Origin of the sequence: Pseudomonas sp. F(2018) (genome assembly GCF_005508865.1) — a bacterium.
GTDB lineage: Bacteria > Pseudomonadota > Gammaproteobacteria > Pseudomonadales > Pseudomonadaceae > Aquipseudomonas.
On record NZ_SCOM01000002.1, the window covers coordinates 494568 to 549823 of the forward strand.

Here is a 55256-nt window from a genome sequence, read left to right on the forward strand (position 1 = left end):
CCTGCAGGCGGTCTTGCGCGCAGTCGACGCAGAAGGTGCATTCGAAGGAGCAGATGCGCGCGTCCAGCGACTCGGGTGGCAGGTCGCGGTCGCAGCATTCGCAGCCGGGGCGCAGTTGCAGCATGGTGGTTCTCCTTGGCGCGAGGGATGAATGATTCAGGCGAAGCGTTCGGCGTAGTCCTGAGGGCTCACCGACAGGTGTTTGTGGAAGGTGCGGCGCAGGTTTTCCGGATGGCGGAAGCCGGTCAGCCGCGCCACGGTACTGATCGAGGCGCCGGCGTCCTGTAGCAGCAGGCGCGCCGACTCCAGGCGCAGCTGTTCGACGTAGCGACCGGGGCCCATGCCAAGCTCCTGGACGAACAGCCGCGACAGGCTGCGCGCCGAGAGGTGGGCCTGCTGCGCCAAGGCCTCCAGCGACAGGTCGGCGGCCAGGTTCTGCGCCATCCACTCCAGCAGGCCGAGCAGGCGCGGCGTGCGGCTGGCGTCCGGGGCGAGCAGGGCGCTGAATTGCGCCTGGCCGCCGGGGCGACGCAGGAACATCACCAGGCGCCGGGCCACGGCCAGGGCCAGCGGACGGCCCAGGTCGGCCTCGACCAGCGCCAGGGCCAGGTCGATGCCGGCGGTGACGCCGGCCGAGGTGAAGACATGGGCATCGCCGTCGCGGCCGGTCGGGTCGTAGGTATGTAGGCGATCGCCGTCCACCTCGATGCGCTCGTGGCAGCGCAGGGCCGCCACATCGGCCCAGTGCGTCGTGGCACGGCGCCCGTCGAGCAGGCCGGCGGCGGCCAGGATCAGCGCGCCGGAGCACACCGAGCCGAGGCGGCGGATCTGCGGCTCGGCGTCGCGCAGCCAGGCCAGCAGCGCCTGGTTGGCGCATTGCGCGGTCTCACCCAGGCCGCCGGGGATCAGCAGGGTGTCCAGCCCGGCCGGGTCGCAGTCGCGCCAGGCCTGGTCGGCGACCAGGCGGAAGCCGGCGGAGGTGGCCAGCGCACCGGGTTCGTCGGCCAGCACCAGCAGCCGATACGCCTCGGCCAGGCCCTGACGGCGCAACTCGACGTTGGCCGAGGCGAATACCTGCAGCGGACCGGTGACGTCGAGGCTCATCACATCGGGGTAGATCAGGCTGGCGATGGTGCGCATGGGGGTTTCTCCAGAAGCTTGCGGCGAGTCTGCGCCCGCCCGGTTCTGGCAACAAGGACAATCACCCCACAGATATGGCCAGTCGCTCAGTCGGCCTGCGACAGGCGTTCGAGAAAGCGCAGCAGCAGGCTCTCTTCTTCGCGCAGGCCCTGGCGTGGCTTGGCGGCGCGCAGCTCGGCCAGGCTGCCGTCGAGGAAGGCGTCGAGCACCGCCGGATGGATGTAGCACTTGCGGCAGATGGCCGGGGTGTTGCCGAGCAGGCGTGAGACCTGGCGGGTGACCTCCACCACCTGGCTTCTGGCTTCGCTGTCGCTGCTCGGGCGCAGTTCGCGCAGGCGTTGCAGGGCTAGGGCGCTGCCGGCCCAGGTGCGGTAGTCCTTGGCGGTGAAATCGCTGCCGGCGTGGCTCTGCAGGTACTGGTTGACGTCCGCCGAGCTGACGCCGCGGCGCTCGCCGGCCTCGTCCAGGTACTGGAACAGCTGCTGGCCAGGCAGCTCCATGCAGCGCCGTACCGCCCGGGCCAGGCGCGGGTGGGTGAGGCTGACGCGGTGCTCGACACCGCTCTTGCCGCGGAAGTGGAAGCGGATGGCGGCGCCGGCCACCTCGACATGGCGATTGCGCAGGGTGGTGAGGCCGAAGGACTTGTTGTACCGCGCATACTGCGGGTTGCCGACGCGGATTAGGGTGGAGTCGAGCAGGGCGACCACCGTGGCCATCACCTTGTCGCGGCCCAGATCGCGCAGGGCCAGATGCTCCTCCACCTGGCGCCGTAGGCCGGGCAGGGCGCGGCCGAAGTCGAGCAGGCGCTCGTACTTGTTGCAGTCGCGCACCTCGCGCCAGCGCGGGTGGTAGCGGTACTGCTTGCGCCCGCGGGCGTCGCGGCCGACCGCCTGCAGATGGCCGCGCGGGTCGGGGCAGATCCATACCTCGGTGTAGGCCGGCGGAATCGCCAGGGCGTTGATGCGCTTGATCTCGTCGGCGTCGCGGATGCGCTCGCCGTCCACGTCGAAATAGGCGAAGTGGCCGCGCAGCTTGCGGCGGCTGATGCCGGCCTGGCGGTCATCGACATACACCAGGTCCGGCGGCAGCACGGGGCACAGCGCGGTGCCGGTGTCTTCCCGCTCGTCGGCCGGCTGTGGGCGGGTGCCACTGGCCAGCGGCGGTGCCTGTTCGCTCATCGCTCGCGCTTCCAGTCCAGGGCCTGGTTCCACAGCTCGCCGCCGCAGCGGGCGCAGGTGGCGTCATGTTTGGCCTGCAGCGGCTGCGGATTGCCACAGCGGTTGCAGGCGTACAGCCCGTCGGCAGGGATGTGCTGGTAGGTCGGATTGAGCTCTTCCGGCAGCACCGACAGGCCGCTGTGGGTCTCCTCGGCGGGGAAGCAGTACAGGCTGAGATCGCCATCGACCTCGAGGATGCCCAGGCGCACCTGGCCCAGGTGCTGTACGCCGGCGCGGCGCAGCTCCATGTGGAATTCGTCGCTGGAGATGTTCTGCGCCTCCAGGGCGCCGAGCTCGTACAGGCCGTCGCGAATGATCACCACCGGCTTGCCCTCGACCCAGTTGCCGAAGCGCGGGCTGCGCTTCATCAGGCGGGTGGTCAGGCTGTAGAGCACCAGCAGGGTGATGAACACCATGGCGACCGGCAGCAGCGGTACGTCGTGGTAGAACGACATGTCGCCGGCGGCCGAGCCGAGGGTGAGGATCACCACCAGCTCGAACAGCGACAGCTGACGCACGCCGCGCCGTCCGGAGACCTTAAGGAAGATGAACACGGCCGCGTAGGCCAGGCAGGCCCGCAGCGCCACCTCGCCAAGGAAGGCCACGGGAAAATCATCGAGCAGCATGCGCTGCCAGTCGAAAGCTTCCATGCGCACCTCCTCAACCGATCTGCGGATTGCTCCAGGGCATGGACCAGGGCGCCAGCTCGTAGCCATCCTTGCTCAGCTCCAGGCGTGCCAGTTCGACCAGGCCGGCCAGGCGCGCCGGGTCGCCATACTGGGAGCGCGCCACATGCGCCTGGGACAGCAGCTCGACGTCGCTGTCATCGAATACGCGGAAGGAGAAGCTGGCGTCTTCGCTGTCCGCCCGGGTTTCGCAGGCATGCGGCAGGAAGGCCTGTTCGACGATGTGCAGTGCCTCTTCGAGGCTCAGGGCGGTGCTCATGCGGCGCCTCCGTCTGTGGCTGTTAGTGAGTAGACGGGGCGGCAGGCGTTAGGTTCGTACAGAAAAGCGAAGCCCCCTGGGCCGCAGGGCGCAGGGGGCTTCTTTTGGCGGCAGGCCGGGGGAGCGGAGTGTTACTCGGGCATGCTCCAGGGATCGAGCGAATAGCCCTGACGGCTGATCTGCTCGCGGGACTGGGCCAGGGCGTCGGCCAGCTGCGCCGGGTCGGCGTAGGTGCGGCTGTCCAGCTGGGCCTGGCTCAGGCGGCGGTTGGTGCGGTCGATCACCGCCAGGGTGATCACGCCGGTACCGTCCTGCGGTTGCCAGGCGACGCACTGGAACGGCTGGAAGGCGCGGCCGGCGATCAGAAGAGCTTCGTTGACGCGGAGCGAGGTGTTCATGGGTCTGTTCTCCAAGGATGCCCAATGTGCGATCTGGCCAGCGAAAGCACGTATTGCCGCGGCCTGTGAACTGTTGATGGCGAAACCTGACCTTGGAGTCACATCCTGTCGTAAAAACATAGAAATATGTCGCATGTTGGCGTTTTTCGGGGCTTTGCGCCCTATAGAGCGCTTTGAGGAGGCGCCGCTGCGCTGGTTATCCTAGGTTGCAACGCGGCCCACCACACAAGGAGTGACACCATGCTCTACAGCCTTATCTCGCTGATCATCTTCGCCCTGGATATCTGGGCGATCATCAATGTGGTGAGGAGCCAGGCCGATACCCTGAAGAAGGTGCTCTGGGTGGCCCTGATCGCGCTGCTGCCGGTGCTCGGCCTGATCATCTGGGCCGTGGCCGGTCCGCGCGGCAACATGAAGTTCTAGTCACACATCCTGTTGCCTCGCCCGGCTGGAGCCGCCGGGCGTATCTCCTTACAATGCGCGCCTTCTTCATGGGCGGGCCTGGTCCGTCCGAATCCACCAGCGACGACGGGGGGCACCCATGAGCGATTACCAAGAAACTCTCTACGACGGCTATGGCCAGCGCTTTCGCATGGACAAGCTGCTGCATGAGGTGCGCACCGAGCACCAGCACCTGGTGATCTTCGAGAATGCCCGCATGGGCCGGGTGATGGCGCTGGACGGGGTGATCCAGACCACCGAGGCCGACGAGTTCATCTACCACGAGATGCTCACCCATGTGCCGATCCTGGCCCACGGCAACGCCAAGCGCGTGCTGATCATCGGCGGCGGCGACGGCGGCATGCTGCGCGAGGTGCGCAAGCACCGTGGCGTGGAGAGCATCACCATGGTCGAGATCGACGGCACCGTGGTCGACATGTGCAAGGAGTTCCTGCCCAACCACAGCTGCGGCGCGTACGACGACCCACGGCTGAACCTGGTGATCGACGACGGCATGAACTTCGTGGCGACCACCACCGAGAAGTTCGACGTGATCATCTCCGACTCCACCGACCCGATCGGTCCGGGCGAGGTGCTGTTCTCCGAGAACTTTTACCAGGCCTGCCGCCGCTGCCTGAACGACGGCGGCATCCTGGTCACCCAGAACGGCACGCCCTTCATGCAGCTCGATGGCGTGCAAAACACCGCCGCACGTATGGACGGCCTGTTCGCCGACTGGCACTTCTACATGGCCGCCGTGCCGACCTATATCGGCGGTAGCATGACCTTCGCCTGGGGGGCTACCTCCGCCGGCTACCGCAAGCTGTCGCTGGACACCCTGCGCCAGCGCTTCGCCGGCAGCGGCATCGTCACCCGCTACTACAACCCGGAGATCCATCTGGGCGCCTTCGCCCTGCCGCAGTACGTGCTGCAGGCGGTGAACAAACCGAGCAACGACTGAGGTGATGGGTGGATGAACAAGCCGGCGAATGCCGGCTTTTTCGTTTCTGTCGGGGCTGAGCGAAGGGGCTAACGGCTCAGATAGCGCTGGCGCAGCTCTGCTTCGCGTTGCTGGCGCTGCTCGCCGATGGCCTGCCAGAGCCGCTCGGCGCGCTCGGGGTGGGCGGCGTAGAACTGATGCGAGAGCGGCAGGTACCAGTGGGCCTGCACCAGGGGCGTCGGCAGTTGCACCAGTTGCCCCCGCAGGCCCTCGCGCTTGATCAGGGCCAGGCCCAGCTCGGTCTCCAGCACATAGCCGTCCAGGCGTCCCGCCACCACCAGCTTGAGCGCGGTGGCCGGCGTCAGCGATTCATTGGCCAGCACGCCCAGGCTCTGCAGATACTGGCTGACCGCGTAGCCCAGCGGTGCGCCGACGCCATGGGTGATGCCCTGAAAACGCTGGCCGTCCCACTGCAGCGCGCTGTCGGGCCGCACGATAATCCGGTAGTCGGCCGGCCACAGGCTGCGGCTGGGGTCGACGGGAGTCTGGCCATCGACGGAGCGCCCCGGAAAGCGTCCCCAGGCATCGCGATCGGCCCACCAGACGGCGACGAACACGCCATCGCTGGCTCCCTGGCGCACCTCGTGGACGCAACGCTTCCAGGGCTGGCGATGCAGCACCAGCTGCAGCTGCGCAGTGCGCGCCGCCTGTTCGATCAGCTCCACCACCAGGCCGGGATGCTCCGCCGCCAACCCGGGCGGGGCGCTGGTGTAGGGCGACAGGTCCTGACTCTCGTAACACAGCCTGAGCTGCGGCCAGTCCTCGGCGTGCGCCGCAGAAACCAGCAGGCCACTCAGCAATGGCAGAACCCACAGGCGCCGACCAGGCATGGTTCGACCCTCTTTCCCCGATGCGCTAAGCATGGTCGGCCGTACAGGCGCCGTCCAGAAGCGCAAAAGCCGGCAGATGCCGGCTTTCTTCACGCGGTCGTTGCCGCCCGATGGGCCGGCCGGCAGCGAGGTGGCGATAGCACCCTTTACATGGTGATCAGGCCTTTCAGCAGCGCCTGGTGGAAGCGCTCCGGCGCCTCGACCTGCGGCGAATGGCCGAGCTCGGGGAACTCCACCAGCGTGCCGTTCGGCAATGCGGCGGCGGCCTTGCGACCCAGCTGCGGGTAGTTGCCCAGGCGCTCGGCGACTACCTTGGGCGCGCGATTGGCGCCGGGCGCGGTGCGGTCCTTGCCACCGATCAGCAGCAGGGTCGGCGCCTGGATACGGCCGAACTCGTGGATCACCGGCTGGCTGAACAGCATCTCGGCGGTCTGCGCCTGGTTCCAGGCGACGATCTCGCGGCCCTTGCCCTGGTACAGGCCGACCTGCATGTCCACCCAGCGGTCGTATTCCGGCTGCCACTGGCCGTTGTAGTAGAAGCGCAGCTGGTAGTTCTTGATGCTCTCGAAGCTGGCCTTCAGCTCGCCCTGGTTGAGCTGGTCGATGCTGGCGTAGGGCACGCCCTCGGCCTGCCAGTCCTCCAGGCCGATAGGGTTGACCAGTACCAGCTGCTCCACCGTCTGCGGGTGATTGATGGTGAAGCGGGCGGCGAGCATGCCGCCCATGGAGTGGCCGATCACCGTGGCCTTGGCCACGCCGAGCTGGTCCAGCAGGGCCTGGGTATTCAGCGCCAGCTGGTTGAAGCTGAACTGATAGCCGCGCGGTTTGCTGGAGGCGCAGAAGCCCACCTGGTCCGGCGCGATCACCCGGTAGCCCCTATCGCTCAGGGTCTTGATCGTCTGCTCCCAGGTGGCGCCGCAGAAGTTCTTGCCGTGCAGCAGCACCGCGGTATGGCCGTTGGCCTGGCCCGTGGCGGCGACATCCATGTAGGCCATGGACAGGTTCTGGCCCTGGGACTGGAAGTTGAAGCGCTGCTGCGGATGGGGATAGTCGAAGCCTTCCAGCTGTTCGCCGTAGCTCGGCGTGGCGGCATGGAGGGCGGTGCTGCCGGCCAGCAGGGAGGCGCACAGCAGGGTGGAATTTATCCTGGGCATGGGAAGAGTCCTGGCGATGGAAAACGCGGCATTTTTAGGACAGTTCCCCGCCGTCGAGAAAGCCTCGCACTGTGCCCGGATGTTTCCGCCCAGTCCCGATCTAGACCACCGCAGGCGCCTATCTGGCGCAGCGCGGTGCGGCGGGCGTGAGCCGTATGGCCAGATGGCCGAGGTAGAAGAAGGTCTCGTAGGCCAGCGATTCGGCCTTGCTGTTCCAGCTGCGATAGCGGCTGGTGGGCGTCGGTGCGGCGTAGGCGGTGATGCCGATGTCGCGGGCCAGCGTCATCGCCCGCTTCATGTGCAGGGGATCGCTGACGATCAGCGCGTTGCCGAGCCCGTGCTGTTTCATCAGCGCGCAGGCCTGGGCCAGGTTCTCGGCGGTGACGGTGGAGACCGCCTCGGTCAGCATGCGCTGGGCCGGAACCCCGGCGGCGAGGGCGTACTGGTGGGCCACCGCGGATTCGGCATGCGCATCTGCCATGCCAATACCGCCGGTGAGGATCAGGTAGTCCGCCGCCTGAGTCCGGAGCAGATGGATGCCGTGCTTGATCCGCTCCTCGAACACCGGCGACGGCCGGTTCTGCCACACGGCGGCACCCAGCACGATCACCGCATCGACCCTGGCGGGCGCCGGCTCGCCAGCGTAGCGGGCGATCTGCAGCGCGGCTGCGGCGATTGCGCCGCTCAGCAGCGCCAGCAGGGTCAGGCTCAGCCGTCTGGAGATGTGCCGCAGGCTCAGCGCTGTTCCACCCGTTGATGCAGCTGCTGTGACAGCTGTTCCAGATGCTCGCCCAGGCTGACCAGCGACTCCTGGGCGCTGAGCAGCTCGGCGCTGGCGGCGCGCTGGCGCTGGCTGGCCTCGCGTTGCGCGGCGCTGTGGTCGCGTACCTGGATCAACTGATGATGGGCCTGATCCAGCGCCTGGCTATGTTCGAGGATGGCGCCGGAGAGGTTGGCAGTGAGGCTGGCGTTCTCGGCCAGGGCCTCGCCCACGTCGCTGACCTGCTCGGCGCCGGTGTTGACGATCTGCTCGGACTGGCCGAGCACGCTCTGCACCGTGTCGGCGGTCTGGTTGCTGCGCTGGGACAGCGAGCGCACCTCGTCGGCGACCACGGCGAAGCCGCGCCCGTGCTGGCCGGCGCGAGCCGCCTCGATGGCGGCGTTGAGCGCCAGCAGGTTGGTCTGCTGAGCGATGGCGCTGATCATCTGCATGGATTCGGCGATGCGCTGGTTGCTCGCCTGGATCGCCTGCATGCTGTCCTGGGCCTGCTGCATGCGGGTGGCGCAGGCGTTGACCTGGCCGCTGCTGTGCTGGGTGTCCTGGCTCAGCTGCTGCATGTGCGCGGTGCTCTGCGCCAGGCTGGCGAGCACTTCATGCACGGCCAGGTCGAGCTGGTGCATGGCGTCCGCCTGCTGCTGCACATCGCCATCGATGCTCTGGCAGCGCTGGCGCATGTTGTCGAGGGTGCGGTAGAGCTGCTGCGACAGCTGGCGCAGGTCGCCGGCGCTGTGGCGCACCTCGTCGAGCAGGCTGGCCAGTTGCTGGCTGCCGGCGGTGGCGGCCTTACCGACCCGCTCGGCTTCTTCCAGGTGCTGCTGGGCGCCGTCCAGCGCCTGCTGGCGCACCCGCGCGCTGTACCACTGGGCCAGCCACATGGTGATCACCGGCAGCAGGAAGCCCGAATATTCGTTGACCATGGCGTCGCGCGCGCTCAGCTCGAACTGCGGCAGGGCGGCGCCGGAGCGGTCCAGACGGATCAGCCAGAACACGAAGACCAGCTGCAGCAGGCCCCAGAATGCCGCGCTGCGCCCACCCAGCAGCAGGTAGGCGAAGCCGATCACCACCAGCGGCCAGAAGATGTGCGCGGAGTGCAGGCCGCCGAGCTGGTAGATGAGGATCATCGCGTAGCTGCTGATCAGCGCCATGGCGAAATTGGCCACCGCACGGGCCGGCAGCCACGCCTGGCGCAGCATCAGCAGGGCCAGCGGCATGCCGATGATCAGCAGCAGCGAGCCCTGCACCAGGGCGTCGTTGCCCAGGCGAGCCCACTTGATGCCGCTGTACAGGCCGATGGTGAGGCCGCACAGGCTGAAGAAGGCGAGCATCCTGCTCAGCAGCTGGTCGCTGGGGGCCAGTTCGGTCTGCGGCATGAGGGTGGTTAACAGCCCTTGTTGCATGGGAGGCTCCGTTCTTGTTCGTTGTAGCCGCACATATCGGCGATATGGCGCTTCGGCTTTAGCCGGAGAGAGTCGAATGATGGCACTTGGCCGTGTGCGGCAGATTACTCAGCCAAAAGGATGACGTCGCACATTTGACGACAAAGCAGCCAATACGGCCGTTTCGTCGCCCATAAAGGCGAGAAAACCGCCTTATTCCGACCAGACGGCGTATTCGTTGCCGCTGGGGTCGGCGAAGTGGAAGCGGCGGCCACCGGGGAAGGCGAACACCGGCTTGAGGATGTGCCCGCCTGCTGCCTCCACTGCATTCTGCGTGGCGTTGAGGTCGGCGCTGTACAGCACGAGCAGCGGGCAGCCCCGGTCGCTGGCGAAATCCAGCGCCGCGCGGAAGAAGCCGCCATCGATACCGGCGCCGACAAAGCAGCTGTAGTCGGGGCCGTAGTCGACGAAGCTCCAGCCGAATACTTGTGAGAAGAAGGCCTTGCTCGCCTCGGGCTCGCGGCAGGGAATTTCCAGATAGTTGATGGTGTGGTGCTGGTGCATGGCTTATTCCTCGCAATCCTGCAGTTCGGCCTGGCCTCGGTCCTGGACGGCGTCAAGGCGAGCGAGATCGGATACGTCCATGGCACGGGCATCGACCTTGTACTCGGAGACCAGGATGCGCGCGGTGCCGGCGATCACGCATTTGCCAGCCGGCAGTTCCGCCGGTACGCCGAGCTGGGCGAAGGCCTGTGCCTGGTTGGCGAAGCAGAACCAGGGCAGGCGGGCGTCGTCCTGGTCGCGGGGAATGGCGGCCGCGCTCGGGCCCTGGGGAAAGAAGCACAGCTGCGAGTTGATTTCGTCGTGGGGGCGGTAACTGTATTCGCCGCTCAGGGCGAGCTGGCCGCGATAGGAGCGCTGCTCGCCGTCACGGTGATCCAGTTGCAGGCCGTTGGCCTGGACGAGGGCGGGGGAGAGGGCGGCGAGGATGAGGAGGGTGCGCATGCAAATCGTCCTGATCGAGGGCGCTGGCGCGCCGGGTCCATTGGGGTGCGGCAGAACCTAGCAGGCATCGCCGCGGATGTCTGCCACCCCGATGGATTTCAGGAGCCTGGTCGGGTCAGGGCAGCTCTTCCTCCGGCGCCTCCTGCCAGCTGCCGTCCGGGTCGAAGCGGGCCATGGCCAGGGCCTGCTTGTCACCCTCGGGGCCGAGGTCCTTCTCGAACACTTCGCCCTCGTGGCTGATCATGAAGCTCATCACCCCGCTGTTGCCGTAGTCGGCGGGCCAGGCGACGAGGGCGAAGCCGCGACTCATGTTGTTGCCGAGTCGGTAGTTGTAGGCCCCGCCGGGTGCCGAAGGCCCTTGGGCTTCGAGGATGCGGTAGCGGTAGCCGTGCCAGTCGCCGTCCGGTAGCTCGTCGCCGAACAGCGGCCCCAGCGGGCTTTCTTCCACGCCCGGCTGGTCGGGCCAGTACAGGCCGTCATGCTTGCCGTCGCTGCTGACGAACTGCCGGGCGTATTCCAGTACGCCGTCGCCGTCGCGGTCGATCTCGGCGTAGTCCATCTGCGCATCGTGGTAGGCGCGCACCGCCTGCAGGGTGGCCAGCTCGTTGCGGCCGATGCGGCGCAGGCGGATGGTCTCGCCGCCGGCCCGGGTGTCGAAGAACCAGCCGTCCTTGCCGCGCACCAGCGGCAGCGGCAGTTCCCAGGCGCTGTTGCCGACCACCAGGCGCGAGCGGTCGCGGGCCTCGGGGCGGATCTCGTGTTTTTCCCGGTACAGGGCGAGGAAGGCGTCGACGTCCTCGCGCTCGACGCCCTCGCGCGGGATGTAGCTGCGCCAGTCGTTGCCGAGCAGTGCCGCCAGACGCGTGGCATCGGCCTGCTGGGTGCCGAGGGCGGCGACAAAGGCGGCGGCGGCTTCCTCGGGGCTGGGGAAGGCTTGCTGGGCGTGCAGTCCCTGCATGGGCAGGGCCAGCAGGGTAAGCAGGGTGAGGCGCTGGATCGCGTGCATGGCGGGTCTCCTTATCAGCGCCGTCTGGCGCCGCCGCGGGACGAGGACATAGCCGGGCGGCTCACCGCCCGCCCGCTGGCGCGCGACGCCTGCGGACGGCTGGCGGCGGCGCGGCTGGCCTGGCCGCGCTGCTGATAGGCGCGTTCCCGGTCGGGCGTGCGGGCGCCGGCGAAGGCGTTGTCACGGGTGCCGCGCGAGGTGGCGTGCTGCTGGCGCGCCTGCTGCCGGTTCTGCGCCGTGCCGCGCTGGCTGGACTGGGCGCGCTGGCGCATCTGATCGGAGTTGCGCATGTCACGATTGGCGGTCTGCGCCCGTTCGCGGGCCTGGCGGTTGCTGGTGGCCGGGCTCTCGAAGCCGCGCTGCTCCAGGCTCTGCCGCGCCCGTTCGCGGTCGGTGGCGCGCGCCGTGTCGCGGCCGCGCAGCTCCTGGCGCTGCTCGCCGTTGGCCAGGCGCTGGCCGTACTGCTCGCGGCTGGCGCGGTCGCGGTAGGGCACGCCGTCGCGGTTCACCGCGTTGTGCTTCCAGGTCTTGTCGCCAGTGTTGATCTGGCGATTGCTGTTGATGTTGTTGTAGCGGTCCACGTCGATGTCGATGTCGCCACCGCCCCAGTTGCAGTCGCCCCACAGCGAGTCGATGATCGCCACGCCCGCGGCGAAGCCGATGCCGGCCACCACCGCGGAGCCGAAGTAGTAGCCCGGTGGCGGCGGGTAGTAGGCCGGCGGGTAGGACGGATAGGGCCAGGTGCCGTAGACCACGCTGGGGTTGTAGCTGGGAACGTAGACCACCTGCGGATCGGCCGACTCGATGATGATGGTCTGCTGGCTGCTGCCGCCGGTGCTGGTCGCCTGGGCCGGAGCGGCGGCCGGCTGTTCGCTGACCTTCTGCTGCTCATTGGATTCCAGGTTGCCGGCCTCCTTGGCCTGGCGGCGCAGGCGCTGCACCGAGTCCATCACCTTGTCGGGGCTGGCGAGGAAGGCATCGCCGACCTTCTGTACCCAGGCGGGGTCCTGGCCCAGGGTGACCAGCACGGCGGGGAAGGCCACCAGCGATTGCACGCTGGGGTCCCAGGGCTGGTCGGAGACTTGGCGCACGGCATCGTCGCCACTAGCGTCCGGGTGCTCCGTCGACCAGGTCACCGCGTCGGCTACATCGCCGGGGTAGGTGGCGGCCATCAGCACCTGGGCCAGCAGGGCGTCGGGGTACAGGGCCAGCGGGGCGAGCATCTGGTCGAGCTCTTCGTTGCTGAAGACCGGCTCGCTGGGCGCGCTGCTCTCGGCAGCCGCGGCGGGCAGTGGCGTGGCGAGCAGGGCCAGGAGCAGGCCCAAGAGCCCCAGGGACGGGTGAATACGCATGGCGATTCTCCTTGCGCACAGGCGCAAACCGTAGGCGGCTGCCGCCGCGCTTTGCCTAGCATAGGCCAGTTCCGGAAGAGTGCAGGTGCGAGGCCTGCACGCCGCATGTCATGAAATGAAAAGCCCCTGTCGTGCGATGAGAAGCACCCCTCGGAGGCCGGTTCTACAGTCCGATCCACGCTATTGGTGGCTAATAACAAGACTGGAGAACAGGCATGGCCAAAGCCGTCCGTTTTTACGAGGCCGGGGGTCCGGAAGTACTGCGCTACGAGGACGTCGAGGTCGGTGAGCCCGGCCCCGGTCAGGTGCGCATCCGCCACGTCGCCGTCGGCCTGAACTATGCCGACACCTATTTCCGCAATGGCACCTATCCGATCCCGCTGCCCAACGGCATCGGCGTCGAGGCGGCCGGTGTGGTGGTGGCGCTGGGCGAGGGTGTGGACAACGTGGCGGTCGGTGACCGGGTCACCTACACCGGCTTCATCAATACCCTCGGCGCCTACAGCACCGAGCGCCTGATCCCGGCGGCGCCGCTGATCAAGCTGCCGGAGACCATCGCCTTCGAGACGGCCGCGGCCATGACCATGCGCGGCCTGACCTCGGCCTACCTGATGAAGAAGATCCACGCCTTCCGCGAGGGCGACAGCATCCTGCTGCACGCCGCCGCCGGCGGTGTCGGCCTGATCGTCTCGCAGTGGGCCAAGCTGCTCGGCCTGACCGTGATCGGCACCGTGTCCAGCGCGGCCAAGGCCGAGGTGGCGCGGGCCCACGGCTGCGACCACGTTATCGACTACAGCCACGAGGATGTCGCCCAGCGCGTGCGCCAGCTTACCGACGGGCGTGGCGTCGACGTGGTGTTCGACAGCGTCGGCAAGGACACCTTCATGGGCTCGCTGGACTCGCTCAAGCGCCGTGGCCTGCTGGTCTGCGTCGGCACCGCTTCCGGTCCGATCGACGGCTTCAATCCTCAGCTGCTGGCCATGAAGGGCTCGCTGTACATGACCCGTCCGGCGCTGGCCGATTACATCGCCGATCCGCAGGAGAAGGCAGAGCTGGCCGAGGAGCTGTTCGGCCTGGTTGGCAGCGGCCTGATCCGTATCGAGATCAACCAGCACTACGCCCTGCAGGACGCGGTGCAGGCGCATCGCGACCTGGAGTCGCGCAAGACCACCGGTTCGTCGATCTTCGTCATCTGAGGAGGCCGTCATGCGCGTTGAACAACTGACCTGCGCCATCGGCGCCGAGCTGATCGGCGTCAACCTGGGTGATGCCTCCCGCGACGCCGACCTGTTCGCCGAGATCAAGGCGCTGCTGCTCAAGCACAAGGTGCTGTTCCTGCGTGACCAGGACATCAGCCGCGCCGAACACGTGGCCTTCGCCCGTCGCTTCGGCGAGCTGGAAGATCACCCGGTGGCCGGCAGCGATCCCGAGCATCCGGGCCTGGTGCGCATCTACAAGTCACCCGATGCGCCCAACGACCGCTACGAGAACGCCTGGCACACCGACGCCACCTGGCGCGAGGCACCGCCCATGGGTTGCGTGCTGCGCTGCGTGGAGTGCCCGCCGGTGGGCGGCGACACCATGTGGGCGAACATGGCGCTGGCCTACGAGAAGCTACCGGAAGAGGTGAAGCAACGCATCGCCGGCCTGCGCGCGCGCCACAGCATCGAGGCGAGCTTCGGTGCGGCCATGCCGATCGAGAAACGCCTGGCGCTCAAGGCGCAGTTCCCGGATGCCGAGCACCCGGTGGTGCGCACCCATCCGGAGACCGGCGAGAAGGTGCTGTTCGTCAACGCCTTCGCTACCCACTTCAGCAACTTCCACACCCCGGAGCACGTGCGCTACGGCCAGGACTACAGCATGGGCGGCAGCGACCTGCTGCGCTACCTGGTCAGCCAGGCCTACATCCCGGAGTACCAGGTGCGCTGGCGCTGGCAGCCCAACAGCGTGGCGATCTGGGACAACCGCAGCACCCAGCACTACGCGGTCATGGACTACCCGCCCTGCCATCGCAAGATGGAGCGCGCCGGCATCATCGGCGACAAGACCTTCTGAGTCGCAGCACCCCATTCGCGCCAACTACTAATAAATATCTGAGGCAACAGGCATGAACTTCCTCGACGGTTCTCTCTTCCCTGAAAACCAGGACAAGCTCGTCATCACCGCGGCCCCATACGGCCCCGAATGGTTCCCCTCGGACTATCCGGAAGACATTCCGGTGACCATGGAAGAGCAGATCCAGAAGGCCGTCGACTGCTACGAGGCCGGCGCCGCCGTACTGCACCTGCACGTGCGTGAGCTGGACGGCAAGGGCTCCAAGCGCCTGTCAAAGTTCAACGAGCTGATCGCCGGCGTACGCGAGGCGGTGCCGGACATGGTCATCCAGGTCGGCGGCTCCATCTCCTTCGCGCCGCCGGAAGACGGCGCCGCGGCGAAGTGGCTGCACGATGACACCCGGCACATGCTCGCCGAGCTCGATCCCAAGCCCGACCAGGTCACGGTGACGGTCAACACCACGCAGATGAACGTCATCGAGCAGATGGACGTGCGCGACTACACCGGCACGTCCATGGGCAGCGATACCTATGAGGCCTACCGCGAAATGATCGTGCCGTCCGGCCCGGGCTTCATCGAGGAGCACGTCAAGCGCCTCTCCGCCGCCGGCATCCAGAGCGCCTTCCAGTTCTACAACATCAACAGCTACGAGACGGTCGAGCGCCTGATCCGTCGCGGCGTCTACAAGGGCCCGCTGGTTTGCAACTGGGTGGCGATCGGCGGCGGCATGGACCAGCCGCATATCTACAGCATGGCCAACTTCCTGCGCGCCATCCCGGACGGAACCATGCTCACGGTGGAGAGCACCATGCTAAACACCCTGCCGGTCAACCTGATGGGCATGGCGATGGGCCTGCACGTGCGCTGTGGTATCGAGGACAACATCTGGACCCAGGATCGCTCGCGCAAGATGACTTCCGTCGAGCAGATCGAGCAGCTGGTGCGCATCGCCAAGGAGATCGGCCGCCCGGTCGCCAACGGCAAGGAGGCGCGCGAGATCCTCAAGATCGGCGTGTTCTACGACACGGTCGAGGAAACCCTGGCCGCCAACGGCTTCGCCCCTAATCCGAAGGGCGGTCAGCAGGGCTTCCTGCGCAAGTGATTGATCGGAGGTTGCCGAGTGCCGTGCAACACGACGGCATCGCACAAACCCGGCTGGCAGACGGCATTGCGCCGCGCCGCACGCCGGGCCAGAAACAGCTGCCACAGCGCGGCTGAGTGACACGGCGCCCTCCGCAGGTCGGGGGCGCCACGTCGCTGGGCAAAGGTCTCTGCCGCTGGCGGCGTCCGGGCCACGAGCCGGGCGCGCCGTCCGCGGTGCCGGCGATCCCACAGGGTCGTCCAGAGGCCTTTGCCGAGCGTCGTCTTGCACGACTACAACAATAACAAGCAGTAGCAGTACAACGAGGTAGCCACATGGCCTTTCACCACAGCAGCCAGGGCGAGGAAATCGACACCTCGGCCGGCATTCCGCGCAGCTACGCCTGGATCGTCTTCGCCCTGACGTTCGGCCTGCTGATCTCCGACTACATGTCGCGGCAGGTGCTCAACGCGGTATTCCCGCTGCTGAAGGGTGAATGGGCGCTGTCCGACAGCCAGCTGGGCCTGCTCAGTGGCATAGTCGCGCTGATGGTCGGCCTGCTGACCTTTCCGCTGTCGCTGCTCGCCGACCGCTTTGGCCGGGTGCGCAGCCTGGCCCTGATGGCGCTGCTGTGGAGCCTGGCCACCCTGGCCTGCGGCCTGGCGCAGAAGTACGAGCACATGCTGGTGGCGCGCTTCCTGGTCGGCGTCGGTGAGGCCGCCTACGGCAGCGTCGGCATCGCCGTGGTGCTCTCGGTATTTCCCAAGCACATGCGCGCCACCCTGACTGGCGCCTTCATGGCCGGCGGCATGTTCGGCTCGGTGCTGGGCATGGCCCTGGGCGGCGCGATTGCCGCGCACTTCGGCTGGCGCTGGGCGTTCGGCGGCATGGCCCTGTTCGGTCTGCTGCTGGCCGCGCTCTACCCGCTGGTGGTGAAGGAGGCGCGGGTGTCGCACAAGCGCTTCGCCGACGCCGCCCGGCAGGCGGCGGACAAGGCCGCCAAGCCCCTGCGCACCCTGTACGGCAGCCGCTCGGTGATCGCCGCCTATGTCGGCAGCGGCCTGCAGCTGTTCGTCGGCGGCACCGTGATCGTGTGGATGCCCAGCTACCTCAATCGCTACTACGAGATGGGCACCGACAAGGCCGGCGCCCTGGCCGGCATCATCGTGCTGTGCAGCGGCGCCGGCATGATCCTCTGCGGCATGCTCAGTGACCGCCTGTGCCGCAACGCCCCGGAGCGCAAGATCGCCCTGGCCATCGCCTACTGCCTGGGCAGCTGCCTGCTGCTGTCGCTGGCCTTCGCCCTGTCCGCCGGGCCGCTGCAGCTGCTGTTGATCTGCCTGGGCATGCTGATCGCCGCCGGCACCACCGGCCCGTCCGGCGCCATGGTGGCCAACCTGACCCACTACTCGGTGCACGGCACCGCCTTCGCCACCCTGACCCTGGCCAACAACCTGCTGGGCCTGGCGCCGGGGCCGTTTGTCACCGGCAAACTGTCCGATCTGTTCGGCCTGCTGGTCGCCTTCCAGCTGGTGCCGCTGGTCAGCATCGGCGCCGCCGCGGTGTTCTTCTACGCCCGTTGCCATTACCTGCAGGACATCGCCCGCGTGCGTGGCGACCAGGGGCGGGAGGAGGCCGGCCCGGCAACGCTGGAGGTGCAGCCATGAGCCGCGCCCTGCGCATCGACGTGGCCTTCGACTTCGTCTGCCCCTGGTGCCTGATCGGCAAGCGCCAGCTCAAGCGCGCCGTGGTGCAGCTGCAGCAGGCGCTGCCGCACCAGGTGGTGAGCATCGACTGGCAGAGCGTGCAGCTGCTGCCGCAGTTGCCGGCCGCCGGCGAATCTTTTGCCGAGTTCTATCGCCGCCGCCTGGGCAGCGACACCGCGGTGCGCCTGCGCCAGGCCCAGGTGCAGGAGGCCGCTGCGGCAGTCGATCTGCGCTTCGACTTCCAGCGCATCGCCCGCATGCCCAACACCGCCGACGCGCATCGCCTGCTGCGCCGCGCCGTGGAACTGGGTGGCCCGGAGCAGCGCGATCGCCTGTTGGAGCGGCTGTTCGCCGCGCATTTTCGCCTCGGCGAGGACATCGGCGACGCCAGTACCCTGCTGACCATCGCCGAGACCTGTGGCTACCCGCGCGAGGAAATGGCCCGCGCCCTGTACCGCGATGGCCGACCCTTCCAGGCGCCGAATACGACTGCCAGCAGCGTGCCGCAGTTCGTCTTCGACGGTCGCCTGCTGCTGTCCGGCGCGCAGCCGGCCGACCTGCTGCTGCGCGGCATGCGCGAGGCCCTCGGACTTCCGGAACGGCGGAGACTGCAGGCATGACCCAGCGCCATCACGTGCCGGCCCGGCAACGGCCGGCGGCCGGCCGGCGCGCGCCGTTCGAGTTCGCCGGCCAGCGCGCGCCGTTCGCGTCCGCTAGCGGCTACCTGGCCAATTCCAACCCGCTCAGGGTCGCCATCTGTCCGCTAGAGGAAGAGGGCGGCCGCGTCTACATCGTCATCGAGGACTTCGCGCCATGAGCGCCATCGCTCTCACCCAGATCAACGACCGCGCCCGCCAGTTGGCGCCGGGCATCACCGTCAGCCTGGTGGTGGCTGCCGCCGCCACCTTCCTCTCCGAACACTACGGCGCGCCGGTGATGCTGTTCGCCCTGCTGCTGGGGCTGGGCCTCAACTTCCTCGCCGCCGATGGCAAGTGCAAGGCCGGCATCGAATTCACCGCACGCACCGTGCTGCGCGTCGGCGTGGCCCTGCTGGGCATGCGCATCACCCTGGAGCAGATCGCCGCGCTCGGCTGGAAGCCGCTGGCACTGGTGGTGATTCTGGTGGTGGTGACCATCTCCGTCTCGGTGCTGGCGGCCAAGGCGCTGGGCTTCAAGCGCATCTTCGGCATGCTCACCGGCGGCGCCACGGCCATCTGCGGCGCCTCGGCGGCGCTGGCCCTGGCCGCAGCGCTGCCCAGCCACCCGCAGAAGGAAAAGGCCACGCTGTTCACCGTGATCGGTGTGTCGGCGCTGTCGACCCTGGCGATGATCCTCTACCCGATGATCGCCAACGCCCTCGGTCTGTCGCCCCAGGAGGCCGGGGTGTTCCTCGGCGCCACCATTCACGACGTGGCCCAGGTGGTCGGCGCCGGCTACAGCATGTCGCCGGAGACCGGCGACACCGCCACCGTGGTCAAGCTGATGCGCGTGGCCATGCTGCTGCCGGTGATCGTCGCGGCCGCCATGGTCACCCGTCTGCAGGGCGCCGAAACCGGTGGCGAGCGGCCACCGCTGCTGCCCTGGTTCGCCGTCGGCTTTTTGATCCTCGCCTGCGTCAACAGCACCGGCTGGGTGCCGCAGCTGGTGCAGGGCGGGGTCAACGAGCTGTCGCGCTGGTGCCTGGTGGTGTCCATCGCCGCGCTGGGCATGAAGACCCAGCTCAAGGAGCTGGCCAGCGTCGGCATCAAGCCGATCCTGCTGATGGTCGGCGAAACCATCTTCCTGGTCATCCTGGTGCTGCTGTTGCTGCGCTGGGGCCTGTGATCCGTGCGCCGGCGCTGGCGCCGGCACAACCCGAGAGAGACTGTCGATGAACAAGATCTACCCCAACGCCCACGCGGCGCTAGAGGGGCTGGTGGCTGACGGCATCAGCATCGCCTCCGGCGGCTTCGGCCTGTGCGGCATTCCCGAGGCGCTGATCGCGGCGCTGGGCGAGACCGGCAAACGCGGCTTCACCATCATCAGCAACAACTGCGGGGTCGACGACTTCGGCCTCGGCCCGCTGCTGTACAGCCGGCAGATCGACAAGATGATTTCCTCCTACGTCGGCGGCAACAAGGAGTTCGAACGCCAGTACCTGGCCGGCGAACTGCAGCTGGAATTCACCCCCCAGGGCACCCTGGCCGAGAAGCTGCGCGCCGGCGGTGCCGGCATCCCGGCCTTCTTCACCCGCACCGGCTACGGCACGCAGATCGCCGAGGGCAAGGAGACCCGCCAGTTCGATGGCGAGTGGTACGTGATGGAGCGTTCGCTGACCGCCGACCTGGCGCTGATCAAGGGCGCCAGGGCGGATCGCGCCGGCAACCTGACCTTCAGCAAGACCGCGCGCAACTTCAACCCGCTGTGCGCCAAGGCTGGCCGGGTCTGCGTGGCCGAGGTGGAGGAGATAGTCGAGGTCGGCGAGCTGGCCCCGGACGAGATCCACCTGCCGGGCATCTACGTGCAGCGCCTGGTACTCAACGCCAACCCACAGAAGCGCATCGAGATGCGCACCACGAGGAGCTGAGCATGGCCTGGACCCGCGAAGAAATGGCGCAACGCGCCGCCCAGGAGCTGCAGGACGGCTTCTACGTCAACCTCGGCATCGGCCTGCCGACCCTGGTGGCCAACTACATCCCCGAGGGCATGGAGGTCTGGCTGCAGAGCGAGAACGGCTTGCTCGGCATCGGCCCGTTCCCGGGCGAGGAGGAGGTCGATGCGGACCTGATCAACGCAGGCAAGCAGACCATCACCACGCTGCCCGGCAGCAGCTTCTTCGACAGCGCCGAGAGCTTCGCCATGATCCGCGGCGGGCATGTCGACCTGGCGCTGCTCGGCGCCATGCAGGTGTCGCAGCAGGGCGACCTGGCCAACTGGATGATCCCCGGCAAGATGATCAAGGGCATGGGCGGCGCCATGGACCTGGTGGCCGGCGTGCGCCGCGTGGTGGTGCTGATGGAGCACACGGCCAAGGGCGAGCCGAAGATCCTCGAGCGCTGCGAGCTGCCGCTGACCGGCGTCGGCGTGGTCGACCGCATCATCAGCGACCTGGCCGTGCTGGACATCACCGAGGCCGGCGTGGAGCTGGTGGAGATGGCCCCGGGCGTCGACTTCGACCAGCTGCAGGCCGCCACCGGCTGCACCATCCTGCGCTGAGTCTGTCGGCGATCTGCCCGCCGCGCCGCTTGGCCCGGCGAAGCGTTTTTCACGTCCCGTTCGCTCCATGGCGGGACGTGTCCCACCGGGGTTCGCGCCCCGGCTTTCGTGCGACGGCTGGCGCTCCCTCAGCCGTGCGCACCTTTTATCGAGGCACCTGCGACACCACGACCCACGAGGACCGGACGATGCGAAGGACTGTTCTGCCGTACCTGCTCTGCCTGTTGTGTCTGGACGCGCTGGCCGATGCCCGCGCGGTGCGTCAGCTGTATGCGCTGGACAGCCACAGCCGGCTGCTCTGCGCCAGCGCCATGCTGTACTTCGACCCCCGCGAGCGGGCCCCCGATCCGCGCATCCTCACCGCGGTGTTCCACCATCTCAACAGCCTGGAGGCCGACGTGCAGCAGCTCGGCCAACCAGCGGAGCTGGCCCGGCCGCTGGCGGCCATGCACCGGCTGTTCGACCAGTTGGATGGTTTGCCGCGCAGCGAGCGTGAGCGTTATCCGCAGCTGATCAGCCTGTTGCTGGAACAGCGTCGCCAGCTGGGCGATGCGGCCAGCCGCGAGCTGGCGCGGATCGGTCCGGCGCAGCCGCTCGGCGAGCAGAGTCGCGACCTCGCCGGGCTGTTGCTGGACTATCAGCTGCGTCACTACCCGCTGCCGCAGAAGGAGGCCTGGCTGTTGCCGGCCGAGCGCCTGGCGGAGCTGGATGGCGCCATCGAGCAACGCTTCGACCTGCTGCAGGGGCAGCACGGCCAGCAGGCGGCGGCGCTGGCCAAGATTCGTGGCAACTATCGCTTCGTGCGCCGTCAGCTGCAGCAGGGCGGCAGCGAGGGCAATGGCGGCGCCGAGTTCTACCTGAGTCGGGCGGTGCTGGATCTCGACGAGCTGGCGCTGGGCCTGGAGCCCGCCGAGCGGTAGCCGGCCGTCGTCAAATGAAAAGGCGCTGACGGCTAAAGCGAAGCAGGGGCGCTCCGCCCCCTCCTACAGTGCCCCTACAGACCGGACTCCGCCGGCGCAGGCCGTGCCGGGCGGGGACAAGTTTCCTCTACACAGGTCGGCCCTGCCGACAGGAGTCGTGATGCGTCTCAACATGCCCATCAGCGGCCGGGAACGCAGCTTCCCCGCCAACCAGCGGCTGATCTCCGCCACCGACACCCGCGGCATTATTACCTACTGCAACGACGCCTTCGTCGAGGTCAGCGGCTACAGCCGCGAGGAGCTGATCGGCAGCCCGCACAACCTGGTGCGCCACCCCCATATGCCGGCGGCAGTGTTCGACCATATGTGGGACTACCTGAAGGCGAGCAAGAGCTGGATGGGCGTGGTGCAGAACCGCTGCAAGAACGGCGATCACTATTGGGTCAGCGCCTACGTCACGCCCATCCTCGACGGCGGCGAGGTGGTCGGCTACGAGTCGGTGCGCGAATTCCCGCAGCTCGATCAGGTACGCCGCGCCTCGGCTCTCTATGCGCGGCTCAACCGCGGACTGCCGGCGGCGCCGCTGCACGAGAAGCTCCAGGTGCTGGCGCGCTTCCTGTCGTTGCCGTTGTTGGCGGGGCTGGCCGGCCCCGCGCTGCTGTTCGCCGGCTGGCCCGCTGCCGCGGTGACGCTGCTGGTGCTGCTCGGCCTGGGCCAGGCGCTGGTGACCATGGCCTACGTGCGGAGTGCGCTGCTCAAGGTGGCCACCGCCGCGCCCAAGGCCTTCGCCAGCGAGCTGGTGGCGCGCACCTATACCGATGACAGCGGCGCGGTGGCGCGCCTGCAGCTGGCACTGATCAGCGAGGGCGCGCGCATCCGTACCGCCCTCGGCCTGCTCAGCGCCTATGCCGACCGCACCGCCAACCAGGCCTCGCAGAACGGCCAGCTGGTGCACCAGGCCGAGCAGGCACTGCAGGTGCAGCGCGCCGAGACCGAGATGGCGGCGACCGCCATGCAGCAGATGGCGGCCTCGATCAACCAGGTTGCCAGCCATGTGCAGCTGACCGCCGAGGAGGCCCGCCAGGTCAACCAGCTGGCCCACGGCGGCAGCCGCCAGGCCGGTGAGAGCCGGCTGGTGGTGGAGAAACTGGCGCAGACGGTGGAAGGCATCAGCGCCTCGGTCGAGGGCCTGGCCGGCGAGGCGCAGTCGATCCAGCAGGCGGCCAACATGATCCGCGCCATCGCCGAGCAGACCAATCTGCTCGCGCTCAACGCGGCCATCGAGGCGGCGCGGGCGGGCGAGCAGGGCCGAGGTTTCGCCGTGGTGGCCGACGAGGTGAGGGCGCTGGCGTCCAAGACCCAGGAGTCCACCGAGAGCATCCAGCGCATCATCGCCGGCCTGCAGGAGGTGGCCGGGCACGCCGTGGCCATCGCTCGCCAGGGTAGCGACGAGGCGCACCGTGGCGTGCAGCGGGTGGTGGAGACCGAGAGCGCGCTGGGCGGCATCACCCAGGCGGTGGAGCGCATCCATCACATGGCCGATCAGATGGCCGCCGCTGCCGAGCAGCAGAGCCAGGTGGCGGAGAGCATCGCCCGGCAGATCGGCAACATCTCCCAGGCCTCCGAGCAGACCTCGCTGATCACCGGGCGCTCCGCGCATCTGGGCGGCGAGCTGGAGTCGACCGCGCTGGCCCTGCACGCGCTGGTGGCCCGCTTCGATCGCTGAGGGGCCGGGCGGGGCGCATGCGCCCCGCCGTCATTTTTCCTTGCGTAGCGCGCCGTGCTCGCTGCGCCAGGCCGCTGGCGGCAGGCCGAACTGGCCGATGAACCAGCGGGTGAAGGAGCTGGGCATCGAGTAGCCGAGCATGTCGGCGATACGCCCCAGCGAATAGCTGGGGTTCTCCAGGTAGCGAATCACCAGGTCGCGGCGCACGCCGTTGATCAGGTCGCTGAAGGTCGCCTGGTTGTCTTCCAGGCGGCGCTGCAGGGTGCGCACGTTCATGCCCATGGCCATGGCGATCTGCTCGATGGTGGCGCGGCCCATGGGCAGCAGCAGGTAGATGGCCTTGCGCACCTCGAACACCAGCGGCGTTTCCTGCTCGGCCTGCAGCGAGTCGAGGAAGCGCTGGGCGTAGCGCGCCATGGCCGGATCGGCTTGCGGGTTGGGCACATCGAAGTCGGCGGCGTGGCAGACGATGCCGTTGAACTCGCCATTGAACTCCAGCTTCTGGCCGAGCACGCGGCGGTGCACCTGCAGGTCATCCGGCGCCGGATGGGTGAAGCTGACGCTGATCGGTTTCCAATGCGCGCCGAGCAGGGCGGCGCACAGGCGGTACATCACGCCGATGGCCAGCTCGTTGCCCTGGCGACAGCTCAGGCCGGTCTCGGTGACCACCTCTTCGCGGATGATCACCATGCTGCCGGCCTCCTCGATGAAGATGGCCAGCGAGTCATTGAGCAGGTGGCGGTACTGCACCACCACCTGCAGGGCCTCGCGCAGGGTGCGCTGGTGGGTCAGCAGCAGGCTGACCGCGCCGAAGTCGGAGAGCTGGCGCGACTCGGCCATGCGCAGGCCGAAGGTTTGGCAGCCGCTGGCATTGGCGGAGTTCTCCAGCAGGCGCACGGCGGCGTCGATGGGGATGCGGTGTTCCGGGTCCTGCAGCAGGTTCTTGCTGAGGCCCACTTCGTTGAGCAGCGCCTGGGGCTTGAGACCCAGATGCTGGGCCACCTCCAGGTAGTTGGTGAGTACCGCTGCGCGAACCAGTGTTGTCATTGTTCTAGTTCCTTCACACAGGCATAAGCCGCTTGTGACGGCCGCCGCGCATGATGCCCCAAGCCTGTGGCAAGCGGCACTAGGATGTCATGAAATGAAAAATGGGACCTTCCATGCAGAGCTTAGCAGCGTTGCGCTGAGCGACGGCTGCGCGCCAAGGACATGACTCACCAAGCCATGTCATGAATTGCGAAATGGCTGACGCCTAATGTGAAGCGACCGGCGGGTCGCGCCCACTACTGTCTGCTCAACCCCGGCGCCAGGCGCGCCGCTAACGGACCGCAGTCAGGAGCCCGGCGTGGCCAACAGCACAGCATTCACCGTCCTCATCATTCCCGGCCTGCGCGACCACGTCGCCGACCACTGGCAGACGCTGCTCGCCGCGCGCCTGCCCAACTGCCGCACGGTGCCGCCGCTGGAGACCGACAAGCTCAGCCTGGCCGCCCGCGTCGACGCCATCCAGCGCGAGCTGCAGCGCATCGAGGGCCCGGTGGTGCTGGTCGCCCACAGCGCCGGCGTGCTGATGGCAGTGCACTGGGCCGCCCGCCATGCGCGGCCGATCCTCGGCGCGCTGCTGGTGACTCCGCCGGACCTGAACAGCGAGTGGCCGCCGCAGTATCCCAGCCCCCAGGTGCTCGAGGAGAACGGCTGGTCGCCGCTGCCACGCGGCCCGCTGCCGTTCCCCAGCATCGTCGCGGCCAGCAGCAACGACCACCTGGCCAGCCTGGAGGCGGTGCGCGAGATGGCCCGCGACTGGGGCGGCGCCCTGGTCGAGCTGGGCGCGGTCGGTCACCTCAACCCTGCGTCCGGTTATGGCGACTGGCCCCAGGCCGAGAGCCTGATTCAGGCACTGCTGGGCTGAGGCCCGCCACGGAAGCACGCAACCCCTTCAGCCGAACAAGGAAAAGCCACCCATTAACCCGCTCCCGCGGTCAACCCGCGTGCGCGGCAAGTCGTAAGCCCCAAAAATGCGGAGTCAACGCTATGCACAACAATAACAAGCAGCATCGCTTTCCCTTGCGTAGAAGCCTATTGGCCACGGCCATCATGCTGGCCGCCGTGCCGGCCGCCCAGGCCTTCGAAGTGGACACCGGCAGCCCGGACTGGTCCGTGCGCTTCGACAACACCGTCAAGTACAACTACGGCCTGCGCACCGAGAGCGCCGATTCGCGCATGCTCGGCACGCCGAACAACAACGACGGCAACTACAACTTCCGCAAGGCCGGCACCAACATCACCAACCGCGTCGACCTGCTGACCGAGCTGGATGTGGTGTACCAGAACCGCATGGGCTTCCGCGTCAGTACCGCCAGCTGGTACGACAAGGCCTACGACAACACCGGCTCCAGCTCCAATCCCTTCGTCAACGGCAACGATGACTACTCGTCGATCGCCGGCTGGAACGGCCGTCCGGCTGCGCCGCAAGCGTTCGGCAGTCCCCACCTGAGCCGCTATGCCCAGCGCTACTACAGTGGCCCGTCCGGCGAGGTCCTCGATGCCTTCGTGTTCTACAGCACCGAGGTCGGCGAGGAGTCACTGCTGAGCCTGAAGGCCGGCCAGCACAATGTGTTCTGGGGCGAGACCGTGCTCAACCCGGTGCACTCGATCAGCTACGGCCAGTCCGGCCTGGACCTGGCCAAGCTGGCGGCATCGCCAGGCACCGAGGCCAAGGAGCTGTTCGTGCCGCGCAACCAGCTGTCCACCAGCTTCACCCTCAATTCCGAGTGGTCCTTCGGTGCCCAGTACTTCTTCAACTGGGACGCCGCGCGCCTGCCGGAAGCCGGTACCTATTACGGTACTTCCGACCTGATCGGCGAGGGCGCCCAGTCCTTCCTCCTGGGCCACACCGGTGGCCCCGGCCTGGCCGGCCCCAACGGCACCCTGAGCACCATTCGCCGTGGCGACGACCTGACCCCGGACGACCAGGGCGACTGGGGCGTGATGGCCAAGTGGTCGCCGGAGTGGCTGGATGGCACCCTGGGTCTCTACTACCGCAACACCTCCGACATCCTGCCCCAGGCCGTACTGGATGCCCGTGGCCTGACCCTGGCCGGTGGCGTTCCGGGTCTGCGCAATTCCATCGAGACCACCTCCTATCGCCTGGCCTATGGCGAGGACATCGATATCTACGGCCTGAGCCTGTCCAAGGACATCGGCGGCATCAGCGTCGGCAGCGACCTGAACATCCGCCACGGCATGCCGCTGTCGAGCATTCCGGCCATCTACAGCCCGCTGCTGGTCAACGGCGCCGGCCCGTTGTCGCCGCGCAACGCCGCCACCGGCGTGGTCGACGCCCCGCTCAAGGAAGGCGAGAGCATGAGCGCCACCGGCGACACCCTGCACTGGGTGGTCAACGGCCTGGTGGCCCTGCCCGAGACGCCGCTGTTCGATGCCGCGACCCTGCTCGGCGAGGTCTACTACAGCAACCTGCTGAGCCTCGATAGCAAGAACCAGGCGCTGTACAAGGGCGAGGACAGCTACCACGGCATCGACAAGCCGACCCGCGACAACTGGGGCGTGGCGGTCAACTTCACCCCGACCTGGTACCAGGTGTTCCCGGGCGTGGACCTCTCCGCGCCGATGTCGATCAACGTCGGCATCGACGGGGTTTCCCCGGTCGCCGCCGGCGGCGCCGAGGACACCGGCAACTACTCGGTAGGCGTCAGCGCGGCCATCTACAACCAGTACTACGTCGACCTCAAGTACGTGGACTCCTTCGGCGACGCCGAGAAGTGCGAAGACGGCGCCGCGGACGGTGCGGTCCCCAATGCCCTCGACCTGACCCAGCGCTACACCTGCTACGCCGGCGGCTACTCGTCCTTCTCCGGTGGCGGCGCCAGCGGCGAAGACCGCGGCGCGGTGTACCTGACCTTCAAAACCACTTTCTGATCCACGAATTGCCCAGCCTCTGAGCAGGAGAACAACAAGATGAAATTCGTGCACACCGTATTGGCCGCTTCCCTCGCCCTGGCCGTTGCCGGCCAGGCGCATGCCGCCGTTTCCGCCGAGCAGGCGGCCCAGCTCGGTACCAGCCTGACCCTGGTCGGCGCCGAGAAGGCCGGCAACGCCGATGGCTCGATTCCCGCCTACGCAGGTGGCCTGACCCAGGCCCCGGCCAGCTTCAAGGCCGGCGACAGCGTGCGCCCCGATCCCTTCGCCGGCGAGAAGCCGCTGCTGGTGATCGACGGCAAGAATGTCGAGCAGTACAAGGGCCAGCTCAGCGCCACCACGGTGGAACTGGCCAAGCGCTTCCCGAGCTTCCGTGTCGAACTGTTCCCGACCCACCGTACCGTGGCCATGCCCCAGGCGGTACTGGACAACAGCCTGAAGAACGCCACCGGCGCCAAGGCGCTGGAGGGCGGCCAGGCCATCGACAACGTGCTGCCCGGCGTGCCGTTCCCGATCCCGCAGTCGGGCGCCGAGGCCATGTGGAACTTCCTGCTGCGCTACCAGGGCGTGACCATCAACTCCAAGTACGACTCGTGGAACGTGGACGCCGCCGGCGTGGCCAGCCTGGCCACCACCGGCAAGGCCTTCATCAGCTACCCGATCTACGAGGACATGAACAAGCCCATCGGGGCGGCCGACACCTATTACCAGATGAAGCTGTACTACACCGGTCCGGCCCGCCGCGCCGGAGAGGCGATCATGCTGCGCGACGCCGCCAACCCGCTGGAGCAGCCGCGCCGCGCCTGGCAATACCTGCCGGGCGTGCGCCGGGTGAAACTGGCGCCGAGCCTGGCCTATGACACGCCGAACCCGGGTACCGCCGGGGCCGGCACCTACGACGACGTGTTCGTCTTCAACGGTGCGCTGGACCGCTTCGACTGGAAGCTGGTGGGCAAGCAGGAAATGATCGTGCCGTACAACACCTACCGCCTGACCTACGCGCCCGAGGCCAAGTCCATCACCACCGCCAACCACGTGGCGCCGGAGCTGGTGCGCTGGGAGAAGCACCGCGTCTGGGTGGTCGAGGGCACCCTCAAGCAGGGCTCGCGACACATCTACGCCAAGCGTCGCTTCTACCTCGACGAGGACAGCTGGGTGGCTCTCGCCTCCGACCAGTACGACGCCAATGGCCAGCTCTACCGCGGCTCCTTCGCCTTCCTCAGCCAGAGCTACGACAAGACCGTGCCGGACTCCACGCCGTTCATGATCTACGACCTGATCGGCGGCACCTACAACATCAACGGCGTAGTCGGCCCGTATGGCGGCATCCGCTATATCGACACCCTGGCCAAGGCGCAGTGGGCGCCGGAGTCGCTGGCCGGTGCCGGTATCCGCTGAGTTTCGGGTCGCAAACCCCGCCATACGTGCCGCCCGGTCCCCCTGGGCAGAACGTCAGCCGTCCGGAATCCGGGGGCCGGCGTGGCACGGCGGGGGCATTGATCCGGCGCCGCAGGGCATGGCACCCGTGCCCGCGGCGCAACCTTATTGCCGAGATTGACCATGAGTGATTTCTACCGAGTCCTGCTTCCCTTGCTGGGCCTGCTGCTGGGCGTGCTGCCTGGCGCTGTCCGGGGCGAGTTCATCGACGTGCTGGATCTGCCGGCGCGTACCAGTCCACTGGCAGAGCGGGCACCGCTGAACGACGTCTCCCGCACGGGAGACAATCTGGTCGCGGTGGGCCAGCGTGGCCACATCCTGTATTCCGACTACACCGGCGGCCACTGGCAGCAGGCCCGGGTGCCGGTAAGCAGCGACCTCACCGCCGTGTATTTCCCTTCGCGGGCGAAAGGCTGGGCGGTGGGCCACGACGGTGTGATCCTGCACAGCGCGGACGCCGGCGGCAGCTGGAGCAAGCAGCTCGACGGCCGCCAGATCGGCGCCCTGATGCAGCAGCACTACGCGGCGCTGGCCGCCGCCGAGCCGGCCAGCGAGGAGTGGCCGCTGCGCCTGGCCGAGGCCCAGCGCATGGTCGAGGAGGGCGCCGACAAGGCGCTGCTCGACGTCTGGTTCGCCGATGAGCGACTCGGCTACGCGGTCGGCGTGTTCGGCCTGATCCTGCGCACCGACGACGGCGGCCAGCATTGGCGCCCGTTCGGCGAGCGCACCGACAACCCCCAGGGCCTGCACCTGAATGCCATCGGCGCGGTCGATGGCGTGCCCTACATCGCCGGCGAGCAGGGCCTGCTGCTGCGCTGGAGCGCCGAGCAGCAGCGCTTCGTCGCCCTGCAGATTCCCTACGCCGGCAGCCTGTTCGGCGTCATCGGCCTGCGCGGCGAGCTGCTGGTCTACGGCCTGCGCGGCCACATCCTGCGCAGCACCGATGCCGGCGCCAGCTGGAGCACGCTGGACAGCGGCCTGCAGAGCAGCATCACCGCTGCCGCGTGGGATGGCTCCGGGCGCATTCATCTGTTCAGCCAGGCCGGCCACGTGCTGCGCCTGCTGCCGCAAGGTAGCAGCCTGGAAATGCTGCCGCAGAGCGTGATGGCACCGATAGCCGGTGCCGATTTCGCCGCCGACGACAGCCTGGCGCTGGTCGGCAATCGCGGTGTGCGCAGCCAGCGCCTGCCATAACGAGGTCAACGAGAAACCATCATGGGCACCATCAAACAAGACAGCATGCCGGTGATCCGCGACCTGCGCGATTTCGACCGCAACAGCGGGCACTTCCTCGAGCGCCTGCTGTTCAACCACCGGCCCTGGTTCGTCGCCGTCATCGCCATGCTCTCGCTGCTGTTCGCCTACATGGCGCTGACCCGTCTGGAGCTGCGGCCGAGCTTCGAGAAGATGCTGCCGCAGAGCCAGCCCTACATCCGCAACTTCCTCGACAACCGCGATCAGCTGCGCGGCCTGGGCAACTCGGTGCGGGTGGTGGTGGAGAACCGCCGCGGCGACATCTTCGACCCGGCCTACCTGGCCGTGCTCAAGCAGGTTAGCGACGAGCTGTTCCTCACCCCCGGCGTGGACCGCGCCTGGCTGCGCTCGCTGTGGGCACCCAGCGTGCGCTGGACCGAGGTGACCGAGGAGGGCTTCCAGGGCGGCGCAGTGATGCCCGATGGCTATGACGGTTCGGCCGCCAGCATCGAGCAGCTGCGGCAGAACATCGGCCGCGCCGGCATCGTCGGCAGCCTGGTGGCCAACGACTTCAAGTCGAGCATGCTGGTGGTGCCGCTGCTGGACAAGGACTCGGCCACCGGCCACGGCATCGACTACTACGCCTTCGCCAAGGCCCTCGACCAGTTGCGCGACAAGGTCGAGCACACCAGCAAGGATGCCAGTGGAGAGGGCGCCTACAGCCTGCGGGTGATCGGCTTCGCCAAGCTGGTCGGCGACCTGATCGACGGCCTGCTGCAGGTCATGGCCTTCTTCGCCCTGGCGGTAGTGGCCGCCTTCGCCATCATCCTGCTGTACACCCGCTGCCTGCGCAGCACCCTGCTGGTGATCGGCTGCTCGCTGCTGGCGGTGGTCTGGCAGCTGGGCATAGTCGCCTGGCTGGGCTACAGCATAGACCCCTATTCGGTGCTGGTGCCGTTCCTGATCTTCGCCATCGGCGTGTCCCACGCGGCGCAGAAGATGAACGGCATCATGCAGGACATCGCCCGCGGCACCCACAAGCTGATCGCCGCGCGCTACACCTTCCGCCGCCTGTTCATCGCCGGCGTCACCGCGCTGCTGGCCGACGCCGTCGGCTTCGCCGTGCTGATGCTGATCGACATCCCGGTGATCCAGGACCTGGCCATCGCCGCCAGCATCGGCGTGGCCGTGCTGGTGTTCACCAGCCTGCTGCTGATGCCGGTGGCGCTGTCCTACGTCGGCGTCGGCAAGAAGGCTGCCGAGCGTGCGTTGCGCATCGACGACCAGGCCAAGCAGCACCGTGGCTTCGGCCGCGTCTGGGACTGCCTGAACCGCTTCACCACGCCCAAATGGGCGACCGGCGCCGTGCTGCTGGCGGCGCTGCTCGGCATCGGCGGCTTTGTCGTCAGCCTGCAGCTGAAGATCGGCGACCTCGACCGTGGCGCCCCGGAGCTGCGCGCCGACTCGCGCTACAACCTGGACAACGCCTACATCACCAGCCACTACGCGCTGTCCAGCGACCTGTTCGCGGTGATGATCAAGACCGGCCCCGAGGGCTGTCTGAACTACCGCACGCTAGTGCTGGCCGACCGCCTGGCCTGGGAGCTGCAGCAGCATCCGGGGGTGCAGACCACCATGTCGCTGGTCAACGCGGTGCGCCAGATCACCGCCGGCTCCTTCGAGGGCAACCCAAAGATGGCCAGCCTGCAGCGCAATCAGGACGTGCTCAACTACGCCGCCCAGCAGGCCTCGGTGAACGCTCCCGAGCTGTTCAACACACAGTGCTCGCTGATGCCGGTGATCGCCTTCCTCAAGGACCACAAGGCCGAGACCCTGGACGGCGTGGTGGCCATCGCCGAGCGCTTCGCCAAGGACAACAGTACCGAGGACCGCCAGTTCCTACTGGCCGCAGGCTCGGCCGGCATCGAGGCAGCGACCAATCTCGTGGTGCGCGAGGCCAACCGCAGCATGCTGCTGTACGTCTACCTGGCGGTGGCGGTGTTCTGCCTGATCACCTTCCGCAGCTGGCGCGCCATGCTGGTGGCGCTGTTGCCGCTGGTGCTCACCTCGGTGCTGTGCGAGGCGCTGATGGTGGCCATGGGCATCGGCGTGAAGGTGGCGACCCTGCCGGTGATCGCCCTCGGCGTGGGCATCGGCGTGGACTACGCGCTGTACCTGCTCAGCGTGCAGCTGCACTACCAGCGCCAGGGCCGCAGCCTGGGCGACGCCTACCGCAGCGCAGTGGCCTTCACCGGCCGCGTGGTGGCTCTGGTCGGCATCACCCTGGCCGCCGGCGTGGTGTGCTGGGCCTGGTCGCCGATCAAGTTCCAGGCCGACATGGGCATCCTGCTGACCTTCATGCTGCTGTGGAACATGCTCGGCGCCCTGGTGCTGATTCCCGCGCTGTCGCACTTCCTGCTGCGCCATGTCGGCCAGGGCGAGCGCGGCTCGATCATCGGCTGGCCGTTCGGCAAGGGTGCGCAGCGCAAGCGTGCCGAGCTGCAGGAAGAACTGCGCCGGGTCGCCGGGCGCTAGCGCGACATGCTCGCCTGGCTCAAGGGCTACCGCCGCGAGATGCTCGGCGGTGACCTGGGCGCCGGCCTGGTGGTGGCGCTGATGCTGCTGCCGCAGGGCATGGCCTATGCCATGGTCGCGGGCCTGCCGCCGGTGCTCGGGCTGTACGCCAGCATCGTGCCGGCCCTGGCCTATGCTCTGGTCGGCAGCAGCACCACGCTGTCGGTGGGGCCGATGGCGCTGACCTCGCTGGTGACCGCCACGGCCCTGGCCGAATTGCACGCGACCAGCACACTCGGCGCCCCCGTGCTGGCCGCCCAGCTGGCGCTGCTGAGTGGCGCCGTGCTGGTGCTCTGTGCGCTGCTGCGTCTGGGTTTCCTCTGTGCCTTGCTCAGCGCCCCGGTGCTCGGTGGCTTCACCGCCGGCGCCGCGTTGCTGGTGGCGGCGGGGCAGGTCGATGCACTGCTCGGCGCGCCAGCGGCCTGGCCCTCGGCCGCACTGGGCCTGGGCACATTGCTCGCGCTGTACGCCGTGCGCCGCTGCCTGCCAGCGGTACTTTCGCGCCTGGCTCCGGCACTGCTGCTGGCGCTCGCCACCCTGCTGGTGGCCCTCGGTGATCTGGACCAGGCCGGGGTGCGGGTACTCGGCGAGTTGCCCAAGGGCCTGCCATCGCTGGGGCTCAGCCTGCAGCCCGGGCTGTGGCCCGAACTGCTGCCGTCGGCGCTGCTGCTGGCCTTCGTGGTCTTCGTCTCCGGCCATTCCTCGGCGCGCATGCTGGCGCAGCGGCGCGGCGAGCGCGTCGACGATAGCCGCGAGCTGCTCGGCCAGGGCCTGGCCAACCTGGCCAGCGCGCTGACGGCGGGCTTGCCGGTGAGCGGCGGGCTGTCGCGCTCGGCCCTCAACCATGCCGCTGGCGCACGCAGCCAGCTGGCCGGCGTGGTCACCGCACTGCTGCTGGCGCTGGCCTTGCTGCTGCCCGGCGGCTGGCTGAGCCTGCTGCCGTTGCCGGCCCTGGCGGCGACCATCATCTACGCGGTGCTCGGCATGCTCGACCTCGATGGCCTGCGCCGGGCCTGGCACTTCGACCGCGGGGAGGCTGGCGTATGGCTGGCCACCGCCGGCAGCGTGCTGTTGCTGGGCGTGGAGCAGGGCGTACTGGTCGGCGTGCTGCTGTCGCTCGGCGGTCACCTGGCGCGCAACGCGCGGCCGCACATCGCCGTGCTCGGGCGCATGGCCGACGGCGAGACCTTCCGCAATGTGCGTCGCCATGCGGTGGAAACCCGGCCGCACCTGCTGTTGCTGCGGGTCGACAGCAGCCTGTTCTTCGGCAACGCGGCGGCGGTGGGGGCGCGCATCGAAGACCTGGTGACGGCCGAGACCAGAGAGCTGGTGCTCGACATGTCCGCGGTCAACAGCATGGATTTCTCCGCGCTGGCCGCCCTCGGTGAGCTGAGCCGCAGCCTGGCCGCCCGCGGTGTGCGCCTGCACCTGTCGGCCATCAAAGGACCGGTGATGGATCGCCTGCGCCGGGCCAGCCTGCAGCGCGAGATCGGCGGCGAGCTGTTCGAGACCACCGGCCAGGCCTATCGTCGGCTGTGCGAGGCCGAGAGGGAACCTCTGGCGATGTGAGCGTCAAACGGCCGCCTCGACGGAATTTTCACCTGTCGGGGCGGACAATTTTCGCCCTCATCAAGACCGGACTCCATTCGTCATGCCTTCAGTGGACGCCCCTCGTTCCCCTGCGCAATCCCTTGCGCCGCTGCCGCCCAGCGTGGCCAGCCACCTGCTCTTCGCCCTCGCCAGCGCCCTGGTGCTGATGCTGACGTATTCGTCGCTGCGCCTGGCGCTGCTCCATCACAACAGCGAGCTGATCGCCGATGTCAGCCGCGGCGATCTGTTCGAGGCCTTCTTCAACGGCCTGCGCTTCGACCTGCGGGTGGTGGTGTACGCCGTGGCGCCGCTGCTGCTGGCGCTGCTCAGCCCACGCGCCATGGCGGCGCGCAATGCCCAGGTGGCGTGGCTGACGCTGGTCGCCAGCCTGACCCTGCTGCTCGGCGTGGTGGAGATGGACTTCTACCGCGAGTTCCACCAGCGCCTGAACAGCCTGGTGTTCCAGTACCTGGAGGAGGACCTGGCCACCGTGTCGAGCATGCTCTGGCACGGGTTCCCGGTGGGCCGCTACCTGCTGGCCTGGGCCCTGGCGACGCTGGCGCTGGGCATGCTGTTCCACTGGCTGGAAGGCGCCACTCGCCCGCGGCGCGCCAAGCCGGCGCTGGCCTGGTACTGGCGCCTCGGCGTGTTCTTCCTGTGCCTGCTGCTGGCGGTGATCTGCGCCCGCGGCACGCTCAAGCAGGGGCCGCCGCTGCGCTGGGGCGATGCCTTCACCACCGACTCGATGTTCGCCAACCACCTCGGCCTGAATGGCGTGCTGACCCTGGTCGACGCCGCCGAGAACAGCTTCTCCAGCCACCGCGACAACGCCTGGAAGGCCACCATGCCCGACGCCGAGGCGCTCGCCGTGGTACGCCAGATGCTGCTCGGCGAGCAGGACGTGCTGGTGGATGAGGGCAGCGCCGCGATCCGCCGCGACTCCAAGCCGCTGGCCGAGGGCACGCTGCCGATCAGGCATGTGGTGGTGATCCTGATGGAGAGCTTCGCCGGCCGCTGGGTCGGCGCCCTGGGCAGCGATGCCGGCATCACCCCGAACTTCGACCGGCTGAGCCAGGAGGGGCTGCTGTTCACCCGCTTCTTCTCCAATGGCACCCATACCCACCAGGGCATGTTCGCCACCATGGCCTGCTTCCCCAACCTGCCGAGCTTCGAGTACCTGATGCGCACGCCGGAAGGCAGTCACCAGTTCTCCGGCCTGCCGCAACAGCTCGGCGCGCGCGGCTACGACGACCTGTACGTGTACAACGGCAATTTCCAGTGGGACAACCAGTCCGGCTTCTTCAGCAACCAGGGCATGCGCAACTTCATCGGCCGCGAAGACTTCGTCGATCCGGTGTTCATCGACCCGACCTGGGGCGTGTCCGACCAGGACATGTTCGATCGCGCCGCCGTGGAGCTGAACAAGCTGGACCCGGCCAAGCCGTTCTATGCACTGCTGCAGACCCTGTCCAACCACACGCCATACGCGCTGCCGGAGCGGCTGCCGGTGCCGCCGGTGACCGACCGCGGCTCGCTCAACCAGCACCTCACCGCCATGCGTTATTCCGACTGGGCGCTGGGCCAGTTCTTCGACAAGGCGAAGCGGTCGCCGTACTACAAGGACACCCTGTTCGTGATCGTCGGCGACCACGGCTTCGGCAGCCCCGAGCAGCTCACCGAGATGGACCTGTTCCGCCACAACGTGCCGCTGTTGCTGTTGGCCCCGGGCATTCGGGACCGGTTCGGCGCGCGCCGCGACACCGTCGGCACGCAGATCGACGTGGTGCCGACCATCATGGCCCGCCTGGGCGGCAAGACCCGCCAGCAGTGCTGGGGCCGCGACCTGCTCGGTCTGCCCGAGGGCGACCAGGGCATCGGCGTGATCAAGCCGTCCGGCAGCGACCAGACGGTGGCCATCGTCAGCGGCGAGAAGATCCTGGTGCAGCCCAGGGACCTGCCGGCCAAGCTGTATCGCTATGACCTCGGCGCGCGCAAGGCCCAGGTGCTGCAGGGCGACGCCCAGCAGCCGCTGCTGCAGAAACGCCTGGAAGCCTTCCTGCAGGTGGCGACCCAGAGCCTTCTGCGTAACACCACCGGGGTGGCCGACAGCCCCGGTTCGGCGGCACGCGGCCAGTGAGCTAGAGGGCTGCCAGGCGCGGCTGCAGCGCCGCCAGGCTGATATGGCCGGCGCTGACGTCGCTGTAGGCCTCCTCGCCGCGCTCGACGGCCCAGGCGTAGGCCACGGCCGGGTCGTCGGTGAGCTGGCGCAGGTAGCGGTCGAGATTGGGGAAGTCATGTTGCAGATCGAACAGCTGCAGGTAGTCGACCCAGCGGCCGATGCCGGCCAGGTAGGCATCGGCCAGGCTGCGGCGCTCGCCCAGCAGCCATTGCTGGCCGGTCAGCACTCGCTCCAGATGTGTGCAGCACTTGCTCACGTCCTCGCGGCCCAGCATGCGCAACAGCTTCTGCTCGGCCTCGCTCAGGCCCTCCAGCTCGTAGGCCTTCCACAGCGGGATGAAGGCGGCGAAGAAATCGGTGTTGAGGAACGCCAGGGTCTGCACCAGGCGGTCGTAGTCCGGCGTGCCGGGGGCGATGCCCAGGCCGTTGTGCAGGGCGCGGCCGTTCAGGTGCAGGAGGATCGCCAGGCTCTGGCTCAGCACCCGACCGTCCTCGAGCAGCAGGGCGGGTGTCTGCAGCAATGGGTTGATTCCGGTGTAGAGCGGGTCCCAGGGGCGCTTGAGCATGTCAATGCGATTCAGCAGATAGGGCTGGTCCAGCCATTCGAGAGCCACTATCGAGCCGAAGGAACAGCCCTGGGGCACGCCGTAGAAGAGGATGGGTTGCATGCTTGTCTCCTTGCATCGATGGGAATGGGGACAAGCTAGGGCTTAATCAGGCTATATTCCGCCCTAATAGATTTCGAGGCGAATCATGGCCAAGCCGACCACCCGGGTACTGGCGGTACTGGAGCTGCTGCAGGCGCACGGCCAGCTCAGCGGCAGCGAGCTGGCGCGGCGCCTGGAGATGGACGGCCGCACCCTGCGCCGCTACATCGCCGCGCTGGAGGAGCTGGGCATTCCGGTGCTGGCCGAGCGCGGGCGCTATGGCGGTTATCGCCTGGTGGCCGGCTTCAAGCTACCGCCGCTGATGTTCACCCAGGACGAGACCCTGGCCGTCGCTCTCGGTCTGCTGGCGGCGCGGCGCCTGGGCTTGTCCGAGGCGGCGCCGGCGGTGGCCAGCGCCCAGGCCAAGCTGGAACGGGTGATGCCGGCCGACCTCAAGCCACGCATGCGTGCACTCAGCGAAAGCATCACCCTGGCGGTGCCGGCGGCCCGTGCCGAGGGCGGCGACCAGGTGCTGCTGCCGCTAGCCTCGGCGGCCCAACTACGCCAGCGGGTGCACCTGAGCTATCGCAGTGGCGACGGGCAGGACAGCCAGCGCGAGTTCGATCCCTACGGGCTGATCTATCGCGATGGCTGCTGGTACGCGGTGGGCCACTGCCATCTGCGTGGTGGCCTGCGCTCGTTCCGTCTGGACCGGATGCTGGCGGTCACTCCGCTGCCGGCCTATTTCGGCAAGCCCGAGGGTTTCGATATCGAGGCCTATCTGCAGCAGAGCCTGGCCAACCTGCCGCGGCCCATCGCGGTGGAGGTGCTGCTGCGCTGCGAGCTGCAGCAGGCCAGCCTGGAGCTGGGCGGTCGCGTGGGGCTGTTGCAGCCGGTGGACGGCGGTGTGCTGCTGCGGGCGCGCACCGAGAGCCTGAGCTGGTTCGCCCGCCAGCTGTGCCAGCTGTCCTGTCCGTTCGAGGTGCTGCAGCCGGCCGAGCTGGGCGATGCTCTGGCCGAGCACGCGCGAGCGCTGCTGGCGCGGCTATCCGCCTGAGCCGCGCTGGAACTGGCGCGGCGCCTGGCCGTTCCAGCGCTTGAAGGCGTGGATGAAGTTGGATACCTCGCCGTAGCCCAGGCGTTCGGCGATCTCCTCCAGGGTCAGGCCGCCGGTGGCCAGCAGCTCCTCGGCCAGGGCCTGGCGCACTTCGTCCAGCAACAGGCGGAAGTTGCTGCCTTCCTCGTCCAGGCGCCGGCGCAGGGTGCGCGAGCTCATGTTCAGCCCGCTGGCCACCTGTTCCATGTCCGGCAAGCGCCCGGGGCGCTCCAGCAGCAGGGTGCGGATGCGTCCGGCCAGGCCGCCATGCTGGCTGCGCTTGGCCAGCAGGCGCTGGCATTGTTCCTCGCACAGCTGCGCCGCCTGCGGGTGGGCACCGGCCAGCGGCAGGTCGAGCAGGTGGCGGGGGAAGACGAAGCGGTTGTGCGCCTGGCCGAACTGCGGCAGCACGCCGATTTCCTCGACATAGGGCCGCGGATCGTCCGGCTGCGCCAGGTTCAGCTCCACCCGCAGGATCGGCAGGTCGCGGTGGAACAGCTCGCGCAGCACCTGCAGCATGCCGGACAGGTCGCGCTCCAGCAGGAAGTCACGCACGTCGGCGGGCACGTCGTGATCGTCCAGCAGCAGATGCACTTCGCTGTCGTTTTCCTCCAGGCGCATGCCGTGGAAGGCATAGGTCAGGTCCAGGTAGCGCAGGCCGAGGCTGGCGGCGTCGCGGAAGGTCGGGCTGGCCAGCAGGGCGAAGCCCCAGATGCCGTAGCTGTTGAGCCGGTAGCGCCGGCCCAGCGGCAGGCCCAGGCCCGGCCGCGCGCCTGCGGCGTGCAGCAGGTTGCGCACCAGCTGCAGCTCCTGCTCGGCCTCCACCTCGGCGCCGGGGTCGGCCAGCAGGCGCCAGTCCAGGCCGGTGTTCTGCAGGCAGGCGTCGAGGCTCAGGCCGAGATCGAGCCCGTACTGGGTGAGGAGTTGCACGCTGACAGCACTACGGCGTGGGCGGGGCATGGCTTGTCCGAAAGTCACAATTTATTGGCCGACTATGCCATAAACCGCAACAGGGGGAGTGAGTAGCATCCGTTCATCCGCAATACTGGCGGCTCACGGAGATAACAATGAACAACAATACTCCCGAGCAGCAGGCGCCCCTGCGCGTGCTGATCATAGGCTCAGGTTTCGCCGGCCTCGGTCTGGCCATGCGCCTGCGTCAGCGTGGCGAGGACGACTTCCTGATCCTCGAGAAGGGCGGCGAGCCCGGCGGCACCTGGCGCGACAACGACTACCCCGGCGCCGCCTGCGACGTGCCTTCGCACCTGTATTCATTTTCCTTCGAGCCGAAGACCGACTGGACCCGGCGCTATGCGCCCCAGGCGGAGATCTTCGCCTACGTGCGCCAGTGCATCGAACGCCATGACCTGGCCCCGCGCATCCGCTGCAACAGCGAGGTGGCCGAGGCCTGGTTCGACGAGCCGGCCGCACTGTGGCGGGTGACCACCACCGACGGTGCCAGCTTCAGCGCGCGGGCGCTGGTCAGTGCCTGCGGCCAGCTCAACCGGCCGCTGTACCCGAATATCCCCGGGCTCGAGCGTTTCGCCGGGGCCAGTTTCCACTCGGCGCGCTGGCGCCACGACGTGGATCTGGCCGGCAAACGCGTGGCGGTGATCGGCACCGGGGCCAGCGCCATCCAGTTCGTGCCGCAGATCGCTGCCAAGGTGAGCAGGCTGCACCTGTTCCAGCGCACGCCGGCCTATGTGCTGCCCAAGCCGGACCGTGCCTACAGCCGCTTCGAGCTGGCGCTGATGCAGCGCTGGCCGTGGACGCAGAAGATCGACCGGGCCTGGCAGTACCTGTTCCACGAGGCCCGCGGGGTGGCCTTCTTTCTCCTGCCCGCGCTGATGAAGCCGTATCGCCAGCTGTTCCTTTGGCATATCGCCCGCGAAGTGGCCGACCCGCTGCTGCGCGCGAAGCTGACCCCGGACTACCCGCTGGGTTGCAAGCGCATCCTGATCAGCAACGACTACTACCCGGCCCTAGTGCAGCCGCAGGTGGAGGTGGTGGGCGAGGCGATCCGCGAGGTGAGCGAGCGCGGCATCGTCACCGCCGACGGGGTGGAGCGCGACGTGGATGTGCTGATCCACGGCACCGGCTTCGCCGCCAGCGATTTCCTCGCGCCGATGCAGATCCGCGGCCTCGGCGGCCTGGACCTCAACCAGGCGTGGCAGGACGGTGCCGAGGCCTACAAGGGCATCAGCGTCGCCGGCTTCCCCAACCTGTTCATCCTCTACGGGCCAAACACCAACCTGGGCCACAACTCGATCATCTACATGCTCGAAAGCCAGTTCCCCTATGTGCTGGACTGCCTGGCCAAGCTGGAGGAGGGCGTGCGCTACCTGGACGTGCGTCAGCCGGTGCAGGCGGCATGGAACCGTCGGGTGCAGCAGGCCATCGAGCATTCGGTGTGGGAGCAGGGCTGCTCCAGCTGGTACAAGAATGCCGCCGGCAAGCACACCAACAACTGGTCCGGCTTCACCTTCAGCTATCGCCGCCACACCCGCCGGCCGCAGTGGAGCGACTATGACCTGGTCCGTTGAACTGCCCGCGCCGAGCCTCGCCCAGCGCCTGCTCACGGCGTTGCTGCGAGCCGGCACCTGGCTGGTGTTCCGTAGCGGCATGCACCCGCGCCTGGCGCCGCGCCTCCAGCGCCGCGTGTTGCGCCTGGCTACCGCGATAGCGCCGGCGGCGCGCGGGGTACGCCGCGAACCGGGCGTGCTCGGCGGCGTCGCCTGCGAATGGCTGCTGCCGCCACGGGATAACGGCTGGGTGCTGCTGTATGTGCATGGCGGCGCCTTTATGGTCGGTTCGCCGCGCACCCATCGCGCCATCACCACGACCCTGGCGAAACGGGCCAGCCTGCGGGTCTGCGCCCTGGACTATCGCCTGGCGCCGGAGCATCCCTGGCCGGCGGCGGCCGACGATGTGCTGGCCGCCTACCGGGCGCTGCTGGAACAGGGCCAGCCGGCCGCACGCATCGTCCTGGCCGGCGACTCGGCCGGCGGCCATCTGACGCTGACCTGCGCGCTGCGCTTGCGTGAGCAGGGACTGCCGCAGCCGGCGGCGCTGGTATGCCTGTCGCCGGTTACCGACCTGACGGGCAGCGTCTGGCACAAGCCGCCGGGCGGCGATCCGCTGATCACCCGCGGCTGGCTGCAGCAGGGGGTGGACGCCTACTGTCCAGCGAGCGAGGCGCGCGGCCAGCCGCTGCTGTCACCGCTGCGGGCCGATCTGCACGATCTGCCGCCGTTGCTGGTGCAGGTCGGCGAGGACGAGCACCTGCTGCAGCAGAGCCTGCGCCTGGGCGAGCGTCCGGGCCTGGATCTGCGTCTGGAGGTCTATCCGGGCCTGTGGCATGTGTTCCAGATCAATTGCGGCCTGCTGGCCGCGGCCGACCTGGCCATAGGCCGGATCGTCGAATTCCTAGGGGAGCGAGGTTGCCGATGAACACCATCCTGATTACCGGCGCCGCCTCGGGCATCGGCGCCGCCGCCGCCCGGCTGTTCCATTCCCGCGGCTGGAGCGTCGGCCTGCTGGACATCGACCACCAGGCCCTCGCCGCGCTGGCGGCGGAGCTGGGTGGGGTGTGGCATGCGGAGCTCGACGTCACCGATGCCGGTGCGGTGCGCGAGGCCCTGCAGGACTTCTGCGCGGCGCATGGTGGGCGCCTGCGCCTGCTGTTCAACTCGGCCGGCGTGCTGCGCTTTGGCCATTTCGAGGACATCAGCCTGGAGGAGCACGCGCGCATCCTGCAGATCAATGTGCTCGGCCTGTTGCAGGTCACCCACGCAGCCTTTCCCTACCTCAAGGGCACGCCGGGGGCGCAGGTGGTCAACATGGGTTCGGCATCCGGCCTGTACGGCACGCCGCATATGGTCAGCTACTCGGCCTCCAAGTTCGCCGTGCGCGGCCTGAGCGAGGCGCTGGAGCTGGAGTGGCGGCGCCATGGCATCCATGTCGGCGACCTGATGCCGCCCTTCGTCGCCACGCCGATGGTCGATAGCCAGCGCTTCACGCCGCCGGCGCTGCGGCGCATGGGGGTGAAGCTGCGCGCCGAGGACATCGCCCAGGCGCTGTGGCGGCAGGTCGAGCGGCCCAGGGTGCACCGGCCGATTCACTGGCTGTTCCGCCTGATGTACGGCGCCGGCCAGGTTTCGCCACCGGCCATCAGTCGCCTGCTGATGGGCTGGATGAGCCGCGATTGAGCCGCCCGTCGCCGAAGCTCGGGTCAACGGTCAGAGGGGCGGCAAGGTGCCCGGCTAGACGCTACCCTGACAAAACGACGGCACCGGTCAGTATTCGTCTGGCCAACCGTCCGCGGGCTTCTGGCTCGCGCATGACAGATCAGGCAGTCACTGCCTGATTCTCGGGCGGCACCGCGCGGTGCCGCATGGCCGCCAAATCCTTGGCGGCTGCGGTCGATCCATCGCCTGAGAGGAGGTCGTTTATGAGCACAGCCTTCCAAGATGATGTCAGCACTAACGTTCTGCGCCGCATGAAAGAGGGCGGTTTCGATTTCGCCCGTGTCCATCCCATCGAGTTCTACGCCATCTTCCCGAATGAGGATCGGGCCAGAGAGGCGGCCAGGCAGTTTCGCGGCGAGTCGATGAACGCGCAGGTGAGCATCCGCGAGGATGGCGCCTGGCACCTGCAGGTGAGCAAGGTGATGTATGCCACCCACGCCGGTATCGGCGATTTCGAGCAGGATCTGGAGGCTCTGGTAGTGCCGCTCGGCGGCGTGCTGGACGGCTGGGGCGTGACCCAGGAAGTCCGTCTCGACGCTCAGGTCGCCAGTCGGCTCTGAGCGCTGTGAATGCCGGCCAACCCGCTGGGTTGGTCGGTACCTGTCTTCTCTATCTTTCTAACGAGTCAGGCCGCGGTGCGCTGTTGCAGCGCCTCGAGGTAGCCGATTACGTCCGGGGCGCCGGCCAGGCGCAGACCTTCGCCCAGGGCATTGGCCTCCGGCGATTCCTTGGGCAGCAGGAGGAACTCCGGGGCGCCCGGGTAGCGCAGCAGCGACAGGCGCGCATAGGGCAGGCCGTTGTCCAGCAGCAGGCTCATGAAGCTCGGCTCGCTCCAGGCCTGCACCGGCATGGCGGTCATGTGGTACAGCCGGCGCAGTTCGGCCAGGCCGCTGGCGCTCAGGCGATAGCGGGTCAGTTCGGCCGGCAGGGTGACTTCCAGGCCGCGCAGGCGGGCGTAGGCGATGGCGCAGGCGAATTCCTCGCCATGCTGCTCGCCGGCCCAGAACATGCGCTCGCCATACCAGCTGGCCTGGCGCAGCTCCACCGCCTCGGCGGCGAGGAAGCGCGGCATGGCATGGCTAATGGTCTTGAGGAAATCCTTGTAGCTGATGATGCGAGCGCAACGCCCCAGGGGGCAGGAGGCCAGCTCTTCGAAACTGGTCAGTGCGTTGTCCAGGCTCGGTGGTGGGCTGCACAGGCCGTCGATCACGCGCAGGTCGAAGTCGTCGAGGTGCTCCAGCTGGCGTTCCACCACGCCCATCAGCACGGCGCGGGCGGCCGCCTTGTCTTCCTGTACCGGTCCGGAGAGGGCGTCGCGCGGCAGATCCACCAGGCGATGCAGCGGCGGGCCGGCCTGCCACCAGACGCTCGGCACCGGCACCGGCAACGCCTTGAACGGCAGGCGCAGGCTGCGCGCACGCTCGAACACCAGGCGTGGCACACGGCCGCTGAGGCCGAGGCGCTGGGCCAGGGCGGACAGGCGCGAGGCGATGCTGGTGGGGGATTCGGACAGACTCATGACCCGAAGGGTACTCCTGGCACTACGGTGCCAGTGTGGCAGAGCCGCCGACGCGGTGCACTATGCCGATGCGTCGGGCCCATGATCAGGGGCCCTGATTGGGCTGCTGCCTGTGGCAGAATGGTGCCGATCATTTCGAGGATGCCTCCATGCCCAGCCTGGTGCTGGATATCGCTTTGCCTGCGGAACGCTTCCTGGCCGTGTACCAGGGGCGTGCCAATCGGGTTCTGCTCTATAGCCGCGATGGCCGCAAGGTCAGCTTGCCGGCGCATCACCTGCGTCCATTCCTGCGCCATGACGGTATTCACGGCGTGTTCGAGCTGGAATTCAGCGCGGCCGGGGAACTGCTGGGCCTGCGTCAACTGCAATAACACTCGAACGGTCTCCTTATTACTCCCTTGCCTCGCCTGAGGCTAGTGCCGGCGGCTATAATCGCGCTCTGTTTCCCACTGCCACCCCTTACTCCGAGCCGATCCGCCCATGTACGACCTGGCCCGCGCGCTGCTGTTCCGTCTTGCCCCCGAAACTTCTCACGAACTGTCCATCGACCTGATCGGTGCCGGTGGCCGTCTGGGCCTCAACGGCCTGGTGTGCAAGGCGCCGAGCAACCTGCCGGTAAGCGTGATGGGGCTGCAGTTCCCCAACCCCGTGGGCCTGGCCGCCGGCCTGGACAAGAACGGTGACGCCATCGACGGCTTCGCCCAGCTCGGCTTCGGTTTCGTCGAGATCGGCACCGTGACCCCGCGCCCGCAGCCGGGCAACCCCAAGCCGCGCCTGTTCCGCCTGCCGGAAGCCACCGCGATCATCAATCGCATGGGCTTCAACAACCATGGCGTCGATCACCTGCTTGCCCGGGTCGCTGCGGCCAAGTACAAGGGCGTGCTGGGCATCAATATCGGCAAGAACTTCGATACCCCGGTCGAGCGCGCGGTGGATGACTACCTGATCGGCCTGGACAAGGTCTACGCCCACGCCAGCTACGTCACCGTCAACGTCAGCTCGCCCAACACCCCGGGCCTGCGCAGCCTGCAGTTCGGTGACCAGCTCAAGCAGCTGCTCGAAGCCCTGCGCCTGCGCCAGGAAGACCTGGCCGTGCAGCACGGCAAGCGCGTGCCGCTGGCGATCAAGATCGCCCCGGACATGAGCGACGAGGAAACCGTGCAGGTGGCCCAGGCCCTGGTGGAAACCGGCATGGACGCGGTGATCGCTACCAACACCACGCTGGGGCGTGAGGGCGTGGAGAATCTGCCGTTCGGTAACGAGGCCGGTGGCCTGTCCGGCGCGCCGGTGCGCGACAAGAGCACTCATACCGTGCGCGTGCTGGCCGGCGAGCTGAAGGGCCGTCTGCCGATCATCGCCGTGGGCGGCATCACCGAGGGCGCGCATGCGGCGGAGAAGATCGCCGCCGGGGCCAGCCTGGTGCAGATCTATTCCGGGTTCATCTACAAGGGGCCGGCGCTGATTCGCGAGGCGGTGGATGCCATCGCCGCGCTGCCCAGGAACTGAAGTCATAAAAAAGGGCCCCGGAGGGGCCCTTGGGCTCTCGCCCACCGCCCGGATGGGACGGTCTGGTGAAGTCGGGGTGATCCTGATTCAGCCGACGGCGTGGAGTTCGTTGAGTCTGTGGATGCCGGCGGTGCCGGTCAGTCCGTCCCAGTTGTCACCGCGGCCCTCGCGCCAGCCGTTGATCCAGGCTTGACGGGTAGTAGGGTGGGTGAAAGGACACATATCGCGGGATTTACCATGAATGCCGTGCTGATAGCCGCGCAAGAAAGCTCGTTCCAACGGATCACGCTTAAGTCTTCTCATCGGGTGTTGCCCTCACTGTTGACTGTTATGTCCCGTTGGCCCCGTGGTGGGACCGGGCAGAAATGCTTCTGCCAGTAGGGCCCGCTGCCGGCGTGGCGGGCCACCTGCCAGCACCATTGCGGTGCCGGCCTGAGTTGATTTCTATCGAATGCGTTCCACCCTGTGAATGATCGTTTTGTCATAAGGACGTAACGTGAGTGGGAGGGGAGCCATAAGGTTCAACCCTTTTTTGCGGGGCCCACTGCTGAGGGCCGCGCCATTGGGGAACCTCGGCTCTCTACGCAGGCGCTTTGCCATTGCGAACTGCTCTCGTCTGCGAGCGCTGTTTATTCCGACGAAGGGTCGCGCTGCGACGTCTCGTCACACTAAGGTGGCCCACAGGCCACCCCGATTACTGGATGCCCCATGTCTGACCGCTACGAACTGATCCTCACCTGCCCCAAGAGCCTGGAAGGCCTGCTGCTCGAAGAAACCGGCGGCCTGGGCCTGGAGGAGGCGCGTGAGCAGACCGCCGCCGTGCGTGGCTTCGCGCCCATCGAGGTGGGTTATCGCCTGTGCCTCTGGTCGCGCCTGGCCAACCGCGTGCTGCTGGTGTTGCGCCGCTTCCCGGTACAGAACGCCGAGGAGCTGTACCAGGGCGTGCTGGCGGTGGACTGGGCCGAGCACCTGGACCCGGCCGGTACCCTGGCGGTGGAGTTCAGCGGCCATGGCGCCGGCATCGACAACACCCACTTCGGCGCGCTGAAGGTCAAGGACGCCATCGTCGACAAGCTGCGCACCCCGGCCGGCACCCGCCCGTCGATCGACAAGGTCGACCCGGACCTGCGCGTGCATCTGCGCCTGGACAAGGGCGAGGCGGTACTGTCGCTGGATCTGGCCGGGCATAGCCTGCACCAGCGCGGCTATCGCCTGCAGCAGGGCGCCGCGCCGCTCAAGGAGAACCTGGCCGCGGCCATCCTGATCCGCGCCGGCTGGCCGCGCATCGCCGCCGAGGGCGGCGCCCTGGCCGACCCCATGTGTGGCGTCGGCACCTTCCTGGTCGAGGCGGCGATGATGGCCGCCGACATGGCGCCGAACCTGAAGCGTGAGCGCTGGGGCTTCTCCAACTGGCTGGGCCATGTGCCGGCAATCTGGAAGAAGCTGCACGCTGAGGCCGAGCAGCGCGCCGCCGCCGGCCTGGCCAGGCCGCCGCTGTGGATTCGCGGCTACGAGGCCGATCCGCGGCTGATCCAGCCGGCACGCAACAACATCGAGCGCGCCGGGCTCGGCGAGTGGGTCAAGCTGTACCAGGGCGAGCTGGCCACCTTCGAGCCGCGCCCGGACAAGAACCAGACCGGCCTGATCGTCAGCAACCCGCCCTATGGCGAGCGTCTGGGCGACGAGGCGAGCCTGCTGTATCTCTACCAGAACCTCGGCGAGCGTCTGCGCCAGAGCTGCCTGAACTGGGAGGCGGCGGTGTTCACCGGCGCGCCCGAGCTGGGCAAGCGCATGGGTCTGCGCAGCCACAAGCAGTACGCCTTCTGGAACGGCGCGCTGCCGTGCAAGCTGCTGCTGTTCAAGGTGCTGCCGCAGCAGTTCGTCACCGGTGAGCGCAGCGAGCGCCGCCAGCCTGGCGAGGAGGGCGCTGCGGCGCCGGTGGCCAGCGAGCCGGCGCGCCTGTCCGAGGGTGGGCAGATGTTCGCCAACCGCCTGCAGAAGAACCTCAAGAGCCTGGGCAAGTGGGCGAAGAAGGCCGGCATCGAGTGCTATCGCCTGTACGACGCCGACATGCCCGAGTACGCCCTGGCCATCGACCTGTACCGCGACTGGGTGCATGTGCAGGAATACGCGCCGCCGCGTTCCATCGATCCGGACAAGGCCCAGGCGCGCCTGCTCGACGCCCTGGCGGCGATCCCGGTGGCCCTCGGCGTGGCACCGGACAAGGTGGTGATCAAGCGCCGCGAGCGCCAGGCCGGCACCAAGCAGTACGAGCGCCAGGCCACCCAGGGTCAGTTCATGGAGGTCAACGAAGGCGGCGTGCGCCTGCTGGTCAACCTGACCGACTACCTGGATACCGGCCTGTTCCTCGACCACCGCCCGCTGCGCCTGCGCATCCAGCAGGAGGCGGCCGGCAAGCGCTTCCTCAACCTGTTCTGCTACACCGCCACGGCGACCGTGCACGCGGCCAAGGGCGGTGCGCGCAGCACCACCAGCGTCGACCTGTCGAAGACCTACCTGGACTGGGCGCGGCGCAACCTGTCGCTCAACGGCTTCTCCGACAAGAACCGCCTGGAGCAGGGCGACGTGATGGCCTGGCTGGAGGCCGATCGCGGCGAATACGAGCTGATCTTCATCGACCCGCCGACCTTCTCCAATTCCAAGCGCATGGAAGGGGTGTTCGACGTGCAGCGCGACCACGTGCACCTGCTCGACCTGGCCATGGCGCGCCTGGCCAGGGGCGGCGTGCTGTATTTCTCCAACAACTTCCGCAAGTTCCAGCTCGATGAGAGCCTGGCCGAGCGTTACGCGGTGGAGGAGATCAGCGCGCAGACCGTCGACCAGGACTTCGCCCGTAACGCGAAGATCCACCGGGCCTGGCGCCTGACCGCCAAGGCCTGATGCAGCGCCCATAAAAAAGCCCGCCGAATGGCGGGCTTTTTCGTTGCGGCGCACTCAGCGCCGGTAGATGTCCAGCAGCACCTGATCGAGGATCGCCGAGGCGCCCCAGGGGCGCGGGTCGTTGAGGATCGCCACCACCACCCAGTTCTGGCCCTTGGCCGTGCGGGTGAAGCCGGCGATGGCTCGCACGTTGTTCAGGGTGCCGGTCTTGATGTGGCCCTGGCCTTCCATGCCGGTGCGCTTGAGGCGCTTGCGCATGGTGCCATCCATGCCCACCAGCGGCATCGAGGCGATGAACTCCGCCGCATAGGGGCTGTGCCAGGCGGCCTGCAGCATGCCGGCCATCTCGCGGGCGCTGACTCTTTCTGCGCGCGACAGGCCGGAGCCGTTCTCGATCACCAGATGCGGCGCAGTGATGCCCTTCTTCGCCAGCCAGTTGCGGATCACCCGCTGGGCGGCCTTGGCATCGTCCGGATCGGCGCGGTCGCGGAAGTTCTGGCCCAGGCTGAGGAACAGCTGCTGGGCCATGGTGTTGTTACTGTACTTGTTGATGTCGCGGATGATCTCGGTGAGGTCCGGCGAGAAGGTGCGCGCCAGCAGCTTGGCGTTCTTCGGCACGTCGCCGACGCGGTCCTTGCCGATGATGCTGCCGCCCAGCTCCTGCCAGATGGCGCGCACGGCGCCGGCGGCGTAGGCCGGGTGGTCGAGCAGGGCCAGGTAGGTCTGGGCGCTGCAGCCCTCGGCCAGCTTGCCGGTCACCACCAGGGTGGTGCCGTCGAACTGGGTCACCGGGTTGTAGCGCACGTCCGGCCAGGCCGGGCACTTGGCGCCGCCGAGGGCCTTGACCTTGTTGTCGATGCGCACGTTGGTCAGTGGTGGCTCCATCATCACGCTGACCTTGCCGCCACTGGTGCGGGCGATCATGCGTACGGCCTTGAGGTTGACCAGCAGCGAGTCGGGGCCGACCAGGAACGGCTTGTTGGGATCGCCACCGTCGTCGTTGAAGCTGGGCAGTTGCGGATGGTGGAAGTGTCCGCGGTCCAGCACCAGGTCGCCGGTGATCTGCTGCACGCCGTTGGCGCGCAGGTCGCGCATCATCAGCCAGAGCTTCTCCATGTTCAGCTTGGGGTCGCCGCCACCCTTGAGGTAGAGGTTGCCGTTGAGCACGCCGTTTTTCAGCGGGCCGTCGCCATAGAACTCGGTGCGCCACTGGTGGGTGGGGCCGAGCAGTTCCAGGGCGGCGTAGGTGGTGACCAGCTTCATGGTCGAGGCCGGGTTCACCGACACATCGGCGTTGTGGATGATGCCGCCGCCGCTGCCATCCAGCGGCAGGGCCACCAGCGACAGGCTGCTGGCCTGCAGCTTGTTGGCCTTGAGCGACTGCTGGACCTTGGCCGGCAGCGTGCTGCTGACCTGGGCGGCGGAGAGGGGAAGAGCGACGGGAAGCAGGAGCGAAGCGACGACGAGACTGCGGAACGTTCTGATCATTGGCACGGGCCCAGGCAGAAAAAGGGCGAAAAGAGGTGCGGATACCGCTGTTTTGCCGCGCATTATGCCCCAAGCATGCAGGCCTGGGGGCTCGAACAGCCGATCGCGCGGGCTTTATTTCTGAACGGGCGGGCAGCTCGCGCGGCAACCTGCTAGAGTGCCGCCCGTTGCAATCAATGAGTATCTAGGAGTGTTTATGGCCACCAACCGTTCCCGCCGCCTGCGCAAGAAACTGTGCGTCGACGAATTCCAGGAACTGGGCTGCGAGCTGACCCTCGGCTTCAACGAAGGCCTGAGCGAAGAAGGCGCCGACAAGTTCGTTGACGAGTTCCTGCGCGACGGCATCGACGCCAACGGCCTGGGCTACGTCGGCGGTGAAGACTACGGCTTCGTGTGCCTGGCCAAGCGTGGCTCGGTCAACGAGGAGCAGCGCGCTGCCCTGGAAGCCTGGCTGAAGGGCCGCAAAGAGCTGAGCGAATTCAGCCTCAGCCCGCTGATGGACGTGTGGTATCCGGAAAACCCGGTGAACAAGGCCTGATCGGCCACCACGCGAATGAAAGAGCCCGGCCAGTGCCGGGCTTTTTTGTGGTCGGGATTCAGCCCAGGCCGGCCTTGGCCAGGATCGCCGCGGTGTCCACCGGGTCGATCTGCTCGGGGCGCAGGTAGCGCTCGGCGTACGCCAGCGGAATGCCGCTGCGCACGAACAGGCCGAACAGCTCCGGGTCGATGTGGGCGCCGCGGCACATGCCGGCCATGATGTTGAGCGACTCGGTGAGGGTCTTGCCCTTCTTGTACGGCCGATCCACCGCGGTGAGCGCCTCGAAGATGTCGGCGATCGCCATCATCCGCGCCGGCAGGCTCATCTCCTCGCGCCTCAGGCGTTTCGGGTAGCCGCTGCCGTCCATCTTCTCGTGGTGCCCGCCGGCGATCTCCGAGACGTTCGCCAGGTGCCTGGGGAACGGCAGGTGATCGAGCATGCGGATGGTCTGCACCATGTGGTTGTTGATCAGATAGCGCTCTTCGGCGGTGAGGGTGCCGCGGGCTATCCCTAAGTTGTACAGCTCGCCGCGGTTGTGTTTGTAGGCCGGCACGTCGAGCTTGAAGCCCCAGGGGTTGTCCGCCGGGATCAGCTCGCTGTCCGGGCGCTCCAGCAGGTGCTCGGGTTTGTCCGCCAGCAGAGGCTCCTGCACCGGCAGCACGGGGGCAGGGGTTCGTGCCTGGCGCTGGTTCTCTTCCCAGGACACGCCGATGCGGTCGTCCAGGGTCCTCGTCCAGGTCCGCGCGCCGATGCTGCGCAGGCGTTCCAGATCGGCATCGGCCATGGCTTCGCCGCCCAGGTTGCAGCGGGCGATGAAGGCGAATTCGTCATCCAGTGCGGCCAGGGTCTCGTCGCGCAGGGTGGCCAGGCCGGCCTCCGCGCCGCCCTTGGCCACGCCTTCCCAGTAGGCGATCCAGGCATCGCGCTTGAGCACCTCGAAGCGGGTGCGTACCTCGTGGATGCGGTCGTAGATGGTCTCCAGCTTGGTCGCCTTGTCCACCACGTATTCCGGCGTGGTGACCTTGCCGCAGTCGTGCAGCCAGGCGGCGATATGCAGGGCCTCCCATTCCTCGTCGCTGGGCTGGTAGCCGGCGAACGGCTCGGCGTCGCTGGCGGCGGCGGCGCGGGCGAGCATCAGGGTCAGCTCCGGCACGCGCTGGCAGTGGCCGCCGGTGTAGGGGCTCTTGGCGTCGATGGCGCCGGCGATCAGCTGGATGAAGGCGTCGAGCAGCTGCTTCTGCTGCTCCAGCAGGCGCTGGCTCTCGATGCACAGGGCGGCCACGCCGGATACCGCCTCGACGTAGGCGATGCGTTGCGGCTTGAGCATGGTCGGCTCGGCTTCCTCGCCGGTATCGCGGTGCAGCAGCATCAGCACGCCGACCGTCTCGCCCTGGCGGTTGTGCAGGCCGGTGCAGACCAGGTGGATGCGCGGACTGTCGAGGGTGTGCAGCAGGCTCTGGAAGCCTTCGGCCTGGTCGAAACCGAGCGAGGCCACGGCGGTGGCGCCGCCCTCGGCCGGTTGGCGAATCCAGCTGGGGATGTGGGTGGCGCCGGCCGGGTATTCGGGGATGCGGTGCTGTTCCAGGCTGTGCTGTTCGTCGTTGATGAACAGGCCATGGGGTTCCAGCTTGCCGCTGCTGCCGTCACGCAGGTAGAGCAGGCCGGCGCTGGCCTCGCTGAGGTCCACCGTCTCCTTCAGCACGCGGCGCAGCAGCGCGTCGAAGCGGGTCTCGGCGGACAGGCTGGCGGTGATGTCGAGGAAGCTGGACAGGGTGTCCTTCATCTTGCCCATGGCCACGGCCAGTTGGTCGATCTCCAGCACCGGCGAGCGGCCGCTGGCCGGGTGGGCGAAGTTGAAGCTGCGGATCGCCTCGGCCTCGGCGACCAGCGCGCGCAGCGGCTTGACCAGCAGGCGCGACATCAGCCAGCCCAGCGGGATGCACAGCAGCAGGATGGTCAGCGTTAGCACCGCGCCTTGCCAGCGGATGCGGTAGGCGTCGGCGAGCAATTCTTCCTCCGGCGCCAGCAGGGCCAGGCGCAGGCCGTTGGGGCCGCCCTCGTCGAGCTGGCTGTAGGACACCTGCCAGCGCTTGCCAGCCAGTTTCATGGCGCCTTCGCGGTCCTTTTCCAGGCCGCGCTGGAACAGCTCGCCGAGGGCCGGGCTGAGGCGCTCGACCTGGGCCAGGTGGGTGGTGCCGTTGCTCACCACCAGCTTGTCGATGTCCGGGTAGGCCACCGCGGCGCCATCCGGGCGGTACAGCACCACCTCGGTGGAGGGCGTGACCTTGTGCCGGGCCAGGGTGGCGGAGAGGTCGGCCAGGGTCAGATCGGCGCCGAGCACCGTGTCGCCGCTGCTGGTGCGGGCGAGGGTGGTGCCGACGTCCTTGGTGGAGAAGAAGGCATAGGGCTCGGTGGTGATCAGTTCGCCGCGCTCGCGGGCGCTCTGGTACCAGGGGCGGGTGCGCGGGTCGTACTTCTCGCTGAGGTTCTGCCGGCGGCTGATCCAGTTGAGTTCGGCGTCGAAGAACTGCGACTCGGAGATCGGCCGCGCCTCGCCGGTGCGGTCGATGGTCCAGACCTGGAAGGCCGCGTTGGCCGGGGCGTCGAAGATCTGCTTGAGCCGCTCGTCGCGCAGCGGCCGCACCATGAAGAAGTCGCCGTCCTCGTAGCCCAGGTAGAGCGAGGCCAGCTTGGGGTTGTCGCGCAGGGCCTGGGCGAAGACCGGCAGCAGGTTCATGCGCTGGTAGCTGTCGCGCGACAGGTTGCGCTCGTTGAGGGCGAGCAGGCCGAGCAGGTGACGGATCGGCTGGTAGGTGTACTGCAGGTCGGCTTCCACCTCCTCGCGCATCTGGGCGAACAGCTGTTTGCTGCTGGAGAGGATGACCTGGGTGGTCTGGTAGTAGTTGAACAGGCCGAGGATCACGCCGCTGCCGAGCAGCAGCAGGGTGAACAGCACGCTGATATGGACGTGGAGTGGAAAGCGGCGTTCTTTGTTTCGAGTCTTGCCCTGCATTGTCTCACTCCTTTGACAACATCTCAGGTCAGGCCAGAAGCATAGCCGCTTCGTTAGCTCTGCGAATCCGTTCGATCTCTGCTCAGCCACTGTGCCAGACCGTGCATCAGCAGGGCCACCAGGATGGCCAGCACCACGCCGATCAGGCTGTTGAACAGGCGCACCTGGGCCAGGTGCCAGTCATGCGACAGGCTCTCGGCCAGCAGCACGAAGCTGATCGTCACCTGCAGCACGAACAGGCCGTAGTGATGGGCCTGGAAGGCGCGGCTGAGGGCGATCAGCGGCAGGATGAAGGCCACCATCAGCGGCGGGCTCTGCAGGCTGTGGCCGAAGTAGATCAGCAGCGCTGCGGCGCACAGGCTGGCCATGCTCAGCTGCAGGGCACGCACCAGACTGCCGCGGATCTCCAGCTGCAGGGTGGCGATCAGCGCCAGGGTCAGCCAATAGCCGCGCTGCAGCCCGGCCAGCTGGACGATCAGGCCGGCCGCCGCGCAACCCAGGGTGCAACCCAGGGCATGCAGGCGCCAGCGCTGTTCCGGCAGGCGCTTGGCGTGGCGCTTGAGCACCTTGAGGATGGCCATGAAGCGCGGCATGTACGGCCACATGCGCAAGCCATGCAGGCCGCGCAGGCCGAAGGCGAGCAGGGCGACCCAGAGCCCGCCGAGGACGAACAGCGCGCCCACCGCGTCGGCGTTCTTCAGGTTGCCCAGGCCGAACTGACCCTGGCCGAGACACAGGCACACGGCCAGGCCGATGCCCAGCTTGCCGGCCTCGGTGCCGAAGCGTTGCAACCAAGCCAGCAGGAAACCGTAGGCGCCGAACAGGCACAGGCTGAGCAGCGGGTGGCTGGCCGACCAGAAGCCCAGGCCGGCGCTACAGGCGCCGAGCAGGGTGAGCAGCAGCAGGCGCAGCATGCCGAAGCGGTGTAGCGGGTTGGCCTGAGCGGCCTGGAAGGCGCCGGCCGAGGCCCAGAGAAAGCCTGGATGACCGCTGAACAGGCCGAGCACCAGGGGCAGGGCGCAACCCAGGCAAGCAACCACCGCCGGGCCCCAGGCCGGAGGGCCCGCGTGCCAGCTGATCGCCTGCTTGAGCAGTGCCTTCATTGCGTCACACCGGGCTGGAGCGCCCGGTCATCTCCCGGGCCATTTCGGTGGCGTAGCTGTCGGTCATCCCGGCGATGAAGTCGATCATGCGCAGGAACGACAGGTACAGCGGCCAGCCCGGCTCCGGCGCGTAGTGCGCCAGCAGGTCGAGGATGCGCCGGTTCTTGAACGACAGGCCGCGGCCGCTGTGCTGTTCCAGGGCCGCGCCACAGAAGGCGTTGAGCAGGATTTCCAGGGTGGTGTAGGCGCCGATCTCGTGCAGGGTCTTGCGCTTGTCCTGGAAGATCTTCTCCCGCGCCATGCCCTTGGCGCGCAGCACGCAGCGCTTGGCCGGGCCGTGCATATGCTCCACCAGGTCGCCTTCCAGGGTGCCGGCGAGCAGGGCTGGCTGCTGCTCGACGAAGGCCCGCGCGGCGGCGTTGGTCAGGTGTTCGATGGCCTTGCCACGCAGGATCGCCAGCTTGCGCCGGCGCGAGTCGCTGGCGCCGAGCTGACGGTAGGTTTCCGGCAGGTCGTCGCCGACCAGATCGAACAGCAGCGCCTCGACCTCGGCATAGTCGAGCAGCTCCATCTCCACGCCGTCTTCCAGGTCGATCAGCGCGTAGCAGATGTCGTCGGCCGCCTCCATCAGGTAGACCAGCGGGTGGCGTGCCCAGCGCTGCTCGTCGAGCTGCGGCAGACCGAGTTTGGCGGCGATCTGCTCCAGGCGCGGCAGCTCGTTCTGGTAGCAGCCGAACTTGTGCTTCTTGTAGCCCACGGCCTCGGCGTGGCGGGCGGTCCAGGGGTATTTCAGGTAGGTGCCGAGGGTCGCGTAGGTCAGGCGCATGCCGCCGTCGAACTGGTGGTATTCCAGCTGGGTGAGTACGCGAAAGCCCTGGGCGTTGCCTTCGAAACTGAGGAAGTCGCCGCGCTCGGCGTCGCTCATGTCATCCAGCCAGCCACGCCCGTTGGCCTGCTGGAA

52 protein-coding genes (2 of these 52 cut by a window edge) are annotated in these 55256 nt (G+C 67.9%); 29 read left to right on the forward strand and 23 right to left on the reverse strand.

Annotation, left to right across the window (positions count from 1 at the left end):
- The 6 genes from FFS62_RS10375 to FFS62_RS10400 form a co-directional block, all read right to left on the reverse strand.
- Positions 1-124, reverse strand: partial view of a DUF1272 domain-containing protein gene (locus tag FFS62_RS10375; protein ID WP_137972737.1) — the beginning only. The gene continues 125 nt to the left of window position 1, outside the view; the window shows 124 of its 249 coding nt (coding positions 1-124); the start codon lies at positions 122-124; its stop codon lies off the left edge, out of view.
- A gap of 32 nt (positions 125-156) precedes the next feature.
- The gene (locus tag FFS62_RS10380; RefSeq protein ID WP_137972738.1) at positions 157-1140 is read right to left on the reverse strand and encodes a GlxA family transcriptional regulator; all 984 of its coding nucleotides are present in this window, start codon (positions 1138-1140) and stop codon (positions 157-159) included.
- Positions 1141-1226: 86 nt separating this feature from the next.
- Positions 1227-2318 carry a DNA topoisomerase IB gene (locus FFS62_RS10385; protein WP_137972739.1) on the reverse strand — a complete coding sequence of 364 codons (1092 nt, stop codon included), beginning with the start codon at positions 2316-2318 and terminating at the stop codon, positions 1227-1229.
- Positions 2315-3007, reverse strand: a complete 693-nt coding sequence (locus FFS62_RS10390; protein ID WP_137972740.1) for a DUF421 domain-containing protein — start codon at positions 3005-3007, stop codon at positions 2315-2317. The genes FFS62_RS10385 and FFS62_RS10390 overlap by 4 nt, the downstream gene beginning before the upstream one ends.
- A gap of 10 nt (positions 3008-3017) precedes the next feature.
- Positions 3018-3302: a DUF1652 domain-containing protein gene (locus tag FFS62_RS10395; RefSeq protein WP_137972741.1), complete on the reverse strand. Its 285-nt coding sequence runs from the start codon at positions 3300-3302 to the stop codon at positions 3018-3020.
- Between the two features lie 131 nt (positions 3303-3433).
- A complete protein-coding gene (locus FFS62_RS10400; protein ID WP_137972742.1) occupies positions 3434-3700 on the reverse strand; it encodes a hypothetical protein in 267 nt (88 codons plus the stop codon).
- Positions 3701-3940: 240 nt separating this feature from the next.
- Here FFS62_RS10400 and FFS62_RS10405 point away from each other — a divergent pair, with 240 nt between their 5' ends.
- Together FFS62_RS10405 and speE are read left to right on the forward strand one after the other, a co-directional pair.
- Positions 3941-4123, forward strand: a complete 183-nt coding sequence (locus FFS62_RS10405; protein ID WP_137972743.1) for a PLDc N-terminal domain-containing protein — start codon at positions 3941-3943, stop codon at positions 4121-4123.
- A gap of 118 nt (positions 4124-4241) precedes the next feature.
- Positions 4242-5102 carry a polyamine aminopropyltransferase gene (gene speE, locus FFS62_RS10410; protein WP_137972744.1) on the forward strand — a complete coding sequence of 287 codons (861 nt, stop codon included), beginning with the start codon at positions 4242-4244 and terminating at the stop codon, positions 5100-5102.
- A 68-nt stretch (positions 5103-5170) separates the two neighbouring features.
- On the opposite strand, the gene FFS62_RS10415 is transcribed toward speE, so the two are convergent.
- The 8 genes from FFS62_RS10415 to FFS62_RS10450 form a co-directional block, all read right to left on the reverse strand.
- Positions 5171-5971: an ABC transporter substrate-binding protein gene (locus tag FFS62_RS10415; protein ID WP_137972745.1), complete on the reverse strand. Its 801-nt coding sequence runs from the start codon at positions 5969-5971 to the stop codon at positions 5171-5173.
- Positions 5972-6117: 146 nt separating this feature from the next.
- On the reverse strand, positions 6118-7125 hold the full coding sequence (locus FFS62_RS10420) for an alpha/beta fold hydrolase (RefSeq protein WP_137972746.1): 1008 nt from the start codon (positions 7123-7125) through the stop codon (positions 6118-6120).
- Positions 7126-7243: 118 nt separating this feature from the next.
- Positions 7244-7735 carry a YdcF family protein gene (locus FFS62_RS10425; protein WP_171016305.1) on the reverse strand — a complete coding sequence of 164 codons (492 nt, stop codon included), beginning with the start codon at positions 7733-7735 and terminating at the stop codon, positions 7244-7246.
- Positions 7736-7860: 125 nt separating this feature from the next.
- Positions 7861-9303, reverse strand: coding sequence for a methyl-accepting chemotaxis protein (locus FFS62_RS10430; protein ID WP_137972748.1), 1443 nt, complete (start codon positions 9301-9303; stop codon positions 7861-7863).
- Positions 9304-9495: 192 nt separating this feature from the next.
- On the reverse strand, positions 9496-9846 hold the full coding sequence (locus FFS62_RS10435) for a VOC family protein (RefSeq protein WP_137972749.1): 351 nt from the start codon (positions 9844-9846) through the stop codon (positions 9496-9498).
- Positions 9847-9849: 3 nt separating this feature from the next.
- Positions 9850-10287, reverse strand: coding sequence for a hypothetical protein (locus FFS62_RS10440; RefSeq protein WP_137972750.1), 438 nt, complete (start codon positions 10285-10287; stop codon positions 9850-9852).
- A 115-nt stretch (positions 10288-10402) separates the two neighbouring features.
- Positions 10403-11293: a DUF2950 domain-containing protein gene (locus tag FFS62_RS10445; protein ID WP_137972751.1), complete on the reverse strand. Its 891-nt coding sequence runs from the start codon at positions 11291-11293 to the stop codon at positions 10403-10405.
- A gap of 14 nt (positions 11294-11307) precedes the next feature.
- Positions 11308-12645: a DUF3300 domain-containing protein gene (locus FFS62_RS10450; protein WP_137972752.1), complete on the reverse strand. Its 1338-nt coding sequence runs from the start codon at positions 12643-12645 to the stop codon at positions 11308-11310.
- Positions 12646-12860: 215 nt separating this feature from the next.
- Between FFS62_RS10450 and FFS62_RS10455 the strand changes: the two genes are divergently transcribed.
- The 11 genes from FFS62_RS10455 to FFS62_RS10505 all read left to right on the forward strand — a co-directional run bounded on the left by FFS62_RS10455 (position 12861) and on the right by FFS62_RS10505 (position 23328).
- Positions 12861-13841: a quinone oxidoreductase gene (locus FFS62_RS10455; protein ID WP_137972753.1), complete on the forward strand. Its 981-nt coding sequence runs from the start codon at positions 12861-12863 to the stop codon at positions 13839-13841.
- Positions 13842-13851: 10 nt separating this feature from the next.
- On the forward strand, positions 13852-14700 hold the full coding sequence (locus FFS62_RS10460) for a TauD/TfdA family dioxygenase (RefSeq protein ID WP_137972754.1): 849 nt from the start codon (positions 13852-13854) through the stop codon (positions 14698-14700).
- 52 nt (positions 14701-14752) lie between these two features.
- Positions 14753-15802, forward strand: a complete 1050-nt coding sequence (locus FFS62_RS10465; protein ID WP_137972755.1) for a 3-keto-5-aminohexanoate cleavage protein — start codon at positions 14753-14755, stop codon at positions 15800-15802.
- Positions 15803-16116: 314 nt separating this feature from the next.
- Positions 16117-17448: an MFS transporter gene (locus FFS62_RS10470; protein WP_137972756.1), complete on the forward strand. Its 1332-nt coding sequence runs from the start codon at positions 16117-16119 to the stop codon at positions 17446-17448.
- Entirely contained in the window at positions 17445-18107 is a 663-nt protein-coding gene (locus FFS62_RS10475; protein WP_137972757.1) for a DsbA family oxidoreductase, read from the forward strand. Before FFS62_RS10470 ends, FFS62_RS10475 begins: the two co-directional genes overlap by 4 nt.
- Entirely contained in the window at positions 18104-18304 is a 201-nt protein-coding gene (locus tag FFS62_RS10480; RefSeq protein ID WP_137972758.1) for a hypothetical protein, read from the forward strand. Before FFS62_RS10475 ends, FFS62_RS10480 begins: the two co-directional genes overlap by 4 nt.
- Complete coding sequence (locus FFS62_RS10485; protein ID WP_137972759.1) at positions 18301-19311, forward strand: YeiH family protein; 1011 nt, start codon at positions 18301-18303, stop codon at positions 19309-19311. Before FFS62_RS10480 ends, FFS62_RS10485 begins: the two co-directional genes overlap by 4 nt.
- Positions 19312-19357: 46 nt before the next feature.
- Positions 19358-20053, forward strand: coding sequence for a CoA transferase subunit A (locus tag FFS62_RS10490; RefSeq protein WP_137972760.1), 696 nt, complete (start codon positions 19358-19360; stop codon positions 20051-20053).
- Between the two features lie 2 nt (positions 20054-20055).
- Positions 20056-20682: a CoA transferase subunit B gene (locus FFS62_RS10495; RefSeq protein WP_137972761.1), complete on the forward strand. Its 627-nt coding sequence runs from the start codon at positions 20056-20058 to the stop codon at positions 20680-20682.
- Positions 20683-20870: 188 nt separating this feature from the next.
- Complete coding sequence (locus FFS62_RS10500) at positions 20871-21602, forward strand: hypothetical protein (RefSeq protein WP_137972762.1); 732 nt, start codon at positions 20871-20873, stop codon at positions 21600-21602.
- A 160-nt stretch (positions 21603-21762) separates the two neighbouring features.
- The gene (locus tag FFS62_RS10505; RefSeq protein ID WP_137972763.1) at positions 21763-23328 is read left to right on the forward strand and encodes a PAS domain-containing methyl-accepting chemotaxis protein; all 1566 of its coding nucleotides are present in this window, start codon (positions 21763-21765) and stop codon (positions 23326-23328) included.
- 30 nt (positions 23329-23358) lie between these two features.
- Here FFS62_RS10505 and FFS62_RS10510 read toward each other — a convergent pair whose 3' ends face one another.
- On the reverse strand, positions 23359-24375 hold the full coding sequence (locus FFS62_RS10510) for an AraC family transcriptional regulator (RefSeq protein ID WP_137972764.1): 1017 nt from the start codon (positions 24373-24375) through the stop codon (positions 23359-23361).
- 298 nt (positions 24376-24673) lie between these two features.
- On the opposite strand from FFS62_RS10510, the gene FFS62_RS10515 reads away from it, so the two are divergent.
- From FFS62_RS10515 to FFS62_RS10545, 7 genes are all read left to right on the forward strand, one after another.
- On the forward strand, positions 24674-25237 hold the full coding sequence (locus tag FFS62_RS10515) for an alpha/beta hydrolase (protein ID WP_137972765.1): 564 nt from the start codon (positions 24674-24676) through the stop codon (positions 25235-25237).
- 122 nt (positions 25238-25359) lie between these two features.
- A complete protein-coding gene (locus FFS62_RS10520; protein WP_137972766.1) occupies positions 25360-27264 on the forward strand; it encodes a DUF1302 domain-containing protein in 1905 nt (634 codons plus the stop codon).
- 39 nt (positions 27265-27303) lie between these two features.
- A complete protein-coding gene (locus tag FFS62_RS10525) occupies positions 27304-28662 on the forward strand; it encodes a DUF1329 domain-containing protein (protein ID WP_137972767.1) in 1359 nt (452 codons plus the stop codon).
- A 162-nt stretch (positions 28663-28824) separates the two neighbouring features.
- On the forward strand, positions 28825-29895 hold the full coding sequence (locus FFS62_RS10530; RefSeq protein ID WP_137972768.1) for a YCF48-related protein: 1071 nt from the start codon (positions 28825-28827) through the stop codon (positions 29893-29895).
- Between the two features lie 21 nt (positions 29896-29916).
- Complete coding sequence (locus FFS62_RS10535; RefSeq protein ID WP_137972769.1) at positions 29917-32430, forward strand: RND family transporter; 2514 nt, start codon at positions 29917-29919, stop codon at positions 32428-32430.
- A gap of 6 nt (positions 32431-32436) precedes the next feature.
- Positions 32437-34038 (forward strand): SulP family inorganic anion transporter, encoded by a 1602-nt coding sequence (locus FFS62_RS10540; protein ID WP_137972770.1) that lies wholly within the window; start codon positions 32437-32439, stop codon positions 34036-34038.
- A gap of 82 nt (positions 34039-34120) precedes the next feature.
- A complete protein-coding gene (locus FFS62_RS10545) occupies positions 34121-36196 on the forward strand; it encodes an LTA synthase family protein (protein ID WP_137972771.1) in 2076 nt (691 codons plus the stop codon).
- Position 36197: 1 nt separating this feature from the next.
- On the opposite strand, the gene FFS62_RS10550 is transcribed toward FFS62_RS10545, so the two are convergent.
- Positions 36198-36905: a glutathione S-transferase family protein gene (locus FFS62_RS10550; protein ID WP_137972772.1), complete on the reverse strand. Its 708-nt coding sequence runs from the start codon at positions 36903-36905 to the stop codon at positions 36198-36200.
- 85 nt (positions 36906-36990) lie between these two features.
- Here FFS62_RS10550 and FFS62_RS10555 point away from each other — a divergent pair, with 85 nt between their 5' ends.
- Entirely contained in the window at positions 36991-37941 is a 951-nt protein-coding gene (locus tag FFS62_RS10555; RefSeq protein ID WP_137972773.1) for a YafY family protein, read from the forward strand.
- Here the strand turns inward: FFS62_RS10555 and FFS62_RS10560 are convergent.
- Complete coding sequence (locus tag FFS62_RS10560) at positions 37930-38940, reverse strand: AraC family transcriptional regulator (protein ID WP_137972774.1); 1011 nt, start codon at positions 38938-38940, stop codon at positions 37930-37932. The two genes, FFS62_RS10555 and FFS62_RS10560, sit on opposite strands and share 12 nt — an antisense overlap.
- A gap of 107 nt (positions 38941-39047) precedes the next feature.
- Here FFS62_RS10560 and FFS62_RS10565 point away from each other — a divergent pair, with 107 nt between their 5' ends.
- From FFS62_RS10565 to FFS62_RS10580, 4 genes are all read left to right on the forward strand, one after another.
- Entirely contained in the window at positions 39048-40523 is a 1476-nt protein-coding gene (locus FFS62_RS10565; RefSeq protein WP_137972775.1) for an NAD(P)/FAD-dependent oxidoreductase, read from the forward strand.
- Positions 40507-41430, forward strand: coding sequence for an alpha/beta hydrolase (locus tag FFS62_RS10570; protein WP_137972776.1), 924 nt, complete (start codon positions 40507-40509; stop codon positions 41428-41430). The genes FFS62_RS10565 and FFS62_RS10570 overlap by 17 nt, the downstream gene beginning before the upstream one ends.
- On the forward strand, positions 41427-42188 hold the full coding sequence (locus FFS62_RS10575) for an SDR family oxidoreductase (protein WP_137972777.1): 762 nt from the start codon (positions 41427-41429) through the stop codon (positions 42186-42188). Before FFS62_RS10570 ends, FFS62_RS10575 begins: the two co-directional genes overlap by 4 nt.
- A gap of 242 nt (positions 42189-42430) precedes the next feature.
- Positions 42431-42787, forward strand: coding sequence for a ribonuclease E inhibitor RraB (locus tag FFS62_RS10580; RefSeq protein ID WP_137972778.1), 357 nt, complete (start codon positions 42431-42433; stop codon positions 42785-42787).
- Between the two features lie 65 nt (positions 42788-42852).
- Here FFS62_RS10580 and FFS62_RS10585 read toward each other — a convergent pair whose 3' ends face one another.
- The gene (locus tag FFS62_RS10585; protein WP_137972779.1) at positions 42853-43746 is read right to left on the reverse strand and encodes a DUF6685 family protein; all 894 of its coding nucleotides are present in this window, start codon (positions 43744-43746) and stop codon (positions 42853-42855) included.
- A 149-nt stretch (positions 43747-43895) separates the two neighbouring features.
- Here FFS62_RS10585 and FFS62_RS10590 point away from each other — a divergent pair, with 149 nt between their 5' ends.
- Together FFS62_RS10590 and FFS62_RS10595 are read left to right on the forward strand one after the other, a co-directional pair.
- Complete coding sequence (locus FFS62_RS10590; protein ID WP_137972780.1) at positions 43896-44117, forward strand: DUF2835 domain-containing protein; 222 nt, start codon at positions 43896-43898, stop codon at positions 44115-44117.
- Positions 44118-44226: 109 nt separating this feature from the next.
- Positions 44227-45252 carry a quinone-dependent dihydroorotate dehydrogenase gene (locus tag FFS62_RS10595; RefSeq protein ID WP_137972781.1) on the forward strand — a complete coding sequence of 342 codons (1026 nt, stop codon included), beginning with the start codon at positions 44227-44229 and terminating at the stop codon, positions 45250-45252.
- An 87-nt stretch (positions 45253-45339) separates the two neighbouring features.
- Here FFS62_RS10595 and rmf read toward each other — a convergent pair whose 3' ends face one another.
- Positions 45340-45555 (reverse strand): ribosome modulation factor, encoded by a 216-nt coding sequence (rmf, locus tag FFS62_RS10600; RefSeq protein ID WP_043216230.1) that lies wholly within the window; start codon positions 45553-45555, stop codon positions 45340-45342.
- Positions 45556-45960: 405 nt separating this feature from the next.
- On the opposite strand from rmf, the gene rlmKL reads away from it, so the two are divergent.
- Positions 45961-48153 (forward strand): bifunctional 23S rRNA (guanine(2069)-N(7))-methyltransferase RlmK/23S rRNA (guanine(2445)-N(2))-methyltransferase RlmL, encoded by a 2193-nt coding sequence (gene rlmKL, locus FFS62_RS10605; RefSeq protein WP_137972782.1) that lies wholly within the window; start codon positions 45961-45963, stop codon positions 48151-48153.
- Positions 48154-48207: 54 nt separating this feature from the next.
- On the opposite strand, the gene dacB is transcribed toward rlmKL, so the two are convergent.
- Positions 48208-49641, reverse strand: a complete 1434-nt coding sequence (dacB, locus tag FFS62_RS10610) for a D-alanyl-D-alanine carboxypeptidase/D-alanyl-D-alanine-endopeptidase (RefSeq protein ID WP_137972783.1) — start codon at positions 49639-49641, stop codon at positions 48208-48210.
- 196 nt (positions 49642-49837) lie between these two features.
- Between dacB and FFS62_RS10615 the strand changes: the two genes are divergently transcribed.
- Positions 49838-50179, forward strand: a complete 342-nt coding sequence (locus tag FFS62_RS10615; protein ID WP_137972784.1) for a YggL family protein — start codon at positions 49838-49840, stop codon at positions 50177-50179.
- Between the two features lie 58 nt (positions 50180-50237).
- Here the strand turns inward: FFS62_RS10615 and FFS62_RS10620 are convergent, their stop codons facing one another.
- The 3 genes in view from FFS62_RS10620 to FFS62_RS10630 are tightly spaced (at most 53 nt apart) and all read right to left on the reverse strand, a layout consistent with a single transcriptional unit that may run on beyond the window.
- On the reverse strand, positions 50238-53192 hold the full coding sequence (locus FFS62_RS10620; RefSeq protein ID WP_137972785.1) for an HD domain-containing phosphohydrolase: 2955 nt from the start codon (positions 53190-53192) through the stop codon (positions 50238-50240).
- Positions 53193-53245: 53 nt separating this feature from the next.
- Entirely contained in the window at positions 53246-54295 is a 1050-nt protein-coding gene (locus tag FFS62_RS10625; protein WP_137972786.1) for an FUSC family protein, read from the reverse strand.
- 4 nt (positions 54296-54299) lie between these two features.
- Positions 54300-55256: the 3' portion of a deoxyguanosinetriphosphate triphosphohydrolase gene (locus FFS62_RS10630; RefSeq protein ID WP_137972787.1), read on the reverse strand. Its footprint extends 375 nt past the window's final position; the window shows 957 of its 1332 coding nt (coding positions 376-1332); the start codon falls outside the window, past its right edge; its stop codon occupies positions 54300-54302.

Excerpts from the sequence above, each read along its gene's own strand:
- FFS62_RS10405 (WP_137972743.1), top strand. The coding sequence starts at position 3,941 with ATGCTCTACAGCCTTATCTCGCTGATCATCTTCGCCCTGGATATCTGG.
- FFS62_RS10390 (WP_137972740.1), bottom strand. The coding sequence starts at position 3,007 with ATGGAAGCTTTCGACTGGCAGCGCATGCTGCTCGATGATTTTCCCGTG.
- FFS62_RS10485 (WP_137972759.1), top strand. The coding sequence starts at position 18,301 with ATGAGCGCCATCGCTCTCACCCAGATCAACGACCGCGCCCGCCAGTTG.
- FFS62_RS10535 (WP_137972769.1), top strand. The coding sequence starts at position 29,917 with ATGGGCACCATCAAACAAGACAGCATGCCGGTGATCCGCGACCTGCGC.
- FFS62_RS10520 (WP_137972766.1), top strand. The coding sequence starts at position 25,360 with ATGCACAACAATAACAAGCAGCATCGCTTTCCCTTGCGTAGAAGCCTA.
- FFS62_RS10480 (WP_137972758.1), top strand. The coding sequence starts at position 18,104 with ATGACCCAGCGCCATCACGTGCCGGCCCGGCAACGGCCGGCGGCCGGC.
- FFS62_RS10400 (WP_137972742.1), bottom strand. The coding sequence starts at position 3,700 with ATGAACACCTCGCTCCGCGTCAACGAAGCTCTTCTGATCGCCGGCCGC.
- FFS62_RS10545 (WP_137972771.1), top strand. The coding sequence starts at position 34,121 with ATGCCTTCAGTGGACGCCCCTCGTTCCCCTGCGCAATCCCTTGCGCCG.
- FFS62_RS10455 (WP_137972753.1), top strand. The coding sequence starts at position 12,861 with ATGGCCAAAGCCGTCCGTTTTTACGAGGCCGGGGGTCCGGAAGTACTG.
- rmf (WP_043216230.1), bottom strand. The coding sequence starts at position 45,555 with ATGAGAAGACTTAAGCGTGATCCGTTGGAACGAGCTTTCTTGCGCGGC.
- FFS62_RS10575 (WP_137972777.1), top strand. The coding sequence starts at position 41,427 with ATGAACACCATCCTGATTACCGGCGCCGCCTCGGGCATCGGCGCCGCC.
- FFS62_RS10560 (WP_137972774.1), bottom strand. The coding sequence starts at position 38,940 with ATGCCCCGCCCACGCCGTAGTGCTGTCAGCGTGCAACTCCTCACCCAG.
- FFS62_RS10570 (WP_137972776.1), top strand. The coding sequence starts at position 40,507 with ATGACCTGGTCCGTTGAACTGCCCGCGCCGAGCCTCGCCCAGCGCCTG.
- FFS62_RS10620 (WP_137972785.1), bottom strand. The coding sequence starts at position 53,192 with ATGCAGGGCAAGACTCGAAACAAAGAACGCCGCTTTCCACTCCACGTC.
- FFS62_RS10555 (WP_137972773.1), top strand. The coding sequence starts at position 36,991 with ATGGCCAAGCCGACCACCCGGGTACTGGCGGTACTGGAGCTGCTGCAG.
- speE (WP_137972744.1), top strand. The coding sequence starts at position 4,242 with ATGAGCGATTACCAAGAAACTCTCTACGACGGCTATGGCCAGCGCTTT.
- FFS62_RS10460 (WP_137972754.1), top strand. The coding sequence starts at position 13,852 with ATGCGCGTTGAACAACTGACCTGCGCCATCGGCGCCGAGCTGATCGGC.
- rlmKL (WP_137972782.1), top strand. The coding sequence starts at position 45,961 with ATGTCTGACCGCTACGAACTGATCCTCACCTGCCCCAAGAGCCTGGAA.
- FFS62_RS10420 (WP_137972746.1), bottom strand. The coding sequence starts at position 7,125 with ATGCCCAGGATAAATTCCACCCTGCTGTGCGCCTCCCTGCTGGCCGGC.
- FFS62_RS10590 (WP_137972780.1), top strand. The coding sequence starts at position 43,896 with ATGCCCAGCCTGGTGCTGGATATCGCTTTGCCTGCGGAACGCTTCCTG.
- FFS62_RS10525 (WP_137972767.1), top strand. The coding sequence starts at position 27,304 with ATGAAATTCGTGCACACCGTATTGGCCGCTTCCCTCGCCCTGGCCGTT.
- FFS62_RS10615 (WP_137972784.1), top strand. The coding sequence starts at position 49,838 with ATGGCCACCAACCGTTCCCGCCGCCTGCGCAAGAAACTGTGCGTCGAC.
- FFS62_RS10530 (WP_137972768.1), top strand. The coding sequence starts at position 28,825 with ATGAGTGATTTCTACCGAGTCCTGCTTCCCTTGCTGGGCCTGCTGCTG.
- FFS62_RS10470 (WP_137972756.1), top strand. The coding sequence starts at position 16,117 with ATGGCCTTTCACCACAGCAGCCAGGGCGAGGAAATCGACACCTCGGCC.
- FFS62_RS10385 (WP_137972739.1), bottom strand. The coding sequence starts at position 2,318 with ATGAGCGAACAGGCACCGCCGCTGGCCAGTGGCACCCGCCCACAGCCG.
- FFS62_RS10550 (WP_137972772.1), bottom strand. The coding sequence starts at position 36,905 with ATGCAACCCATCCTCTTCTACGGCGTGCCCCAGGGCTGTTCCTTCGGC.
- FFS62_RS10580 (WP_137972778.1), top strand. The coding sequence starts at position 42,431 with ATGAGCACAGCCTTCCAAGATGATGTCAGCACTAACGTTCTGCGCCGC.
- FFS62_RS10380 (WP_137972738.1), bottom strand. The coding sequence starts at position 1,140 with ATGCGCACCATCGCCAGCCTGATCTACCCCGATGTGATGAGCCTCGAC.
- FFS62_RS10510 (WP_137972764.1), bottom strand. The coding sequence starts at position 24,375 with ATGACAACACTGGTTCGCGCAGCGGTACTCACCAACTACCTGGAGGTG.
- FFS62_RS10435 (WP_137972749.1), bottom strand. The coding sequence starts at position 9,846 with ATGCACCAGCACCACACCATCAACTATCTGGAAATTCCCTGCCGCGAG.
- FFS62_RS10440 (WP_137972750.1), bottom strand. The coding sequence starts at position 10,287 with ATGCGCACCCTCCTCATCCTCGCCGCCCTCTCCCCCGCCCTCGTCCAG.
- dacB (WP_137972783.1), bottom strand. The coding sequence starts at position 49,641 with ATGATCAGAACGTTCCGCAGTCTCGTCGTCGCTTCGCTCCTGCTTCCC.
- FFS62_RS10495 (WP_137972761.1), top strand. The coding sequence starts at position 20,056 with ATGGCCTGGACCCGCGAAGAAATGGCGCAACGCGCCGCCCAGGAGCTG.
- FFS62_RS10500 (WP_137972762.1), top strand. The coding sequence starts at position 20,871 with ATGCGAAGGACTGTTCTGCCGTACCTGCTCTGCCTGTTGTGTCTGGAC.
- FFS62_RS10475 (WP_137972757.1), top strand. The coding sequence starts at position 17,445 with ATGAGCCGCGCCCTGCGCATCGACGTGGCCTTCGACTTCGTCTGCCCC.
- FFS62_RS10565 (WP_137972775.1), top strand. The coding sequence starts at position 39,048 with ATGAACAACAATACTCCCGAGCAGCAGGCGCCCCTGCGCGTGCTGATC.
- FFS62_RS10490 (WP_137972760.1), top strand. The coding sequence starts at position 19,358 with ATGAACAAGATCTACCCCAACGCCCACGCGGCGCTAGAGGGGCTGGTG.
- FFS62_RS10465 (WP_137972755.1), top strand. The coding sequence starts at position 14,753 with ATGAACTTCCTCGACGGTTCTCTCTTCCCTGAAAACCAGGACAAGCTC.
- FFS62_RS10415 (WP_137972745.1), bottom strand. The coding sequence starts at position 5,971 with ATGCCTGGTCGGCGCCTGTGGGTTCTGCCATTGCTGAGTGGCCTGCTG.
- FFS62_RS10505 (WP_137972763.1), top strand. The coding sequence starts at position 21,763 with ATGCGTCTCAACATGCCCATCAGCGGCCGGGAACGCAGCTTCCCCGCC.
- FFS62_RS10625 (WP_137972786.1), bottom strand. The coding sequence starts at position 54,295 with ATGAAGGCACTGCTCAAGCAGGCGATCAGCTGGCACGCGGGCCCTCCG.
- FFS62_RS10450 (WP_137972752.1), bottom strand. The coding sequence starts at position 12,645 with ATGCGTATTCACCCGTCCCTGGGGCTCTTGGGCCTGCTCCTGGCCCTG.
- FFS62_RS10540 (WP_137972770.1), top strand. The coding sequence starts at position 32,437 with ATGCTCGCCTGGCTCAAGGGCTACCGCCGCGAGATGCTCGGCGGTGAC.
- FFS62_RS10595 (WP_137972781.1), top strand. The coding sequence starts at position 44,227 with ATGTACGACCTGGCCCGCGCGCTGCTGTTCCGTCTTGCCCCCGAAACT.
- FFS62_RS10585 (WP_137972779.1), bottom strand. The coding sequence starts at position 43,746 with ATGAGTCTGTCCGAATCCCCCACCAGCATCGCCTCGCGCCTGTCCGCC.
- FFS62_RS10395 (WP_137972741.1), bottom strand. The coding sequence starts at position 3,302 with ATGAGCACCGCCCTGAGCCTCGAAGAGGCACTGCACATCGTCGAACAG.
- FFS62_RS10445 (WP_137972751.1), bottom strand. The coding sequence starts at position 11,293 with ATGCACGCGATCCAGCGCCTCACCCTGCTTACCCTGCTGGCCCTGCCC.
- FFS62_RS10430 (WP_137972748.1), bottom strand. The coding sequence starts at position 9,303 with ATGCAACAAGGGCTGTTAACCACCCTCATGCCGCAGACCGAACTGGCC.